At 71.2% G+C, this 55694-nt stretch carries 54 protein-coding genes (2 of these 54 only partly in view); 29 read left to right on the top strand and 25 right to left on the bottom strand.

The annotated features are described in order from the left end of the window. Nucleotides 1-1698, bottom strand: partial view of a M14 family zinc carboxypeptidase gene (locus AB0M54_RS35830; RefSeq protein ID WP_364476257.1) — the 5' portion only. Its footprint begins 1383 nt before the window's first position; the window shows 1698 of its 3081 coding nt (coding positions 1-1698); the start codon lies at nt 1696-1698; the stop codon falls past the left edge of the window. A 145-nt stretch (nt 1699-1843) separates the two neighbouring features. Here AB0M54_RS35830 and AB0M54_RS35825 point away from each other — a divergent pair, with 145 nt between their 5' ends. Further along, the gene (locus AB0M54_RS35825) at nt 1844-2968 is read left to right on the top strand and encodes a PQQ-dependent sugar dehydrogenase (RefSeq protein ID WP_364476255.1); all 1125 of its coding nucleotides are present in this window, start codon (nt 1844-1846) and stop codon (nt 2966-2968) included. A 39-nt stretch (nt 2969-3007) separates the two neighbouring features. Here the strand turns inward: AB0M54_RS35825 and AB0M54_RS35820 are convergent, their stop codons facing one another. The 5 genes from AB0M54_RS35820 to AB0M54_RS35800 form a co-directional block, all read right to left on the bottom strand. Then, nucleotides 3008-3259: a hypothetical protein gene (locus AB0M54_RS35820; protein WP_364331971.1), complete on the bottom strand. Its 252-nt coding sequence runs from the start codon at nt 3257-3259 to the stop codon at nt 3008-3010. A 108-nt stretch (nt 3260-3367) separates the two neighbouring features. After that, entirely contained in the window at nt 3368-3667 is a 300-nt protein-coding gene (locus AB0M54_RS35815; RefSeq protein WP_364331968.1) for a hypothetical protein, read from the bottom strand. Nucleotides 3668-3679: 12 nt separating this feature from the next. Beyond that, nucleotides 3680-5362, bottom strand: coding sequence for a sodium:solute symporter family protein (locus AB0M54_RS35810; RefSeq protein ID WP_364331965.1), 1683 nt, complete (start codon nt 5360-5362; stop codon nt 3680-3682). 67 nt (nt 5363-5429) lie between these two features. Then, complete coding sequence (locus AB0M54_RS35805; protein ID WP_364331962.1) at nt 5430-6083, bottom strand: HAD family phosphatase; 654 nt, start codon at nt 6081-6083, stop codon at nt 5430-5432. Further along, nucleotides 6080-6952 (bottom strand): LLM class F420-dependent oxidoreductase, encoded by an 873-nt coding sequence (locus tag AB0M54_RS35800; protein ID WP_364476253.1) that lies wholly within the window; start codon nt 6950-6952, stop codon nt 6080-6082. Before AB0M54_RS35800 ends, AB0M54_RS35805 begins: the two co-directional genes overlap by 4 nt. Before the next feature lie 251 nt (nt 6953-7203). Here AB0M54_RS35800 and AB0M54_RS35795 point away from each other — a divergent pair, with 251 nt between their 5' ends. After that, on the top strand, nt 7204-8511 hold the full coding sequence (locus AB0M54_RS35795; protein WP_364476251.1) for a glycosyltransferase family 2 protein: 1308 nt from the start codon (nt 7204-7206) through the stop codon (nt 8509-8511). 8 nt (nt 8512-8519) lie between these two features. Beyond that, nucleotides 8520-8918, top strand: coding sequence for a hypothetical protein (locus tag AB0M54_RS35790; RefSeq protein WP_364331953.1), 399 nt, complete (start codon nt 8520-8522; stop codon nt 8916-8918). On the opposite strand, the gene fgd is transcribed toward AB0M54_RS35790, so the two are convergent. After that, nucleotides 8876-9874: a glucose-6-phosphate dehydrogenase (coenzyme-F420) gene (gene fgd, locus AB0M54_RS35785; protein ID WP_364331950.1), complete on the bottom strand. Its 999-nt coding sequence runs from the start codon at nt 9872-9874 to the stop codon at nt 8876-8878. The two genes, AB0M54_RS35790 and fgd, sit on opposite strands and share 43 nt — an antisense overlap. 69 nt (nt 9875-9943) lie before the next feature. Continuing rightward, nucleotides 9944-11740, bottom strand: a complete 1797-nt coding sequence (locus AB0M54_RS35780; protein WP_364476249.1) for a sigma-70 family RNA polymerase sigma factor — start codon at nt 11738-11740, stop codon at nt 9944-9946. Nucleotides 11741-11880: 140 nt separating this feature from the next. Between AB0M54_RS35780 and AB0M54_RS35775 the strand changes: the two genes are divergently transcribed. The 4 genes from AB0M54_RS35775 (at nt 11881) to AB0M54_RS35760 (ending at nt 14998) form a co-directional block, all read left to right on the top strand. Continuing rightward, nucleotides 11881-12279: an ATP-binding protein gene (locus AB0M54_RS35775; protein WP_364476247.1), complete on the top strand. Its 399-nt coding sequence runs from the start codon at nt 11881-11883 to the stop codon at nt 12277-12279. Between the two features lie 129 nt (nt 12280-12408). Further along, nucleotides 12409-13551 carry a PP2C family protein-serine/threonine phosphatase gene (locus AB0M54_RS35770; protein ID WP_364476245.1) on the top strand — a complete coding sequence of 381 codons (1143 nt, stop codon included), beginning with the start codon at nt 12409-12411 and terminating at the stop codon, nt 13549-13551. 82 nt (nt 13552-13633) lie between these two features. Next, nucleotides 13634-14101 carry a MarR family transcriptional regulator gene (locus AB0M54_RS35765; protein WP_364331938.1) on the top strand — a complete coding sequence of 156 codons (468 nt, stop codon included), beginning with the start codon at nt 13634-13636 and terminating at the stop codon, nt 14099-14101. Between the two features lie 21 nt (nt 14102-14122). Beyond that, on the top strand, nt 14123-14998 hold the full coding sequence (locus tag AB0M54_RS35760; RefSeq protein ID WP_364331935.1) for an LLM class flavin-dependent oxidoreductase: 876 nt from the start codon (nt 14123-14125) through the stop codon (nt 14996-14998). 43 nt (nt 14999-15041) lie between these two features. Here the strand turns inward: AB0M54_RS35760 and AB0M54_RS35755 are convergent, their stop codons facing one another. Next, nucleotides 15042-15386 (bottom strand): Lsr2 family protein, encoded by a 345-nt coding sequence (locus AB0M54_RS35755; RefSeq protein ID WP_364331932.1) that lies wholly within the window; start codon nt 15384-15386, stop codon nt 15042-15044. A gap of 225 nt (nt 15387-15611) precedes the next feature. Here AB0M54_RS35755 and AB0M54_RS35750 point away from each other — a divergent pair, with 225 nt between their 5' ends. Together AB0M54_RS35750 and AB0M54_RS35745 are read left to right on the top strand one after the other, a co-directional pair. Then, entirely contained in the window at nt 15612-16070 is a 459-nt protein-coding gene (locus tag AB0M54_RS35750; protein ID WP_364331929.1) for a hypothetical protein, read from the top strand. 47 nt (nt 16071-16117) lie between these two features. Beyond that, nucleotides 16118-17452, top strand: coding sequence for a D-alanyl-D-alanine carboxypeptidase (locus AB0M54_RS35745; protein WP_364476243.1), 1335 nt, complete (start codon nt 16118-16120; stop codon nt 17450-17452). 137 nt (nt 17453-17589) lie between these two features. Here AB0M54_RS35745 and AB0M54_RS35740 read toward each other — a convergent pair whose 3' ends face one another. Beyond that, the gene (locus tag AB0M54_RS35740; RefSeq protein WP_364331924.1) at nt 17590-18087 is read right to left on the bottom strand and encodes a DUF456 domain-containing protein; all 498 of its coding nucleotides are present in this window, start codon (nt 18085-18087) and stop codon (nt 17590-17592) included. Nucleotides 18088-18182: 95 nt separating this feature from the next. Between AB0M54_RS35740 and AB0M54_RS35735 the strand changes: the two genes are divergently transcribed. Further along, a complete protein-coding gene (locus AB0M54_RS35735; RefSeq protein WP_364476241.1) occupies nt 18183-18305 on the top strand; it encodes a hypothetical protein in 123 nt (40 codons plus the stop codon). Nucleotides 18306-18376: 71 nt separating this feature from the next. Then, nucleotides 18377-19288: a sigma-70 family RNA polymerase sigma factor gene (locus tag AB0M54_RS35730; protein WP_364476240.1), complete on the top strand. Its 912-nt coding sequence runs from the start codon at nt 18377-18379 to the stop codon at nt 19286-19288. A gap of 3 nt (nt 19289-19291) precedes the next feature. Here the strand turns inward: AB0M54_RS35730 and AB0M54_RS35725 are convergent, their stop codons facing one another. Then, a complete protein-coding gene (locus tag AB0M54_RS35725) occupies nt 19292-21589 on the bottom strand; it encodes an AAA family ATPase (RefSeq protein ID WP_364476239.1) in 2298 nt (765 codons plus the stop codon). Nucleotides 21590-21749: 160 nt separating this feature from the next. Here AB0M54_RS35725 and AB0M54_RS35720 point away from each other — a divergent pair, with 160 nt between their 5' ends. Further along, nucleotides 21750-22265, top strand: coding sequence for a hypothetical protein (locus AB0M54_RS35720; RefSeq protein ID WP_364331916.1), 516 nt, complete (start codon nt 21750-21752; stop codon nt 22263-22265). Nucleotides 22266-22327: 62 nt separating this feature from the next. On the opposite strand, the gene AB0M54_RS35715 is transcribed toward AB0M54_RS35720, so the two are convergent. Continuing rightward, nucleotides 22328-23155 (bottom strand): sigma-70 family RNA polymerase sigma factor, encoded by an 828-nt coding sequence (locus AB0M54_RS35715; RefSeq protein WP_364476238.1) that lies wholly within the window; start codon nt 23153-23155, stop codon nt 22328-22330. A gap of 247 nt (nt 23156-23402) precedes the next feature. Between AB0M54_RS35715 and AB0M54_RS35710 the strand changes: the two genes are divergently transcribed. Beyond that, complete coding sequence (locus tag AB0M54_RS35710; protein ID WP_364331910.1) at nt 23403-24902, top strand: DEAD/DEAH box helicase; 1500 nt, start codon at nt 23403-23405, stop codon at nt 24900-24902. 662 nt (nt 24903-25564) lie between these two features. Here AB0M54_RS35710 and AB0M54_RS35705 read toward each other — a convergent pair. Continuing rightward, nucleotides 25565-26212: a hypothetical protein gene (locus tag AB0M54_RS35705; protein WP_364331907.1), complete on the bottom strand. Its 648-nt coding sequence runs from the start codon at nt 26210-26212 to the stop codon at nt 25565-25567. A gap of 17 nt (nt 26213-26229) precedes the next feature. Here AB0M54_RS35705 and AB0M54_RS35700 point away from each other — a divergent pair, with 17 nt between their 5' ends. Then, nucleotides 26230-26397: a hypothetical protein gene (locus tag AB0M54_RS35700; RefSeq protein ID WP_364331904.1), complete on the top strand. Its 168-nt coding sequence runs from the start codon at nt 26230-26232 to the stop codon at nt 26395-26397. Here AB0M54_RS35700 and AB0M54_RS35695 read toward each other — a convergent pair whose 3' ends face one another. The 3 genes from AB0M54_RS35695 to AB0M54_RS35685 form a co-directional block, all read right to left on the bottom strand. Further along, nucleotides 26398-27444: a phosphatase domain-containing protein gene (locus AB0M54_RS35695; RefSeq protein WP_364331901.1), complete on the bottom strand. Its 1047-nt coding sequence runs from the start codon at nt 27442-27444 to the stop codon at nt 26398-26400. Between the two features lie 80 nt (nt 27445-27524). After that, nucleotides 27525-28229: a hypothetical protein gene (locus AB0M54_RS35690; RefSeq protein ID WP_364476236.1), complete on the bottom strand. Its 705-nt coding sequence runs from the start codon at nt 28227-28229 to the stop codon at nt 27525-27527. A 153-nt stretch (nt 28230-28382) separates the two neighbouring features. Then, nucleotides 28383-28730, bottom strand: coding sequence for a hypothetical protein (locus AB0M54_RS35685; protein WP_364331895.1), 348 nt, complete (start codon nt 28728-28730; stop codon nt 28383-28385). Nucleotides 28731-28835: 105 nt separating this feature from the next. On the opposite strand from AB0M54_RS35685, the gene AB0M54_RS35680 reads away from it, so the two are divergent. The 9 genes from AB0M54_RS35680 to AB0M54_RS35640 all read left to right on the top strand — a co-directional run bounded on the left by AB0M54_RS35680 (nt 28836) and on the right by AB0M54_RS35640 (nt 38666). Further along, entirely contained in the window at nt 28836-29687 is an 852-nt protein-coding gene (locus tag AB0M54_RS35680) for an NAD-dependent protein deacetylase (RefSeq protein ID WP_364476234.1), read from the top strand. A 9-nt stretch (nt 29688-29696) separates the two neighbouring features. Beyond that, entirely contained in the window at nt 29697-30095 is a 399-nt protein-coding gene (locus AB0M54_RS35675) for a hypothetical protein (protein ID WP_364476232.1), read from the top strand. A gap of 177 nt (nt 30096-30272) precedes the next feature. After that, entirely contained in the window at nt 30273-31292 is a 1020-nt protein-coding gene (locus tag AB0M54_RS35670) for a LacI family DNA-binding transcriptional regulator (RefSeq protein WP_364476230.1), read from the top strand. A gap of 53 nt (nt 31293-31345) precedes the next feature. Then, nucleotides 31346-33031, top strand: coding sequence for an ABC transporter substrate-binding protein (locus tag AB0M54_RS35665; RefSeq protein WP_364476228.1), 1686 nt, complete (start codon nt 31346-31348; stop codon nt 33029-33031). Between the two features lie 67 nt (nt 33032-33098). Next, the gene (locus tag AB0M54_RS35660) at nt 33099-34157 is read left to right on the top strand and encodes an ABC transporter ATP-binding protein (protein WP_364476227.1); all 1059 of its coding nucleotides are present in this window, start codon (nt 33099-33101) and stop codon (nt 34155-34157) included. Next, nucleotides 34154-35134 (top strand): ABC transporter permease, encoded by a 981-nt coding sequence (locus tag AB0M54_RS35655; protein WP_364331878.1) that lies wholly within the window; start codon nt 34154-34156, stop codon nt 35132-35134. The genes AB0M54_RS35660 and AB0M54_RS35655 overlap by 4 nt, the downstream gene beginning before the upstream one ends. Before the next feature lie 3 nt (nt 35135-35137). Continuing rightward, complete coding sequence (locus AB0M54_RS35650) at nt 35138-36223, top strand: ABC transporter permease (RefSeq protein ID WP_364331875.1); 1086 nt, start codon at nt 35138-35140, stop codon at nt 36221-36223. Beyond that, nucleotides 36220-37275, top strand: coding sequence for an ABC transporter ATP-binding protein (locus AB0M54_RS35645; RefSeq protein ID WP_364476225.1), 1056 nt, complete (start codon nt 36220-36222; stop codon nt 37273-37275). The genes AB0M54_RS35650 and AB0M54_RS35645 overlap by 4 nt, the downstream gene beginning before the upstream one ends. Beyond that, the gene (locus AB0M54_RS35640; protein ID WP_364331870.1) at nt 37272-38666 is read left to right on the top strand and encodes a GH1 family beta-glucosidase; all 1395 of its coding nucleotides are present in this window, start codon (nt 37272-37274) and stop codon (nt 38664-38666) included. Before AB0M54_RS35645 ends, AB0M54_RS35640 begins: the two co-directional genes overlap by 4 nt. Nucleotides 38667-38706: 40 nt before the next feature. Here AB0M54_RS35640 and AB0M54_RS35635 read toward each other — a convergent pair whose 3' ends face one another. Beyond that, entirely contained in the window at nt 38707-39924 is a 1218-nt protein-coding gene (locus AB0M54_RS35635) for an ROK family protein (protein WP_364331868.1), read from the bottom strand. A gap of 191 nt (nt 39925-40115) precedes the next feature. Here AB0M54_RS35635 and AB0M54_RS35630 point away from each other — a divergent pair, with 191 nt between their 5' ends. Both AB0M54_RS35630 and AB0M54_RS35625 read left to right on the top strand, forming a co-directional pair. After that, entirely contained in the window at nt 40116-40946 is an 831-nt protein-coding gene (locus AB0M54_RS35630) for a class I SAM-dependent methyltransferase (RefSeq protein WP_364476223.1), read from the top strand. Nucleotides 40947-41000: 54 nt separating this feature from the next. Next, the gene (locus AB0M54_RS35625) at nt 41001-41210 is read left to right on the top strand and encodes a hypothetical protein (protein ID WP_364331863.1); all 210 of its coding nucleotides are present in this window, start codon (nt 41001-41003) and stop codon (nt 41208-41210) included. 561 nt (nt 41211-41771) lie between these two features. Here AB0M54_RS35625 and AB0M54_RS35620 read toward each other — a convergent pair. Further along, the gene (locus tag AB0M54_RS35620; protein WP_364476221.1) at nt 41772-42203 is read right to left on the bottom strand and encodes a cupin domain-containing protein; all 432 of its coding nucleotides are present in this window, start codon (nt 42201-42203) and stop codon (nt 41772-41774) included. 2 nt (nt 42204-42205) lie between these two features. Here AB0M54_RS35620 and AB0M54_RS35615 point away from each other — a divergent pair, with 2 nt between their 5' ends. Continuing rightward, nucleotides 42206-42640, top strand: coding sequence for a MarR family transcriptional regulator (locus tag AB0M54_RS35615; RefSeq protein ID WP_364331857.1), 435 nt, complete (start codon nt 42206-42208; stop codon nt 42638-42640). Between the two features lie 41 nt (nt 42641-42681). Further along, a complete protein-coding gene (locus AB0M54_RS35610; RefSeq protein WP_364476219.1) occupies nt 42682-43269 on the top strand; it encodes a hypothetical protein in 588 nt (195 codons plus the stop codon). A 3-nt stretch (nt 43270-43272) separates the two neighbouring features. On the opposite strand, the gene AB0M54_RS35605 is transcribed toward AB0M54_RS35610, so the two are convergent. The 4 genes from AB0M54_RS35605 to AB0M54_RS35590 all read right to left on the bottom strand — a co-directional run bounded on the left by AB0M54_RS35605 (nt 43273) and on the right by AB0M54_RS35590 (nt 49459). Further along, a complete protein-coding gene (locus AB0M54_RS35605; protein ID WP_364331851.1) occupies nt 43273-44085 on the bottom strand; it encodes a phosphatidylinositol-specific phospholipase C/glycerophosphodiester phosphodiesterase family protein in 813 nt (270 codons plus the stop codon). A gap of 52 nt (nt 44086-44137) precedes the next feature. Continuing rightward, nucleotides 44138-46660 carry a DNA topoisomerase IV subunit A gene (locus AB0M54_RS35600; RefSeq protein WP_364476217.1) on the bottom strand — a complete coding sequence of 841 codons (2523 nt, stop codon included), beginning with the start codon at nt 46658-46660 and terminating at the stop codon, nt 44138-44140. Between the two features lie 13 nt (nt 46661-46673). Continuing rightward, nucleotides 46674-48731 carry a DNA topoisomerase IV subunit B gene (locus AB0M54_RS35595; protein ID WP_364331845.1) on the bottom strand — a complete coding sequence of 686 codons (2058 nt, stop codon included), beginning with the start codon at nt 48729-48731 and terminating at the stop codon, nt 46674-46676. A 125-nt stretch (nt 48732-48856) separates the two neighbouring features. Continuing rightward, complete coding sequence (locus AB0M54_RS35590) at nt 48857-49459, bottom strand: adenylate/guanylate cyclase domain-containing protein (RefSeq protein ID WP_364331842.1); 603 nt, start codon at nt 49457-49459, stop codon at nt 48857-48859. A gap of 178 nt (nt 49460-49637) precedes the next feature. On the opposite strand from AB0M54_RS35590, the gene AB0M54_RS35585 reads away from it, so the two are divergent. Further along, nucleotides 49638-52445 carry an AAA family ATPase gene (locus AB0M54_RS35585; RefSeq protein WP_364476215.1) on the top strand — a complete coding sequence of 936 codons (2808 nt, stop codon included), beginning with the start codon at nt 49638-49640 and terminating at the stop codon, nt 52443-52445. Nucleotides 52446-52576: 131 nt separating this feature from the next. After that, a complete protein-coding gene (locus AB0M54_RS35580; protein ID WP_364331836.1) occupies nt 52577-53347 on the top strand; it encodes a DUF5995 family protein in 771 nt (256 codons plus the stop codon). A gap of 203 nt (nt 53348-53550) precedes the next feature. On the opposite strand, the gene AB0M54_RS35575 is transcribed toward AB0M54_RS35580, so the two are convergent. The 3 genes in view from AB0M54_RS35575 to AB0M54_RS35565 are tightly spaced (at most 35 nt apart) and all read right to left on the bottom strand, a layout consistent with a single transcriptional unit that may run on beyond the window. After that, nucleotides 53551-54138: a hypothetical protein gene (locus AB0M54_RS35575; protein WP_364476213.1), complete on the bottom strand. Its 588-nt coding sequence runs from the start codon at nt 54136-54138 to the stop codon at nt 53551-53553. Between the two features lie 35 nt (nt 54139-54173). Continuing rightward, nucleotides 54174-55535 (bottom strand): ATP-binding protein, encoded by a 1362-nt coding sequence (locus tag AB0M54_RS35570; protein WP_364328422.1) that lies wholly within the window; start codon nt 55533-55535, stop codon nt 54174-54176. After that, on the bottom strand, nt 55528-55694 hold the 3' portion of the coding sequence (locus tag AB0M54_RS35565) for a response regulator transcription factor (protein WP_364328425.1). It continues 514 nt past the right edge of the window; the window shows 167 of its 681 coding nt (coding positions 515-681); its start codon lies off the right edge, out of view; its stop codon occupies nt 55528-55530. The genes AB0M54_RS35570 and AB0M54_RS35565 overlap by 8 nt, the downstream gene beginning before the upstream one ends.

The raw sequence follows: 55694 nt of genomic DNA, 5'->3' as shown, positions 1-55694 counted from the left end.
CGGCGAGATGCCGGTGACGTCCTCGGCCGCGAGGACCAGCACGTCACCGCCGATGTCGTTGGACACCGTGTAGGTGAACGGCGTGCTCGGCTGCCCGCCGGTCGCGGTGAACCAGACGGTCACCTTGTCGCCCGGCTTCTGCCCGCGGACCAGGCCGCGGAACTCGGCGTAGAACTTGTTGTGGGTGTTGCCGTACCGCTTGCCGCCGTCCCAGCGGCGGACCGCCGCGGTGCGCTCGGCGCCGTTGTTGATGCGGTAGTGCAGCACCTTGTCCTTGAGCGCCCGCTCGGCGACCACGGACACCGTCTGGGTGGTGCCGTACGAGTACTCGAACGGGTCGGCCTCCAGGTCGGGCGCGGTACGCCCGACCGCGGACACCGGGTTGGCCGGGTCCTTGGCCGACTGGGCGATGGACAGCGCGAACGGGATGTTCTTCTCGAACTCGGCCTGGATCAGGCCCTCGTCGTCCGGGAAGTTGAAGCCGCTCTGGCAGTCCGCCGGGTCCCACTGGTCGTCCGGGTCGATCGCCGACGCGGTCGCGCAGGTGGTCATCTCGGGCGTGAAGCCGATGGTGCCGAACCGGACCTGTGCGTGCGTGTCGGTGTCGCCGTTGGTGGTGTACAGCTCGGCCGAGATGTCCGGGTCGTAGCCGGGCACCGCCGGGTGCGCGTCGTCACCGGCCATCGCGATGCTGATCTGGTCGTCCGGGCTGATCGTGTCGACCTGCCAGCCGATGCCGTAGAGCAGCAGCTCGGCGGCCGAGTGGTAGTTCACGAAGAACTCGAAGCCGACCTTCTGGAACAGGCTGTTGAGCGCCTTGGTCTCCGGCTCGGAGTTCGGGCCGGTGCCGCGGTAGGTCTCGTCCGACGGGTCGTCCGCGGAGCCCTCGTTGTCGTAGCCCCACTTCTCGGCGAAGTTCCGGTTCAGGTCGACGCCGTCGCCCGGGGTGATCTGGCCGTCGCCGTTGTTGTCGCGCAGGTTCTTGCGCCACAGGCGGTTGCCCTCGGTGAACGTGAAGTCGTAGCCGTCCACGTTCGCCACCGGCAGGATCCACACCTCGGTGGTGTTCAGCAGCTGGGTGATCGCCGCGTCCTTGCCGTACCCGTTGACGTAGTAGTGCATCAGCCGCCGGTTCATCTCCGGGGTGATCCACTCACGGGCGTGCTGGGCGCCGGCGTACAGCACCGACGGCCGGGCGCCGTCCGGCACGTTGCGCGCGCCCTTGGTCAGCTTGATCGCCTGGATCGGGGTGCCCTTGAGGCTGGTGCCGATGGTGACCAGCTTGGCGATCTGCGGGAACCGCGCCGCGGTCGCGGCGAGCTCGTCGCGGATGCCGCCGGGCGTGTTGTACTGCTTGAAGACGGTGGGCGCGGCCGCGGCCTGCTTGCGCATCGTGGTGGTCGCGCTCTTGGCCTTGAGGGGTACGCCCTTGGCGATCAACTGCTTGGCCTGGCCGGCGCCGAGGATCGTCTCCACGACGACCTTGCCGCCGGCCGGTGGCGTGATCGAGCTCTCGTGACTGTCGATGCCCGCCTGGCGCAGCTGCTCGAGCTGGGCCGCGTCCAAGGTGCCGACGTAGACCCCGAGGGTGTCGGCGGTAGGAGCCGGCGCCGCGGTGGCGGCCGGGGCCTGGGTGACGGCCGTGACCGCGCCCAGGACCACAGCCGCTCCGGCGGTGAGCCAGCGTCTGGATCTCATGATGGATGGCCTCCGAAGGGTAAGGAAGGTCGTGAGTGGACCCTTCATGCAGGTGGGAGGCGGTGTCAATCATTCATACGGTTGGATCAGTCAATATGTTGTAACGGAGCGTTGTCCCCGGTTGTGGCGTGGCACCGTTGGAGGCATGACCCACTCCCGGAAGCTCGTTGCCGCGCTGGCCGGCGCCGCCCTGCTCACGGCCTGTTCGGAGGATTCCTCTCAGCCGCCCGCGCCCGCTTTGTCGGCTCCCCCGGCGCCGTCGGTCCTGCCCTCGGCCTCGGCCCCCGCCACGCCGGCCGGGCGACCGGACCTGGCCGCCGAGCCGGAGACCCTCGCCACCGGCATCGACGTGCCGTGGGGGCTGGCCTTCCTGCCGGACGGCAGCGCGCTGGTCGCGCAACGCGACAAGGCGACGATCGTGCAGGTGACGCCGGGCGGGAAGGTCCGGGAGGCGTACCGGGTGCCGGATGTCGACCCGGCCGGCGAGGGCGGCCTGCTCGGCCTGGCCATGGACCGGGACTACGAGCAGACCCGCTGGGTGTACGCGTACACCACCGCCGACGACGACAACCGGGTGGTCCGGTTCAAGCTGGGCCGCGACGACAAGCCCGAGGTGGTCTTCGCCGGGCTGGCCAAGGCCGGCAATCACAACGGCGGGCGGATCGCGTTCGGGCCGGACGGGATGCTCTACGTCGGCACCGGGGACGCCGCCGAGCCCCCGCGCTCGCAGGACGAGGGCAGCAACAACGGCAAGATCCTCCGCCTCACGCCGGAGGGCAAGCCGGCGCCCGGCAACCCGGCCTCGGGCTCGCCGATCTGGACCTCGGGTCATCGCAACGTGCAGGGCCTGGCCTGGACCGCGGACGGCGCGATGTACGCCACCGAGTTCGGCCAGAACCGGCTCGACGAGGTGAACAGGATCCAGAAGGGCAAGAACTACGGCTGGCCCGAGGTCGAGGGCGACGAGGACGGCCCCGCGCGCTTCACCAAGCCGCTGGTCACCTGGCCCACGTCGGAGGCGTCACCGTCGGGCGCGGCGATCGCCGGCGACACCATGTACGTGGCCGCGCTGCGCGGGCAGCGCCTGTGGACCGTGCCGCTCGGCGGGGGCGAGCCGCGGGCGTACTTCACCGGCAAGTGGGGCCGGCTGCGGACGGTCGCCGTCGCACCCGACGGCGCCCTGTGGCTGACCACGTCGAACACCGACCGGGACGAGAACGTCCGGGACGGCGACGACCGGATCCTGCGGTTCCCGGCCACGGCGAGCTGACAGGCTGACCAGGGCCGGGAACCGCGGAAGACCGGGCACTCAGGCGTTGGCCGGCGGGAGCAACGGCAACTGGGAGATCACCGTTGCGTACTGGGAGACCTGCCGCCCGTTCGGCACCACGCCGATGGAACGGAGCTGGTCCTGGATGGCCTGTTTGACCACATCCTCGGACTTGCCGCGGTGGGTCTGCATGACCTTGTTGACGACAAAGTCGACGCGGAGCTGCTGCTGCCAGCCGGCGGTCCGGGGGCCGCCGGTCGTGGAGAAGCTGACGGAGGCGAGGGGTTCCATGCCCACGAGTATCGGAAGGCCGGAACGGCACTGGACCATTAGCGGGGGCGCTGCAACCCGGTTGCACCCGAGCCGCACCGCCCCCTCCATCAAACGGCTTACCGGAGCTCAGTGGGAGGACGGCCGCTCGCTCTGCCCGGCCAGCTCCTCCTCGGTCGGCGGCGGGGTCGGGCGCAGCCGCTGCCAGCCCAGGAAGAACAGGCCGAGCGCGAGCATGGCCAGGCCCATCCAGATGTTGATGCGGATGTCCTGCGCCTTGGCGATCTCGGCGTCGCCGTCGAACAGGCCGAGCAGCGTGACGATCACGCCGTAGACCACGAACAACAGACCGATCACCCGGCGCACGTCGAACAACCGGGCGGCGGCGGAGCGCTTCGCCCGCTCGTCAGGGATCTTCTCGTCGGCCATCTCAGGGACTCCTTACCAGACCGGGATGTAGAGGAGGACGGCCAGCACGACCGCGATCACGCCGAGCAGCACCGGATTGCGCCACCAGACCTTGTCGGCGGCCAGCACCGCCGCGCCCGAGGTGTCCGTGCCGGCCAGCCCGTAGACCAGGCCGCGCAGTTCGTTCTCGGGCCGGGGCGGGGTGAACAGGGTGACCACCACGGCCACCACGACCGCGGTGCCGAAGGCCAGGCCGGCGCCGTAGAAGCTCTCCTCCAGGTCGGAGTTGAAGTGCACCACGTCACCGAGGTAGAGCAGGTAGAGCGTGAGCGACGAGAGCGTGCCCAGCAGCAGCGACCAGAAGCCGGCCCACGCCGACATCCGCTTCCAGAACATGCCCACGATGAAGGTGGCGAACAGCGGCGCGTTGAACAGGGAGAAGAGCGCCTGGATGTAGTTCATGATGTTGTTGAAGCCGGCCGCGATGAACGCCGTGCCGATCCCGATGATCACGCCGCCGACCGTCGCCCAGCGCCCGATCCGCAGGTAGTACTCGTCCGACCGGTCCTTGCGCACGTACGACTGCCAGATGTCGTACGTGAACACGGTGTTGAACCCGGACACGTTGGCGGCCATGCCGGCCATGAACGAGGCCACCAGACCGGTCACCGCCACGCCCAGCACGCCGTTGGGCAGCAGGTCGTTCATCAGCAGCGGGATCGAGTTGTTGTAGACCAGGTCGCCCGACTCGGCGCCCAGCCCCTTGACGGTCACGATCGCGATCAGGCCGGGGATGACGGTGACGACCGGGATCAGCAGCTTCGGGAAGGCGCCGATGATCGGCGTACGCCGGGCCGCGCTCATGTCCTTGGCGCTCAGCGCGCGCTGCACCTCGGCGAAGTTCGTCGTCCAGTAGCCGAACGACAGCACGAAGCCGAGCCCGAAGACGATGCCGATCCAGTTGGCGCCCAGCGGGTTGTCGGCCGAGCTGCCGGTGTTCGACCAGGTGTGCAGGGCCGCCTCACCGAGCGGGCCGCTGCGCACCTTCTCGAACAGCCCGTCGATGCCGCCGACCTTCTTGAGACCGATGATGGTGATCGGGATCAGCCCGGCCAGGATCACGAAGAACTGCAGCACCTCGTTGTAGATCGCCGAGGACAGACCCCCGATGCTGATGTACGTCAGGACGATCGCCGCCCCGAGCACGATCGACAGCCACAACGGCCACCCCAGCAGCGCGTCCAGGATCAGCGCCAGCGCATAGAGGTTGACGCCGGCGATCAGCACCTGGGCCAGCGCGAAGCTGATCGCGTTGAGCAGGTGGGTCGGCCGGTTGAAGCGCAGCCGCAGGAACTCCGGGACGCTGCGCACCTTGGAGCCGTAGTAGAACGGCATCATCACGATGCCCAGGAACACCATGGCCGGCACCGCGCCGATCCAGTAGTAGTGCAGCGTCAGCAGCCCGTACTGGGCGCCGTTGGCCGCCATGCCGAGGATCTCGAGGGCGCCGAGGTTGGCGCTGACGAACGCGAGGCCGGTCACCCAGGCCGGCATCGACCGGCCGGAGAGGAAGAAGTCGGCGCTGGTCTTGATCGCCCGTCGCGCGGCGAACCCGATCCCCAGCACGAAGGCGAAATAGATCGCCAGGATCAGATAATCGAAGATGTCGAGATCGAGCCGAAGACCTTCTGCGGCGAGCAACACATCACCAGACACAAGCACCTCCAGGGGGTCGCCCTGGGCGTCTACCCGTGGTGAAGATCCTTCACACCTCGCCGCGGAACTACAGCGCGGCGATGGCGTCCACCGACAACTCGGCCAGCGACGGGACCACCAGCGCGGCCTGAGCCAGGGCGTCGTCGGCGGGCGGGTAGACGCCGTGCGGCACGCACACGACCTTCATCCCGGCCGCCGCCACCGCGCGCAGACCGTTGCTGGAGTCCTCGATCCCCGCGCAGTGCGTGGGCTCGAAGCCCAGCTTGGCGGCGGCGAGCAGATAGACGTCCGGCGCGGGCTTGCCCCGGGGAACCTCCTCGGTGGAGAGCACGACCTGGAAGACCGAGTCGAGCCCCGAGGCGGCCATCACGCTGTCGATCAGCACCCGGGCCGACGAGCTGGCCAGCGCCACCGGATAGACCGCGGCGATCCGCCGGACCGCGTCGACCGCCCCGGGGATCAGCGGGAGATGGTCCCGGTAGCGCCCGGCCATCGCCGCCAGCACCTCGGACGCAACCTGTTCCGGAGGCAGCCCGACGCCGACGTCCTCGGCGAGGTGGCGGGACCACTCCCCGGTACTCATCCCCATCATCCGGGTCTGGGTGTCCGGGAGGAACTCCCGGCCGTGCGCCGCGACGTAACCGCGGCGCACCTCCTCCCAGGTCTCCTCGGAGTCGATGATCACGCCGTCGAGGTCGAAGACGACCGCCTCGACGCTCACAACGCCTCGGCCGCGGGGACGATCTCCTTCTGGAAGATCTCGAACTGCTTGGTGTCCCACGCGTTGCGCAGGCCACCGTGCGCGACCGTGAACCCGTGGCCGGCCAGGCGGCGCAGGTCGTCGATGATCTCGCCGACCCGCTCGCCCTTCTCGCCCAGGTCCCAGTTGTAGAGGACGGTCTTCTCGATCTCGTCGTAGTCGCGGCCGACGTCGGCGCAGTGCTGGCGGAGCACGTCGAGCTTGCGGTCGATGTCGGGCACCGGGAACAGGTTGCAGGCGTCGGCGTACTGCGCGACCAGCCGGAGCGTCTTCTTCTCGCCGCCGCCACCGATCAGGATCGGCACCCGGGGCCGGGCCAGCGGGGCGGGCGAGTTGAGCAGCCGGCCGAGGCGGTAGTGCTTGCCCTCGAACGCGGTCTCGTCGCCGTCGAACATCTGCCGGCAGATCTTCAGCGCCTCCTCGAGGCGCTCGAACCGCTCGGCGGTCGGCGGGAAGAGCAGGCCCAGACCCCGGGACTCCTCCTCGTTCCAGGCCGCGCCGATGCCGAGCATGGCCCGGCCGCCGGAGAGGATGTCGAGCGTGGTGACCGCCTTGGCCAGCAGGCCCGGGTCGCGGTAGACGACGCCGGTGACCAGGGTGAGCAGCTTGGCGCGCTTGGTCTGGCCGGCCAGGAACCCGAGCGCGGTGTACGCCTCGAGCATGTCGTGCTCCGGCGGGCCGATGACGGCGATCTGCCACAGGTGGTCCATGACGCTGATCCGCTCGAAGCCGGCCTCGTCGGCCGCGGAGGCGATCTCGCCGAGGACGGGACCGAGGCGCGCGGGACCCTCGGGCCAGGTGAAGTTGGAGATGTGGAGGCCAAGTCTCATAACCGGAGCCTACTCCGTTTTCGTGAACCCCCGGGGTCGTCAGGCGTCCGCTTTACCCGGGCTTGCCCACCCACGTCCGATCAAATATCACTCTAAGTGGTGCTGACGTTCCGCCCGCAACCTAGATATTCCCAGCTAGGAGCCTTGGGCCGGTTGGTGAAGACGGTCGTCCGTTTTGGTGAGTTGACCGACGGTAGTCGCTTGTTAGGTTGACCTTGATCCCGTACACAGAAGCTGAGGAGCCACCGCCCATGCCTCCTTCGCGGCCGACCGTGAGCGTCGTCCTGCCCGCGTTGGACGAGGCCGCCAACATCGCCCACGTGCTCCACGGCCTGCCCGACGTGGTCGACGAGGTGATCGTCGTGGACGGCGGCTCGTCCGACGACACGGTCGCGGTGGCCCGGCAGAGCCGCGCGGGCACACATGTGGTCCGCCAGACCCGCTCCGGCAAGGGCAACGCTTTGGCATGCGGAATCGCGGCCAGCCGGGGAGACATCGTGGTTCTGATGAGCGCGGACGGCTCATGCGATCCCAGCGACATCCCCCGCTTCGTGCAGGCGCTGGCCGGCGGCGCCGACGCCGCACACGGGTCCCGGTTCCGCGGCCGCGGCGGGGATCTGGAGTCGGGCCGCCTGGAGCGGCTCGGCGGGCACCTGCTCCGGCACCGCGTGAACAAGGTCTTCCAGACCCGCTACACCGACCTCGGCTCCGGCTACCACGCGTTCTGGCGCGCCACCCTGGACAAATTCGACCTGCCCGATCCGGAACTGCCCGGCCTGCGCCGCGGCGAGACCGTGTGGGGCGACGGCCCGGAGGTCAACCCGCTCATCCCGGTGCGGATGGCGGCGCTCGGCCTGCGGGTCGTGGAGATCGCCACGGTGCGTTACCCGCGGATCCACGGCGCTCCCCGGCCGCGGCGTACCCTCGCGCGCATCCTGCGGGGGCGGCGCGTGCTGCGTGCGGAGCGGCGCCGGGTGTCGCGGCTCGATCAGGAGGAGGGCAAGAGCACAACCATGCGTGGGTACGCCCGGAGCACGCGAACCACTGCCGACCGGCCCGGCGAGCACACCACCGGCCGGCACGCCCGGCCCGAGGCCCCGCGCCGCCCCTACCCCGGACCACGGCCGGACTGGGCCGACTCCGTGGGCCAGCACCGCACCGAGGACATGATCGGCAACTCGCGGCGGCGCAGCGGCATCTACGAGAGCGGCGTGCACCAGGGCGAGAACGGCAGCATCCGGCGCAGCGGCCTGTATGACACCGGCGTCCACCGCACCGGGGTCTACGACACCGGGGTGCACCGCACCGAGATCTACGACACCGGTGAGGTGGTCAACGACCGGGTGCCGCGCGAGGTCGGTGGTGGCCGCCGCCGGCTGGACGCCGAGGACCGCACCCCCGGCCCGCCCCAGCTCACCGCCGGACCATCCCAGCTCGCGTCCCGGCCACCCCAGCTCATGGCCGGCCCGCCGCAGCTGACCGCCGGGCCGGCGCATCTCGGTCCCGACGAGAACATGCCGTATGCGGGCCGTCCCGGCTACCTGCGCACCGAAGGCTGACCATGTCGATGAGCCGCATCATGAACGCCGGGCCGCCCCCGCCGAAAGGACTCGAGCAGGGCCGCAGCGGCGACCGCCCGTTCCCCGGCCGGCCGGCCCGCCCGACCGGCCTGATTCCCCGGCAGCGCGAGCCCGAGCAGCCCGAGCCGACCGTGGTGGTCGGCGTGGACCTGCGCGAGCCGATGCCGGACATCGCCGGTGGCGCGGTCACCCGGGCCTGGCTGCTGCTCCGGATCGGGCCGGTGCCGATCGGCGAGCTTCTGCTGCGCGTACCCCCCGAGGGGTTGACCTCGGCCCAGGCCGGTGCGGCGGTCGCGGCGCGGATCGGCGCCCGGCGGCGGATCGCCCGCCGGGCGTCCGACGGTCAGCCGCGCTCGCGCAAACGCGGCAGGATCTCGCCGCTGTAGAGCCTGAGGAACTTCTCCTGGTCGGGCCCGGGCGCGTGGAAGACCAGGTGCTTGAAGCCCATGTCCAGGTATTCGGCCACCTTGGCGGCGTGTTCGGCCGGGTCGGTGGAGACGATCCAGCGGGTCACTGTGCGGTCGACCGAGAGGGCGTCGGCCCGGCGCTGCATCTCGATCGGGTCGTCGACGCTGTGCTTCTCTTCCGGCGTCAGCGCCAGCGCGCCCCAGTAGTGGGTGGCCTGCCGGGCCTGCTCCAGGTCGTGGTCGAAGGAGACCTTCACCTCGATCATCAGGTCGAGGTCGTCGAGCGTCTTGCCGCCCTTCTCGGCACCCTCCTTCACGGCCGGCAGCAGCGTGTCGGTGTAGAGCTCGTGGCCCTTGCCGCTGGTCGTGATGAAGCCGTCGGAGATGCGGCCGGCCAGCCGGGTGGCGGCCGGGCCGGAGGCGCCGATATACACCGGCACCGGCGTCTCGGGCTTGTCGTAGATGGTGGCCTTCTCGGTGCGGTAGTACTGACCCTCGAAGTCGACCCGGTCTTCGGCCCAGAGCTGCTTGATCAGCGTGACGGCCTCTTTCAGGCGGGCGAACCGCTCCTTGCCGTCGGGCCACTCGGCGCCGAGCGGCACCTCGTTCAGCGACTCGCCGGAGCCGACGCCGAGGATCACCCGGCCCGGCGCCAGGCAGCCGAGCGTGGCGAAGGCCTGGGCGACCACGGCCGGGTGGTAGCGGAACGTCGGCGTGAGCACGCTGGTGCCGATGGCGATGCGTTCGGTGCGTGCGGCGAGCGCGCCCAGCCAGGGCAGCGCGGCCGGGGCGTGCCCGCCGTCGTGCCGCCACGGCTGGAGGTGGTCGCTGACGAACACCGAGTCGAACCCGAGCTCCTCGGCGAGGACGCCGTAGCCGAGCAGCTCGGTGGGTGGGAACTGTTCCGCGGAGGCCTTGTAGCCGAACCGAATCATGGATCCGAGCCTATCCCTGCCCGTTCCGGCCCCGCCGGTTATCCACCGCCTCCGATGCTGTCGCGGAGGTCACCCCGCCGCGCGATAGGCCTTGCCGGCCTCGGTCGGGGTGCTCGCGTCGCGGTAGAGGCCGAAGTCGACGCTGTCGCCGACCGCGGGCAGGCCGAACCAGGCGTACCGCTCGACGTAGGACCGCTTCTCCAGGCCGGTGGTGCTGCCCTTGATGAAGGCGACGATCTGCGCGGTGTTCGGGTACTTCGGGCGACCGGTGAAGTTCATCAGGCCGTACTCGGTGATCCAGATCGGCTTGCCGTACTTCTGGTGCACCGCGTCGACGTACCCCAGGAACTGGTTCACCGAGGCCGCGCTGAAGTCCGACCCGTACCAGTGGATCGGGATGAAGTCGACCTTCAGCTTCTTCGCCTCGGCGCCGTCCATGAACCGGTCCAGCCAGCCGTTGTCCTGGTCACCGCCGAACGCGACGGCCGGGGCGCCCAGCCGCATGCCGGTCTTCGCCAGCTCGGGCCACTTGGCCAGCGCCTGCTCCACGGTCATGTCGGCCTGGCCCGCCATGTCCGGCTCGTTGAAGCCGAGCAGCGTGCCGTCACCCTCGCGCTTCGCCTCGGCCAGAGTGCTGGTGGTGACGTTGCGCTCGTCCCAGATCATCGGCACGAACTCGACGCCGGCCGGGCCGGGGATCTCGTTGTTGTTCGAGCCCCAGGTGTAGTACCAGCTCGCGCCGACGTCCTCGAGCGCGCCCTTGGAGCCGGCGAACTTCCAGACCGCGGCGCCCTTCTTCTCGGTCTTCAGAACCGGCACGGCCTTCGTGGCCTTCTTCTTCGGCGCGGGCTTCTTCGGCGGTGGTGTGGCCGGAGCCACGCTCGGCGGCAGGCTGATCTTCGGCGCGGGCGCCGTGCTGGGCACGATCACCGCGGCCCGGGCCGGCGGTGGCTCGGCGTGCTGGTGGTAGACGACCACGGCCGCGCCGCCACCGGCCACCGCGGTCGTGGAGAGGACCGCGGTGAGGACCCGGCGGCTCATCCCGAAGGCGATCTTGCCGGCCAGCGCCAGGTGGCCACCGGCCTGCGCGCCGCCGATGACCGCCCCCTTCATCGCGAGCGGCACCGGCACCAGCGCCATGCCGGCCAGCAGGCGCTCGGCCGCGACCAGACCGGACCAGGCCGGTGAGCACTCCCGGCAGTCCCGGGTATGCCGGGCGACGCGCTTGCGCCACAGCGGGCTGGGGTGGCCGTCCCAGCCGGTCAGCACCACCCGCAGGTCGGCGCAGACCGGGTCGGCGTCGAGCGCGCGCACGACCACCCGAGCGGTCTCGAGCTGGCCCTTCATCCGCTGGACGCGGACCGCGGCGTGCTGCCGGGTCACCCCGATCGCCTCGACGATCTCATCCCGGGTGAGCTCGCCTGAGGCCTCCAGCCACCACAGCGACAGCAGTTCCCGGTTGTCCTCGTCCAGCCAGCGGGTCGCCGCGGCGGTCTCCCGGCGCTGCCCGGAGAGTTCCAGCCGGGTGATCGCCAGGTCGGTGAAGTCGGCGCCTGGGTCGCGGACGTCGTCCGGCAGCAGCACGTCCGGCGTCCCGCGGCGGGCACGGAACCGCTCCCGGATCTGGCGCACCGTGATCGCCACCAGCCAGGACCGGAACGCGGCCGGGTCGCGCAGGTCGCCCAGGTTGCGCAGGACCCGCAGCATGACGTCCTGGACCACGTCGTCGACGTCGGCGTGGCCGTCCATGGCCCGGCCGACGATCGTGTAGACGAGCGGCAGGTACCCGGCGACGAGCCGGTCCACGGCGGCGGGATCGCCCGCGCGGGCGGCGACGACGGTGGCGGTGTCGGGTTGATCCGGCATGTGCTGACCTCTCCGTGGCGCATCAGATCATGGCTCAGGAGGAGGAGACGGTCCAGGTCGGGCCGGATAACACAAACCGCGGTGCGGGAGCCGGGACACAGCCTGGGTTAGCTATCGGCGTGTTCGGGCATTCACCTGGCATGCGCATGTCGGTCCGACTCAACCTGCCGATCGAGGCCGGCAGCGTTCCCGCCGTGCGGCGGCTGCTGCGGACCGCCCTGTCGATCATCCGGGTGGATGTGGCCTCCGGCGACGACCTGGAGATCGCGCTCACCGAGGCGTGCGCGAACGTGGTCAAGCACGCCGGCGGGGCCGAGAAGTTCGAGGTCCACCTGGACGTCGACGACCATCGGTGCGCCATCGAGGTGCGCGATGACGGCCCCGGATTCGATCCCGGCGTCACCGACAACGGCTCACCGGACGAAAGCGGCGAAAACGGACGGGGACTGTTCCTGATCCGCGCGCTCAGCGAGAACGTCCGCCTGCACTCGACGCCCCGGCGCGGCAGCCTGATCCACTTCGAGAAGTCCTTCGCCTGAGGCCGTTCCCGGCCCCCGCCGGCCGAGTGCCACCCCCTTGGCGCTCGGCGGGGACAGGCGTGCCATCATTTTTGCCCCATAGCAAATCTTGCTGCACAGCAAATTCAGTCACGGAAGGAGTGACCGCAGTTGTCCGAGGGCCCCACGCCGATCGGCGTCCTGCTGCGCGCCACACCCCCCGACCGGCTGCCCGAACTGGCGGCGGAGCAACTCCGCCACCATCATGCCGCCCGCCGGGTCGAGGTGCTGCTGGCCGACCTGACCCGTACCGGACTGTGGCCCGTCCTCGACACCGAGGCCGCCCCCGGCGACGCCCTCGCGCTGCGCTGCTTCGGCAGCCAGCGCCCGGTCACCGACATCGGCATCGCCGGCACCAACCGGGTGCATCTGCCCCTGACCGTCTGGGGTGAACGGCTCGGCGTGCTGGTGGTCGACACCGCGCAGCCGGCCGGCACCGGGCTGTCGGACACGCTCGCCGCGTTCGCCGACGAGCTGGCCGTCGCCATCCGCGCCGCGTCCTCCGACACCGACCGCTACGTCCGGGTGCAGCGCCGGGAGCGCCTCACCATGGCCGCCGAGCTCCAGTGGGACCTGCTGCCCGGCTCGTCCCTGGGCGACGACCGGTTCCTGGTCGCCGGGCAGCTCGAGCCCGCGTACGACGTGCACGGCGACCACTTCGACTGGTCGCTGGACGGCGACCGGCTCACCGTGACCGTGCTCAACGGGTCCGGCGACGGCCTGGCCGCCGCCCTGCTCACCACGACCGCGGTCAACGCGATGCGCAACGCCCGCCGCTCCGGGGCCAACCTGGTCGAGCAGGCCGAGCTGGCCTCCGACGCGATCTGGTCGCGGGCCGGCGGCAACGGCCACGCGGCCACCCTGCTGCTGGAGATCGACCTGGTCGGCGGCCAGGTCGAGGCGGTCGACGCCGGGTCGCCCAAGGCCATGGTGGCGCGCGAGGGCGAGATCCGCCCGATCGAGCTCGAGCAGCAACTCCCGCTCGGCATGTTCGGCGACTCCCGGTACGAGACCCAGCGCTTCCGCCTCGAGCCCGGTGACCGCCTGCTCGTGGTCAGCGACGGAGTGCACGCGGCGACCCCCTCCGGACGCGCGGCGTTCGGCGGTGGCGGGCTGCTGACCGCGTTGCGCCGGACTCGCCTGCAGCCGGCCACCGAGGCTGTCGGTACGGTGATGCGTAGTCTGCGTGACTACCACGCGGGCGAGGACCCGGCCGACGACGCCGTCATCGTGTGCCTCGACTGGCGCCGCTGATCGGCCGAGCGACGCTTGGACCACACCCCGAGCGGGTAGTTGCCAGCTCGCACCCAGGTTGGACGGAGCACTAGGGATCGGCATGAATCATGCGCCCGACACCGCGGCGGCGGTCGAGTCGTCGGTGGAGTCGTTGCTGTCCGTGCTCGACACGGCGCGGCTGGCGCAGTCCCCCGCGATACCGCCGACCCAGCTCCGCGTGCTGACGATCATCGCGCGGGCCACCGGCGAGACGAACATGAGCCGGCTGGCCGAGGCGCTCGACGTGGTCCCGTCCTCGGCCAGCCGGCTGTGCGACCGGCTGGAGGCCACCGGGCTGGTCCGCCGGGTGCCCGACCCGCGCGACCGGCGCGAGGTGCGGCTGCTGCTCACCCCCGCGGCGAAGCGGCTGCTCGACGAGTTGCGGGCCGCCCGGCAGGCCGCGCTGGCCGTCGTGCTCGAGCGGATGACGCCGGCCGCCCGCAACGATCTGGCGCGGGCGCTGGGCGCCTTCGACGCGGCCGCCGCCCGCGACCAGGGCGAGAACGAGACCGGGTTACGCACGGCCTGACCCGCTCTCTAGATTGATCCGATGCGCATCGGCATCGTGATCCTCCCCGACGAACGCTGGTCCATCGCCGGGCGGCGGTGGCAACGCGCCGAGGAATACGGCTTCGACCACGCCTGGACCTACGACCACATCGGCTGGCGCGACCTGGTCGACGGGCCGTGGTTCGACGCCGTGCCGACCCTCACCGCCGCGGCCATGGTGACCCGGCGGATCGGGCTGGGCACCTACGTCGCCTCGCCGAACTTCCGGCACCCGGTCCCGTTCATCCGCTCGGTGCTCGCCCTGGACGACATCTCGCAGGGGCGGCTGCTGCTCGGGGTGGGCGCCGGCGGCACCGGGCACGACAGCAGCGTGCTGGGCGCTCCCGAGCTGAGCCCGCGCGAACGGGTCGACCGGTTCGGTGAGTTCCTCGAGCTGACCGGCCGCCTGTTGACCTCGGATCACGTCTCCTACCAGGGCGACCACTACACCGCGGTGGACGCGCGGACCCGGCCCGGAGCGGGCCGTACGCCGCTGCTCGTGGCCGCCTCCGGCCCGCGCACGCTGCGGCTGGCGGCCAAGTACGGCGACGGCTGGGTGACGTACGGCGACGCCTCGGTCGAGGGCACCGACGCGTGGTGGGTCGCGCTGGAGCGGCAGCGGAACCGCTTCGAGGCGGCGCTGGCCGAGGCCGGCCGCGACCCGGCCACCGTGCGCCGATATCTCAACCTCGATTCGGCGCCGGTCTCCCCGATGAGCAGCGGCGACGCATTCACCGACCTGACCGGCCGGGCGGCGGCCCTCGGTTTCACCGATGTCGTCGCACACTGGCCGCGGGCGAGCGGGTGGTACGCCGGTTCTGAGAAGACGCTGGAAACGGTCGCCGGGCTGTTGCCGAAGCTGCGCCGGTTGACTTAAGCCAAGGCCTGGAGTCGGGTTGCGCTATTGCGCAATGGGACGGTCAGCGGCGATGGGCCGCGCGGTAGGCGTCGCTCACGCCCTGGGGAATGCGGCCGCGCTCGGAGATCTCATGGCCGTTGGCCACCGCCCACTCCCGAATCGCCTTGTTCTCGTCGCGGCTGGTCGCCGTGCGCCCGCCGGACGCGACCCGGGCCCGAGGGGCGCCGCCGCGACCGACCCGGGTGCCCGCGGTGATGAACGGGTCGAGAGCCTTGCGCAGCTTTCCGGCATTGGCGTCGGAAAGGTCGATCGTGTAGCTCGTTCCGTCCAGACTGAACTCGACGGTGCGGTCCGCCTTCTTTCCGTCCAGATCGTCGATCAGAGTGGTGATTACCTGGCGCGCCATGCCGACTCCCGTTGGTTATCCGGAATAGCCGCGCTCAGTGTCGCCCTTCGGCGGCGTCGCGCGCAACTCTTCCCTCGGATTCAACCATTCTTTTTCGTCCAGGGTCGCTTGGTCATTAAATGCGATGGCGCATTCAGCGGGAAATCGGCGGTCCCGGAGGCGTCCGGCCGGTCGGCCGAAAGGGCGGGTGGATGGAACCGTCCGGATGAGGTTAGGGTCGTCGCCATGGAGGACGAGCGAGCGACCGGGGCCGATCCGGGCGCCGCCGCCGATTGGCACGAGCAGCGGCGACGGGCGATCGCCGGGCACGCCGCGGCCCTCGATGCCGGCCGGGCCGCCGAGGCGGCCGAAGCGGCCGGGCTGCTGGCCGAGTTCGTCCGCGAGGCGACCGAGCGTGGCCTCTCCCCCGCGCGGCTGAACGCGACGTCGTTCGACGGGCGGTCGACGTACCGTACGAAGATTCGTGGTTGGTATTTGAAGAGCAACAAGACCGTGGCCGTCGGCGCCGACGGTGAGTATTACGTCATGGCCGTGCCGTCCTCCCTGCGCGCCCGGTTCACCGGCGCCGACCTGCGACCGAGCGTCCCCAGGCTCGTGGTCGGCGCGGGCGGCGGCGACGGCGAGACCATCCCCCTGGCGCAGCTCCTGCGGCGCCGTCTCGACCTGGGAGCTTCCTGGCCGTGATCCTTGGTTCCATTCCTCTCCTCACCCTCATCCGACGACGTCGGGCCGTGGCGGCGGCCCTGACCGCGTTCACCCTCCTTGCCCTCTCCTCGCCTCCAAGTGCGGCCGCCTCGCCCTCCTCGCCGCTGAACGCGGCCGCCTCGCCCTCCTCGCCGCTGAACGCGGCCGCCTCGCCCTCCTCGCCGCTGAACGCGGCCGCCAAGGCCGTCGTCCCGTGCCCGCGGCCGAAGGTGAAGCCGCCGACCGGCCGTCCGGCCCGGCCGGTGCCGCCGCCGGACGACCCGGTGGCCCGCGCGGTCGGCGGTGACGCCCTGGCCACCAACGGCCTGGCCGTCCCGGCCGGCGTCGCCGCGCCGCCCGCCCTCACCGCCGCCACCTGGCTGGTGGCCGACCTCGACACCGGCGAGGTGCTCGGCGGGTGCGGGCCGCACGTCTACCAGACCCCGGCGAGCGTGCAGAAGCTGCTGCTGGCGGCCACGGTCATGCCCCACCTCGATCCCCGGCAGACGATCAAGGTGGCCCAGTCGGACCTCGACATCGAGCCCGGCAGTTCCGCGGTCGGCCTGGTGCGCGGTGGCTCGTACTCGATCGCGACCCTGTGGCTGGGCCTGATCCTCAACTCGGGCAACGACGCGGCGAACGCCCTGGCCCGGGTGGGTGGCGGCCGCAGCGGCGTGCCGGCCACGGTCAAGGCGATGAACGACGAGGCCAAGCGTCTGGGCGCCTACCAGACCCACGCCGTCACCCCGTCCGGCCTGGACGGCCCCGGCCAATTCACCAGCGCGTACGACCTGGCCCTGATCTCCCGGCGCCTGTTCGACCGGGCCGATTTCCGCAAGTACGCCCTGACCCGCAGCGCCACGATGCCCGCCCAGAAAGCGTTGAAGAAGGGCGGTTTCCAGTTCCAGAACGAGAACCGCCTGATCTTCAACTACCCGGGCGCCCTGGGCGGCAAGACCGGCTTCACCAAACTGGCCCGGCACAGCTACGTCGGCGCCGCCCAACGCAACGGCCGCCGCCTGGTGGTGACCCTGCTGGGCGCCGAGAACAACCCGCTTAAGGGCTGGCAACAGGGCGCCGCCCTGCTCGACTGGGGCTTCAAACTCCCGAAGGACGCCTCCGTCGGCAAACTGGTCGACCCGGAATCATTGGCCACAACCAAGACGACCGAGAACGCTCCGGTGACCCCCGGCCCCACCAACAAGGCCCCGCAACCGGCGGCGGCACCCCAGCGCGACTCATCCCGAACCCTGACCTTCGCGGCGGCCGCGGCGGTAGCCGTGATCCTCGCGGCGACGCCCCTGCTCCTCCTGCTGACCCAGCGACGGCGTCAGCGGGTCAGGCGGAGACCCCGGGCGCAGTACCACGCAGGTCCGAGCTGACAGACGAAGCGTTCGCCACCCCGCCTCGCTGGGGGGTGGGTTGCGCTGCGCGACGAGCCGCCGCCTCCCCCACCCCGGCACTGGGTGGGCGCAAACGTAGCGGCCGAAAATGACAGTCCGGAGAACTGTCCACAGGGTCAGGCGTTGAGGACGCCGAACAGCCAGATCACGGCGATCGCCAGGGCGGCCGCGAACTCGATCAGCAGGGACAGGCCCACGGCGCCGAGGGCCCGCCGGGTGGAGGCCCACGCCTGGCCGGGGCCCAAACGGGTGCGCTCGGCCAGCCAGATGCCCAGCACGAAGCCGAGGACCAGGCCCACCACCGGCACCACGAAGAAGCCGATCACGCCGAGCAGCCCGCCGAGCACCAGGGACCGGTTCGGGACGCCGCTCTCCTTGAGGCGGCGGCCCGGCCAGAGGTACTTGATCAGCGTCCCGGCCAGGGCCACGCCGGTGGTCAGGCCGAGGACCAGCCACTTCGCGCCGCCGGCGTCGCTCAGCAAGGACCAGACCAGGACGCCCAGCCAGCAGAGGATCAGGCCGGGGAGCACGGGAATGACCACGCCGAGGATGCCGGCCACGATCAGGACGGCGGCGATCAGGACGGCCAGGTTCCCGGTGTCGGTGAGATCCATGCCGCACACCCTGCCCTGCCCCGGCTCACCGCGAAACCTCAACCCGGCGCCCGTGGGACCGAAGGAGAACCAACTGGGTCGCTGAGGAGGTTGCCATGGGTCCGATCGCCGCGCTGGTGCTCAGCCTGTGTGTCGCGGCCGGCTTCACCGAGGCCTTCGCGCCGACCCGCTTCGTGTGGGATCTCCAAACAACCGAGCGGCAACTGACAGCGACCTGAAGCCGTACCCAGAGTCACTGAAAGTTCTCCCTGACGCCGAACAGCGAGCGCCAGACACACGGGGGACTCACATGACCAGCACCGTCACCACCGCCGTTGCCGACCTCGAAGCCGACATCGCCGAGGCCACGGTGCTCTCCGCCCGCGAGCAGGAGGAGCTGATCCGTCAGCACATGCCGCTGGTCGGTCACCTCGTCCGGGAGATGCTCACCCGCATCCCGAACCACATCCACCGCGACGACCTCACCAGCGCCGGCCTGCACGCGCTGGTCACCGCCGCCCGTGGCTGGGACCCGGAGCGTGGCATCCCCTTCCACCGCTTCGCCAGCACCCGGATCCGCGGTGCGATCCTGGACGAGCTGCGCTCGCTGGACTGGGCCACCCGCTCGGTGCGCACCAAGGCGCGGGCCACCGACACCACCCGCCAGCACCTGACCGGCACGCTGGGCCGTACCCCCACGGCCGAGGAGCTGGCCCAGGCGCTCGGCACCACCACGAGCGACCTGAAGCGGACCGACACCGACGTGCAGCGCGCCACCGTCCTGTCGCTGCAGGGCTTCACCACGAGCACGGGCGACGACCTGGTCACCGAGAAGAACCCGGGGCCCGAGGACATGCTGCTGCGCCGGGAGCAGATCGGCTACCTGCACCACTCGATCGCCGCCCTGCCCGAGCGGCTGCGCGTCGTGATCACCGAATACTTCCTGAACGAGCGCCCGATGGCCGACATCGCCGCCGACCTGGGCGTGACCGAGAGCCGGATCAGTCAGCTCCGGGCCGAGGCGCTCAGCCTGCTCAAGGACGGCATGAACACGCACCTGGACCCGGAGCTGGCGCCGGTGCCGGACAACCCGGAGTCGATCGTCGCCCGGCGCCGCGCCACGTACTACTCGAACATCGCCGGCCACACCTCGCTGCGCAGCCGGCTCAGCCTGACCAACGTCATCGGACACACCCGCGCGGGCCTCGGCGTGCCGGCCTGACCGTCACTGCAGGGCGCTGAGCTCCTTCGGGAGGTCGGCGCTGTGCAGCACGCCCAGCCGCCGCGTGGCCCGGGTGACCGCGACATAGAGGTCACTCAGGCCGCGCGGCGATTCGGCGATGATCTCGTCGGGCTGGGTCACCAGCACCGCGTCGAACTCCAGACCCTTGGCCTGCCGTACGGTCAGCATCACCACCTGGTTGAGCAGGTCGGTCTGCTCGCCGACGGCCGCCTCGGGCAGCGCCTTCATCAGCTCGTGGCCGAGCTCGCCCTCGCGGCCCTGCGGCACGATCACGCCGACCCGGCCGCTGCCGACCTCGGCCATCTCGGCCCGCACGGCCGCGACCAGGGCGGTGGGCAGATCGTCTTCGGTCACCCGGCGGGCCCAGGGTGCGACGCCGGCCTCGCGCACCGAGCGTGGCGGCTGCAGCGACGGGTCGACCGCGTTGAGCACGTCGGACGCCACGGCCATCACCTCGGCCGGGGTACGGTAGTTGACGGTCAGCTCGGCCAGGCGCCAGCGCTGGGCCACGTACGGCTCGAAGACCTGCTCCCAGGTCGTGGTGCCGGCCAGCTCCGAGGTCTGTGCGACGTCGCCGACCACGGTCAGGGACCGGCTCGGCACCCGGCGCATCAGCAGCCGCCACGCCATCGGCGACAACTCCTGCGCCTCGTCCACGATCACGTGTCCGAAGACCCAGGTGCGGTCGGCCGCCGCCCGCTCGGCCGCGGTGCGGGTGTCGAGCACCTCGTGCCGCTCGACGAACGCGCTCGCGTCGACCACGTCGATGGCCGAGAGGATCTCCTCCTCCTGGTCCTCGAAGTCCAGCGACCGGGAGCCCTCGACGATCTCGAGCACACCCTCGGCGTACTCGACCGCCTCGGCCCGCTCCCGCTCGACCGCCCGCTTACGCAACGTGTCGTCCTGGCCCAGCAGCTCGGCCAGCTCGTCCAGCAGCGGCACGTCGGCCGGGGTCCAGCGGGCGTCGCGGTCGCGCAGCAGCACGTCGGGCGCGTCGGCCGAGGCCAGCCGCTCGGCCGAGGCCAGCAACTCGCGCAACACCCGCCGCGGGGTGAGCACCGGCCACATGTCGAAGAGCGCGACCTGCACGTCGATGTCCTCGCGCAGCTCGCGGCGGGTCTCGGCCAGGTCGGCGTCGGACAGCAGGTTGTCGCCGCCCAGCGGGTCGGCGCCGATCCGCTCGGCGATCTGCAGCGACAGCGCGTGGATCACCTCGGTGACGAAGACCGAGCGGGCGATGTTGTGCGGCCGGCCGGTCCGGCGTGCCACCGCCCGGGCGTCCTCACAGGTCGCGCGGTCGATGCGCAGCGGGTAACCGTCGTGGTCGACCTCGACGAAGTCGTGGGGCACGGTCTGCCAGTCGGCGACGGCGCGGGCGAGCACCTCGGTCATCGGCAGCCGGCCCTTGAGCGCGGCGACGGCCGGCGGCTCCTCGGCCCGGGCGCGCACCCCGGGGAACATGTCGCCCAGCGTGGCCAGCAGCACGCCGGTCTCGGCCAGGGACGGCAGGACCTGGGAGATGTAGCGGAGGAAGGTGGCGTTCGGCCCGAGGATGAGGACGCCCTGCTTGGTGAGCTGGGCGCGGTGGGTGAAGAGAAGGTACGCGGCGCGGTGCAGCGCCACGGCGGTCTTGCCCGTGCCGGGTCCGCCCTGGACCACGAGTACGCCGGGCAGCCCGGACCGGATGACCTCGTCCTGCTCGGCCTGGATGGTCTCGACGATGTCGCGCATCCGGCCGGTACGGCCCGCGGTCAGCGCCGAGAGCAGCGCCGCCTCGCCGGTCACGTCTTCCCGCCCGGCGCCACCGGCGGCCAGGTCGAGCACCTCGTCGTCGATGCCGGTCAGCTCACGGCCCTTGGTGCGCAGGTGTCGTCGGCGTGTCACGCCCTCGGGCGACACGGCCGTGGCCAGGTAGAACGGGCGCGCGGCGGGGGCACGCCAGTCGATCAGCAACGGCTCGGCGTCGCGGTCCTCGGCGAACAGCCCGATCCGGCCGATATAGCGGGGATGATCGGCGTCGAAATCGAGCCGGCCGAAGCACAAGCCGTTCTCCACCGCATTCATCTGGGCCAGTTGCTCGGCGTAATGGGCGCGGTTGGCCTCGCGCAGCGAGCGGCCCTGCGGCGTACCCCCGCCCTCCAGCAGGATGGCACGGAGCCGCTGGTCAGCCTGCTCGCGCAGACCGTCGAGCCGGGCATAGAGGCGGTCGAGATAGTGCTGTTCGTCTCGGATGTCAGCGCTGTTCGAGCTTGACAAAACCGCTCCTTGATGTGGTAGCATTCCGCAGTCGGCGACCATTCTTGGTCGCCTTTTTTGTGTCTGGCAAAGACCTCAGAATAGCGCGTCCCCCTCAGGTTACGGCCGGTGCGGCAAGTGTCCGCAATCCGTCAGTATCGTCGATCCCCGTTACGTCGAACGGCCGATCTCGATTAACCCGGTCATGCGCAAACACCACCCGTTCCGACGTCTCGGCGCGCTGGCCCTGATCGCAGCCGCCGCCCTCAGCTTCAGTGCCGGCTGCTCCGGCGACGACGAGGACCCGGCCGGCAACTCCGCGGCCGCTGCGGCGGGCGGTCCCGAGCCGAAGTCCCTCGACGGCGCGAAGGCCGCCGCCCAGACCATGTTCGACCGGTTCAGCGGCGGGGACTTCGCCGGCGCCTGGGAGATGTACACCGCCAAGGGCAAGGCGGCGATCTCCAAGGCCGACTACGTCAAGCTGAACGAGGCCTGCTCCCGCAAGGGCCTGGCGATCAGCCTGACCAGCGCCCGGATGGAGGGCGCGGACCGCGCGGTCGTGATCGCCAAGCAGCTGGTGGCGGCTCAGTCGTACACCATGGTGTACGAACAGAACGCCTGGAAGCTCGAGCCCGCCAAGGAGGGCCTGGCCCTCTACTCGCAGGGCGCGGCGAAGGCCATCGCGGCCCAGAAGAAGGCCGGCACCTGCGCCAACGCGTAACCCCGTTGCTAATGGAGATGGGGCGTGGCCATGACGGCCACGCCCCATCTTCGTGTGTTGCTCTAGGCCGCGACCGGCAGGCCGTCCAGGTTGGTGATCGCGAGGCGGGACCGGAGGGTGCCGCGGTCCGCGATCGAGTCGAAGTACGCCGTCCGGCGACGCGCCACGCAGCCCTCCTTCACCGGGGCGGCCAGGGCCGGGTCCAGGTGCGTGTTCAGGCCGTCCCGGAGCAGGCCGAGCGCCTCCGAGCGCAGCTGCGACACGCGCGACTCCGTGACGCCCAGTTCGACCGCGATCTGGGCCATCGGCCGCTCGTCGAAGAAGTAGCCAAGGACCACCGCCCGGAGCCGCTCGGGCAGGGCCTCGATCGCGTGGGCCAGATAGCCCATCCGCTCGCGGCGGATCAGCATGTCCTCCGGGCCGACGCCGGGCTCGGTGACCATGTCCTCGGCGCCGGCCGTGGCGAAGCCCTGGAGGCTGAACACCACCGCGCGCTGCACGTCGTCGTCGGCCGCCTCGATGTCCTCGACCGAACAGCCCAGGCGCTCGGCCACCTCGGCCACGCTCGGGGTACGCCCCAGCTCGGCGGTCAGCTGCTGCCGGGCCGTGTCGGTGCGCCGCGCCCGCTGCCGGACCGAACGGCTGGCCCAGTCCAGGCCACGGAGCTCGTCCAGCAGGGCGCCACGCACCCGGGCGGCGGCGAAGCGGGCGAACGGCACGCCGCGCCCCTCGTCGTAGCCACGGGCGGCGGCGACCAGGGCGGCGTACCCGGCGGACAGCAGATCGTCACGGCTCACGTGCGCCGGCACCCGGGCGAGCATCTCGCGGACCAGGTGGCCGACGAGCGGCATGTGTGCCTTCACGGTGTCGTCACGGCGACGGTCACTCATGGGGGGCTCCTTGCGACCGGGGCCGGGGCGGGGGGTCCGGCACTGATTCACAAGGTCCGCCGCGATGAGTGCGGGGCCGGTCACATCCGGGTGCAGCACGGTTGCAACTGAGGACGGCGTACACTTGATCTCGCGGCCCGCACAGTCTTGCCTCGGGCCGCCTTCGGATCGACCACCACGCGCCGCGACCGCGACGGGTCTGCGCCGGGCAGGACGACCATTCAGACGTTCGGAGTTAAACCCCTACATGAGTTCCTTCATCGACCTCGGTGTGCCCACGAAGCTCGCCGCGACTCTCGCTGCCCGCGGTATCACCGAGCCTTTCCCGATCCAGGCCGCGACGCTGCCGGATTCCCTCGCCGGCCGGGACGTCCTCGGCCGCGGCCGCACCGGCTCCGGTAAGACGTACGCGTTCGCCCTCCCGGTGGTCGCCCGTCTCGCCGCCTCCGGCACCACCCGCCGGCCCCGCCGCCCGCGGGCGCTGATCCTGGCGCCGACCCGCGAGCTGGCCACCCAGATCGACGCCGCCCTGGCGCCGCTGGCCCAGGCGTTCGGCCTGAACACCCTCACTGTCTTCGGCGGGGTCGGGGCCAACCCCCAGATCAAAGCCCTGCGCAGCGGCGTCGACATCGTCGTCGCCTGCCCCGGCCGGCTGCTCGACCACCTCGAGCACGGCCACATCGACCTCGGCGGGGTCGAGATCACCGTGCTCGACGAGGCCGACCACATGGCCGACCTCGGCTTCCTGCCGGTGGTCCGCCGGCTGATGGACGCCACCCCGCGCAACAGCCAGCGGCTGCTCTTCTCGGCCACCCTCGACGGCGGCGTGGACGTGCTGGTCAAGCGCTTCATGCAGCGACCCGTGACACACCACGTCGACTCGGCCTCCGAGGCGCCGATCGAGATGGCCCACCACGTGCTGCACGTGCGGCACGACGACCGGTTCCCGGTGCTCGTCGACCTGCTCGCCGCGCCCGGCCGCTCGGTCGTCTTCACCCGCACCAAGCGCCGCGCCAAGGTGCTGACCCGGCAGCTGATCTCGGCCGGTGTCCCGGCCGTCGAGCTGCACGGCAACCTGGCCCAGAATGCCCGCGACCGCAACCTGTCGGCCTTCTCGGACGGCAGCGCGCCGACCCTGGTGGCCACCGACATCGCGGCCCGCGGCATCCACGTCGACGACGTGGCCCTGGTCATCCACGCCGACCCGCCGGTCGAGCACAAGGCCTACCTGCACCGCTCCGGCCGCACGGCCCGGGCCGGCGCCAGCGGCACGGTCATCACCCTGATGACCGACGACCAGCAGCACGACGTGCGCGACCTGACCCGCAAGGCGGGCATCCGCCCGACCACGACCCGCACCCGCCCCGGCGACGCCCTGCTGAACCAGCTCGCCCCCGGCGAGCGCGTCCTGCAGAGCCCTCCGCCGGTCACCGCGATGGCGGAGCGTCCCGCCGCGTCCCGCCCGCGCCGCGCCACGGCCTCCGCCGGTGCGCCTTCCGGCGGCCGTCGCCGCGGCGGCAGCGGCCGGGGCACCGGATCGGCCGCCAACGACAAGCAGCCGACCACGGCCTCGCGCGGCAACCAGTCCTCGCGCACGGCCCAGCCCGCCCGGGCCGGTCAGCCGTCACGGTCGGCCCAGCCCGCCCGTGCGGGCCAGGCCGGCACATCAAGCCGTCAGGGCTCCCGCGGCGCGGCCGCCTTCTCCTCGGGCACCCGCGTCGGCGGCCGCCGAGGCGCCCGCGTCTGACCCAGCTCATCCCGCAACCCACTCCCCACCTCGGTAGGGGGTGGGTTGCGCCGCATCCCGCGGCAGCCCCGCCCACGCCGGCGCCCACCCTGCGTGAGCTCCCGCTCCCGCGTTCGTGCCCGTCCCCACGTCCGTGCCCGCTCGCGCTGCGTGCCTGCCCTCGCGCTGATCGTGGTCAGAGCTGGGTTGCCAGGCGCCCGGGCTGCCCACTCACCCCCGCTGCGGCCACTCACCCCCGCTGCCCCCGCATCAGTGGTAGGCCCTCACGGCATTCCGCGCCACAAAGCCACGCCACCCCACCACCGCCCGCAGCAAGTGGTCGGCCCCCCACGGCATTGCGGGCCGCGACGGGGAGGGGCGGGCAGTGGCCGGGGCGGGACCAGGGCGGGCCGGTGGGCGGGGCGGGTCTGAGCGTGGGCTGGTCCGAGCGGGGGCGGAGCGGGGTTTGGTCTTGCGCGCACGGACCCGGAAGGGCTCGGGCCATCTCCGATGGGCCCCAGCCCGTAGCCCGCGGGAGCATACGGTCTGCACCCCGACGGACGCGGGAATATCAAGCCCTTGAACTTGATCGGCCGCGAACGTCTTGCCCGACCCACGGTTCCTCTAGCCGGAAGACACCACGCCCCTGACCGGAAGACGCCTCTGGTTGGAAGACGCCGCTTCTAGTCGGGGATGTCGACGGCGATCTCCGCGCCCAGGCGGTGACCGCCGGAGAGGTCGAGTTCGTCGCCGCTCCAGAAGCGGCCCGGGTCGTACCAGTTGGGCTTGCGGCCGCGGGGCAGCAGACCCATGTCCTCGTAGGTGATCGCGACCACCTCGGCGCAGTAGGCCGTCTCGAGCGCGGCCGGGTCGCCGGACGGCGGCTTCCATGGGAGGCGGACCTGGGGGACGCGGCCACGGACCCAGCGCCAGGCGAGCTGGGCCGAGGACGGGAACGGGGTGCCGTCGAGGCGGGCCACCGTGCGCAGGGCGCGGTCTTCCATCTCCTTCGGCACGGTCGGCTCGAGCTGACGCAGCCAGCCGCGCTGGCCGTAGCGGCGGGCCCATCTGGTGACCGCGTCGCGGAGGTCGTGCAGCTGGACGCCGCGCTGGAAGGAGCCGGACCACATGTCCGGAAGGGATCGGCCCAGCTCGGCGTGCCACATCAGTGGGGGCATGTCTTCGATGACCAGGGACATGCCGACGTGGTTGACGGGACTGTTGGTCAGCGTCTGGATCGCGCGGTCGGGGCCGGAGCGGCCGCGGAAGATCCAGATGTCACCCGTCCGGGTCAGGTCGAGAGCCTCGTCGAGCGTCAGGTCGGCGTCCACGTGTCTATCCTCAGCAGATGCGTTGGTGGAAAGTAGTCGGATTGGCCGGACTGGCCGGGGTCGCCGCGACCGGCATCGTGCTCGCGCGCGCCGAGCGGCAACGCCGGGCGTACACGCCCGACGAGGTCCGGCAGAGGTTGCACGCGCGGGTCAGCGAAGCGGACAGCGGCGAGGCGGACAAGTAACTACACCACATCGGAGTCGCGCAGGAGGGACCACAGACCGGCGCCGTCGGGGGCGGCGAACCAGGTCTTGCCGTGTGAGCCGACCGCTTCGGCCTCGCCGGACGGGCCGGGGACCGCGCCGGCCAGCACCGACTGGGTGGGCGACAGCCGCCGGATGCAGACGGCGAGCACGTTTTCTGGGTGTTCGTGCGCGAACTCGGAGTAGATCTCCTGGTCGTGCTGGCCGTCGTCGCCGATCAGCAGCCACTTGACGTCGGGGAACTCGACGGCCAGCCGGCGCAGCGTGTTGCGCTTGTGTTCCTGGCCGCTGCGGAACCAGCGGTCGGGCGTCGGGCCCCAGTCGGTCAGCAGCAGCGGGCCGGCCGGGTAGAGGTGGCGGGACAGGAACCGGCTGAGCGTCGGGGCGACGTTCCAGGCCCCGGTCGACAGGTAGAACACCGGCGCGCCCGCGTTGGCCGTGACCAGCCGTTCGTAGAGCACCGCCATGCCGGGAACAGCCATCCGGGCATGTTCGTCGAGCACGAACGTGTTCCACGCGGCGAGCAGCGGGCGGGGCAGCGCGGTGACCATCACCGTGTCGTCGATGTCGGAGATCACACCGATGCGCGCGGCCGGGTCGACCACCCGGATCGGCGCCTCCACCGGCTCGGCGCCCTCGGCGCTCAGCCGCACCCGGCTCCAGCCCGGCGCGAGGTCGCCCTTGACCACGCAGTCGACGTACCCGCTGCGGTCGGTGTGGGTCTCGTGCACCTGGTCGCCGACCTGGATCAGCACCCGCTCGTCGTTGACCGGTGAGGTGGTGAAGTTGCGCCAGCCGCGCGTCTTGTCGAGCTTCTTGCGCCGCAGCCGGGGATTGCGGGTCAGCACGACCCGGGCGATCACCCGGGCCCAGCCGGGACCGCCGTAGCCGGTGTAGGCCGAAATCACCGGCACCCAGCCACGCTGCCGCAGCCGTCGCTCGACGACCTCGTGAATCGCATCCTCGAAGCGCGCGGCGCGATGTAGCGGCCGCACGGCCGGCGGCCGGCCGGTCGGACTCGATGTCACGCTGGTGCCTCCCCATCTCGGGCGTCCTGTCCCGTGACGGTACCCGGCATGTCTGACAGTTTCTCGATGACCGCGCTACATCAGGCGGCGGCCGCGCGGGGCTCGGCGGTGGACCACTGACGTGACCACCAGGAGACGTCCATCGACAGGGTGTCCTCCTCATCGGAGCGCACCGTGGCCAGGCACGCCTCGGCCCGCAGGCTGCGCAGGGCGACCGCCGCCCGCTCCGCGTCCCGCCAGGCGAGCCGCTCCCGTTCGGCCGCCTTCAGGTAGCCGTCGTAGCGGTGATCACGAACGGCCATCCGCAGCGCCGACTCCTGGGTCGCCGGGTGCAGCCGCTCGTTCCAGCCGCGGTGGGCCAGGATGTCGTTCAGCTGGACGATCGAGATCTCCCGGTTGCGGCAGGCGGACAGGGCGGAGCGGTGCAGGAACCGCTCCCGGTCGGCGTTCTCGCCCTTGGCGCGGCGCCGGCGCTGCACCGGGTAGACGGCCGCGGCGGCGACCCGGCGCGCCTCCCGATCGGCCTGCTCGTAGACGGTCCAGGCCGCGTCGACCTGGTCCTGGGCCTCGGCCCAGGCGGCTCGGGCCCGCTGGGCGGTGACGGCCGCGCGATCAGCCGCGACCGCCACCTCGGCGGCGTAGCGGGTCTCTTCGTCGGTGGGTCCGGCCGGCTGTGGCGCGAGTGTGACGGCGGTGGTGGTGAGCCGCCGGGGCAGCGCGAACACGGCGGCGACGGCCCCGATGGACAGGATCAGAATCATCCAGACGGCAGCGACGATCTCCATGGGTCTTCCCTCGCGGTGGCTGGTGGGTCACGGTTCTCTTCCGGTACGCCTGTCCTCTTCACCAGGAGCAGGCACGGGGCTGACGGCTGTCGGAGCAGGGGCGCATCCAACCCCACCCGTCCGACCCCGTCACCGAGACGTGGCTGATTCTGATCAGAGCAGCGGCGGACCGCGCTGAACGGGCGCCCCACCGGCGACCCGTCCCGACCCCAGCGAGCGAGCGCCGCCCGCGAGGACCACCACCCCGAGCAGCCCCACCAGGACCACCAAGATGACCGGCCGGGCGACCGTGACCGAAACCTCAGCGGCGTCGACCGTCTCGACCGCGCTCACCTGAGCCGAGGCGGAGACCTGGACCGGCTCGGCGACCGGCTGGACCGAGGGCCCGATCAGCCCCGCGTTGGCCGCGAAGGCGAGGGCGAGCATGGCCAGCCCGGCGAGAAAGCGCAGCGCGCGTTGCCCGTCCCACAGACGGGGAAGCAGGCGTGCGACGTCGGCCACGTGAACAACCTACCGTTGTGGCCGGTAAAAGGCATCACTCGATAGATCTGTCCCGTTCGAACGGGCCTGGTGGGAACACCGGCCGGCGCGAGGGAACATGGGTGGGTGAGTGATGTGGCGGAACGGGTGGCCGAGCTGGCCCGGTGGATGGCCGAGGGCGATGTGGTGGTGCTCAGCGGCGCCGGACTGTCGACGGAGTCGGGGATCCCCGACTATCGCGGGCCGAGCGGCGTCGCGCGGCGGGCCACCCCGATGACCTACCAGACCTTCACGCGCGACCCGGTCGCGCGGCGCCGCTACTGGGCGCGCAGCCACCTCGGCTGGCGGACGATCGGCGACGCCCGGCCCAACGACGGGCACCGGGCCGTCGCGCGGCTCCAGCGGCTGGGCCTGCTCCGCGGCATCGTCACCCAGAACGTGGACGGGCTGCATCAGGCCGCCGGCGCCGGTGACGTGGTCGAGCTGCACGGGAACCTGGCCCGGGTCACCTGCCTGGACTGCCGGGAGCCGAGCGACCGGAGCACGCTCGAGGACCGGCTGCGAACCGCCAACCCGGCCTTCGACAAGACGCCGACCGAGATCAACCCGGACGGCGACGTCGAGCTGGACGACGACGACCTGGCCGGTTTCGTGGTGGTCGACTGTGCCGGGTGCGGCGGGATGCTCAAGCCCGACGTCGTGTATTTCGGCGAGTCGGTGCCGCCGGAGCGGGTGTCGCGGAGCTTCGAGCTGGTCTGCGGTGGGCGTACCCTGCTGGTCCTCGGTTCGTCCTTGACCGTGATGTCGGGGCGGCGGTTCGTGTTGCGGGCGGCGAAGCTCGGCATCCGGGTGGCGATCGTGAACCAGGGCGTGACCCGCGGTGAGCCGTACGCCGACCTGGTCGTGGACGCGCCCCTGGGTGAGGTGCTGCCCGAGGTGGCGAGGCTGGCCGAGAGCGGGTACGCGCCCACGCATTAGCGTCTGGGCATGAAGTTCTCCTCCAAGGGCGTCGCCGGCGCGGTCGCCCTGGCCGTCGCGACCGTGGTGGCGTGGTGGGGCTGGCTGGGCCACGACCGCAGCTATCAGGTCGACGCGAACGGCAACCAGCAGGGCCCGTACACCACCGCTCAGGTCGCCTTCTGCGTGCTGACCATCGCCGTGCTGCTGGCGCTGGCCGTCCGGTTCCTGGACGTGCACCCCCTGCCGGCCACCGCGGCGACGACGGTGGCGTTCACCGCGGCGTGGACGATCGACGCCGCCTCCCGGGACGGGTCCGGCCTGTTCCTGATCGGCGGCGTGCTGGTGCTGATCGGCTGCGCGGTGGGCAGTGCCGTGGTGGCTTTCCTGGCCGATCTGACCCGGGGCCGGGACGGGTTCACGCGCTGATCACACTCGATGAACTGGTGACACACACGCGTTACAGTCTCGCAACTTAAATAAAGTCATCCTCACATTGACGTGACCCGGCTCACTGTTGTTAACTGCCCGGAACCGCTCCCGAAACCGGTTCCGAAACCGGTCTGCAACCCGCGGGACATGCGTGCCGGAACATGCGGAGGACCAGTGCCGATCACCATCGCCGATGTGGCGGCCCGGGCGAAGGTCAGCAAGACCACCGTCTCGCGGGTCCTCAACGGCAAGGGTGAGCTGGACGAATCCACCGCCGCCCGGGTCCGCGCGGTGATCGACGAACTTGGCTACGTGCCCAGCTCCCGGGCCGTCGGCCTGGCCCGTGGGCGTACCCGGGTCGTCGGCATGCTGGTCCCCTCGCTCACCTGGCCGTGGATCGGCGAGGTTCTGCAGGGCGCGGTCGACGTGCTCGAGACCGAGCGGTACGGGCTGCTGCTGTTCACCTGCAACCGGGGTGAGGAGTCGATGCGGCAGTTCGGGGCCCAGGTCTCGGCCAAGTCGTTCGACGGGCTGCTGGTGATCGAGCCCGAGGGCACCCTCGACTACATCGCGCAGCTGCACTCGCGCGGCCTGCCCGTGGTGCTGATCGACGACCGTGACACCCAGCCGGCGCAGATTCCCAGCGTCGGCACCACCAACCACACCGGCGCCGGCGCCGCCGCCCGGCATCTGCTGTCCATCGGCCGCAACCGGCCCTTGGTCATCGCCGGTCCCGGTCACTTCGGCTGCACCCAGCAGCGGCTGGACGGCTTCGCCGCCGCGTACGCCGAGGCCGCCCACCCGATCCCGCAGGAGCGACTGCTCCCCGGCGACTTCACCATCGCGTCCGGGTTCGAGGGCGTGCAACACGCCTTCGACACCGGCATCGACTTCGACGCGGTGTTCGCCCACAACGACCTCTCGGCCACCGGCGCGATGCAGGCGGTGCTCGACTCGGGCCGCCGCATCCCGCAGGACGTGGCGGTGGTGGGCTTCGACGACATCCCGATGGCGGCACACACCCAGCCGCCGCTCACCACCGTGCACCAACCGTTGCGCGAGATGGGCGAGGCCGCGGCACGCACGCTGCTCGCCCACTTCGAGGGCACACCCCTGCCCAATCGTCCGACCGTCATCCCGGCGACGTTCATGGCCCGTGGTTCGACCACGGTCACCGCCGCCGATCCCTCCTGAAATCCGCAGCCCTCATCCGGGCCACCCCTGATATCCCCTGAGGAGTATCTGTAATGCAGAGAAGGAAGTTGTTCTCGGCTGCCCTGGCGGGCGTGCTCGCCACGGGTGCCCTCGCCGCCTGCGGCGACTCGCCGAACAGCAGCCCGAACAGCAACAGCAACAAGGCCGGCACGACGGTGCTGACCGTCGGCATGCCGAACGGACCGCAGACGGAGAACCACAACCCCTTCCTCTCCACCTCGGCCGCCGCGTCGCTGGGCTACCGCTGGGTCATCTACGAGCCCCTGATGATGTGGAACCCGGTGAAGCCGGCCGAGCCGTCGAAACCGTGGCTGGCCACCGCGGCCGAGTGGGCGCCGGACAGCAAGAGCGTCAAGATCACCGTGCGGGACAACGCGACCTGGTCGGACGGTCAGAAGGTGACCGCCAACGACGTCGTCTACACGCACACCCTGATCAAGGGCAACAAGGCGCTGAACACCAACAACACGCCGTACGGCGACATCTCCGCGGCGGGCAACGTCGTGACGATCACCTTCACCTCGTCGATGTTCGTCTACAAGGAGAAGTTCCTCGGGCAGACCCCGATCGTCCCGGAGCACATCTGGAAGGCGATCAAGGACCCGGCCACCGACACCAACAAGACCCCGATCGGCTCCGGCCCGTACACCCTGAAGTCCTTCACCCCGCAGACCACCACGCTGGTCGCCCGGGAGAACGGCTACTGGGGCACCGCGCCGACCGTCAAGGAGCTGCGCTACAGCTCGCCGACCGGTAACGACGCGCAGACCACGGCGCTGGCCGACGGCTCGATCGAGTGGTCGTTCGTGTTCATCCCGAACTACAAGACCGTCTTCGTCGGCAAGAACCCCGACCACTACAAGGTCTGGGCGCCGCCGGTGCTGGGCATCCACGGCCTCTACATCAACACCACCAAGGCCCCGTTCGACAACGTCGCGCTGCGCAAGGCCATGAACATGGTCATCAACCGCGAGGACATCTTCAACCAGGCCGAGGCCGCCTACTTCCACCCGCTGGTCAGCAGCGTGACCGGTCTGCCGTCGCCGGCCGGCGACCCGTTCGTCGCCGACGCCTACAAGGGACAGACCCACAAGGTCGACGTCGAGGGCGCGAAGACCGTCCTGACCGGGGCCGGGTTCAAGCTGAACGGCACCACGCTGACCGACCCGAGCGGCAAGCCGGTGAAGCTGACCCTGACCGACCCGGCCGGCTGGTCCGACTACCAGACCTCGCTGGAGATCGTGAAGGACAACCTGGCCCAGATCGGCATCGCCGCGACGGTCGAGAAGGCCAACCAGGACGCCTGGTTCAAGAACGTCGAGGAAGGCAAGTTCGACGCGACCTTCCGCTGGACCAACGGTGGCTCCACGCCGTTCGACATCTACCAGACCATCATGGACGGCACGCTGCTCAAGCCGGTCGGCCAGGCCTCTCCGGCCGGCAACTTCGGCCGGTTCGACAACCCCGAGGCGACCGCCGCGCTGAAGGCCTACAAGGAGGCGGGCGACGACGCCGCCCGCAAGACCGCGATGGACACGCTCCAGAAGGTCTTCGTCGAGCAGGTCCCGATGGTGCCGGTCGGCGCCGACAACATCGGCATGGCGTACAGCACGAAGAACTGGTCCGGCTGGCCGGACGACTCCAACCCGTACGCCGCCGGGCAGCCCACCCAGGCGAACGCGCTGGACGTCATCCTGCACCTCAAGCCCACCAGCTGATCTCGCGGCCGCTCCCGCACGCTTGCTGAGCGCGCGGGGGCGGCCTTCCCCTCGTAAAGGACCCGGCATGACGTCTGTGCAAGACGCCGAGGCGCCGGCCGGCGAGGTGGTGCTTGAGGCTCAAGGGCTGACCAAGCACTTCCCCGTACGCCGGGGTCTGCGCGACCTCTTCAACCGGCGCGACCGCGCCGCCGTGCACGCCGTCGACGACGTGCATCTCATTCTCCGCCGTGGCCGTGTGACCGCCCTGGTGGGCGAGTCCGGCTCCGGCAAGTCCACGGTGGCCAGGCTGCTGGCCCAGCTCTACCCGCGCACCGACGGCGACATCAAGCTGCACGGTACCTCGACCCGGGTCAGGGGCGGGCGCAATTTCCGGCGGTACGCCGCCCGCGTCCAGATGATCTTCCAGGACCCGTTCGCGTCGCTGAACCCGGTGCACACGATCCGGTACCACCTGACCCGTGCGCTGAAGATCCACGGCAACGCCGGCACCAACGCCGCCGAGCTCGAGCAGGCGCTGCACGACGTGCTCAACCGGGTCAGCATGACGCCGCCCGAGCGCTACCTGGACAAGTTCCCGCACGAGTTGTCCGGCGGCCAGCGTCAGCGCGTGGCCATCGCCCGGGCGCTGGGCGCGAACCCGGAGGCGCTGCTCGCCGACGAGCCGGTGTCCATGTTGGACGTGTCCATCCGGCTCGGTGTGCTCAACCTGTTGCGGGACCTCAAGGAACGCCTGAACCTGGCGATCCTCTACATCACCCACGACATCGCCTCGGCCCGGTACTTCGCCGACGACACGATGGTCATGTACGCGGGCCGGATGGTCGAGGGCGGCGACAGCGAGACGGTGACCCAGTCGCCGGCCCACCCGTACACCAAGCTCCTGATCGACTCGGCCCCCGACCCGGACCGCCTGCTCGGCGAGCTCGAACCGGACACCCGCGACCGCGGCAACGGCGAGCCGCCGAGCCTGATCAACCCGCCGGCCGGCTGCCGGTTCCACCCGCGCTGCCCGATGGCCGGCCCGCGCTGCGAGACCGAGCTGCCGGTGCCGCTGGTGATCGGTGACAAGCCGGGGCACTGGGCGGCCTGCTGGCTCTACGACGAGCAGGGGGTCGGACGGTGAGGTACATCCTCCAGCGCATCGCGTTCTACGTGTTCACCGCGTGGGCGGCGATGACCCTGAACTTCTTCATCCCCCGGATGATCCCGGGCGACCCGATCAGCGCGCTGCTGGCCCGGTTCCAGGGTCAGATGAACACCGACGCGATCGAGTCGCTGTACGTGCTCTTCGGCATCGACAAGGACGCCAGCCTCTGGTCCGAGTACCTGGACTACTGGAAGCAGCTGTTCAACGGCGACCTGGGCCTGTCGTTCAGCGCCTTCCCGACGCCGGTGTCCGAGGTGATCGGGGACGCGCTGCCGTGGACGGTGGCGCTGGTCGGCATCACCACGGTGATCAGCTTCCTGCTCGGCACCGGGCTGGGCGTGCTGGCCGGGTGGCGCCGCGGCTCCTGGGTCGACGGCCTGCTGCCGGTGACCACGTTCCTGTCGTCGGTGCCGTACTTCTGGCTCGGCCTGCTGGCGATCTACCTGCTGGCCGGTCCGGACAGCTTCTTCCCGTCGTCCGGCGGCTTCGAGGCCGGCCTGGTCCCCTACCCGGACTGGGCGTTCGTCTCCAGCGCGCTCCAGCACGGCATCCTGCCCGCCATCACCATCCTGATCTCCTCGGTCAGCGGCTGGATCCTGAGCATGCGCAACATGATGGTGACCGTCGCGGCCGAGGACTACATCACCGTGGCGCACGCCAAGGGCCTGCCCGAGCGGCGGGTGGCGCTGAGCTATGCGGCGCGCAACGCGTTGCTGCCCAACGTGTCCGGCTTCGCCCTGTCGCTCGGCTTCATCGTCAGCGGCACATTCGTGCTGGAGATCGTGTTCTCCTACCCGGGCCTGGGCTTCCTGCTGTTCCGGGCGGTCGGCGCCAAGGACTACCCGCTGATGCAGGGCATCTTCCTGATCATCACGATCACGGTGCTGGTGGCGAACCTGCTCGCCGACATCGTCTACCTGCTGCTCGACCCGCGTACGCGGAAGGAGGGCTGAGCGATGAGCATTCCCACCTCGAGCATCGACCAGGTGATTCCGGGCCAGGGCGCGATGGCGCAGCCGACGGACCCCAAGCCGACCAAGGCCAAGCGGCAGCGGTTCCGCTTCCTGGCCAACGCCAAGGCCACCACCGGCCTGGTGATCATGGGCATCTACCTGCTCTTCGCGATCATCGGGCCGTGGATCGCGCCGTTCGACCCGAACGAGCGCGGCAAAGACCTGGTCGCGCCGCCGTCGGGGGCGCACTGGCTGGGCACCACCCACCTGGGCCAGGACGTGCTGAGCCAGTTGCTGGTCGGCACCCGCGGCGTGATGGTGGTCGGCCTGGCCGCGGGCATCGCCGCGACCATCGTCTCGGTGGTGGTCGGCGTCAGCGCCGGCTACCTCGGCGGCGGCTGGGACGACACGCTGTCCGCACTGTCCAACGTCTTCCTGGTGATCCCGGCGCTGCCGCTGATCATCATCGTGGCGTCCACCTTCGAGAACGCCGGCTCCACGATCGTGGCGCTCACCATCGGCCTGACCGCGTGGGCCTGGGGCGCCCGGGTGCTTCGGGCCCAGACGCTGTCGTTGCGCAAACGCGACTACGTCGAGGCCGCCCGCGCGTCCGGGGAGAGCACGTTCCGGGTGATCTTCTTCGAGATCCTGCCCAACCTGTCGGCGATCATCGCGTCCGGCTTCGTCGGCACCGTGATCTTCGCGGTGAGCACCGAGATCACCCTGGCCTTCATCGGCATCGGCGGCATCTCCAACTGGAACTGGGGCGAGATCCTGTTCTGGGCGCAGAGCCAGCAGGCGCTGTCACAGGGCGCGTGGTGGTGGTTCGTGCCGGCCGGTCTGGCCATCGCGTTCCTCGGCACCGCGCTGTCGCTGATCAACTTCGGCATCGACGAGTTCGTCAGCCCCCGGCTCCGCAGCGCGGGCAAAACCAAGATCAAGACGGCGGACGGCCACACCGTACGCATGCGCGTCGGCTTCACGCCGGTCCTGGCCCACACGGCCGCCCCGCGCACGCAGGCGCGCCCGCTGCCGATCAACCTGAACGGGGCTACCCCCGTGTTGAAAAAAGAGGGGCAGTCGTCATGAGCAACGACCCCGTGCTCGAGATCAGGAACCTCAACGTCGACTACGGCCTGGGCGACCAGGCGGTGCAGGCCGTCCGGGACGTCAACCTGACCCTGCACAAGGGCGAGGTGCTCGGCCTGGCCGGCGAGAGCGGCTCCGGCAAGTCGACCCTGGCCTACGGCCTGACCCGCCTGCTCGCCCCGCCGGGGGTGATCTCCGGTGGCGAGGTCATCTACCACCCGGAGAAGGGCGAGCCGTACGACGTCCTGGCCCTCTCGGATGCCAACCTGCGCAAGTTCCGGTGGGCCGAGACGGCGATCGTGTTCCAGGGCGCGATGAACTCGCTGAACCCGGTGCACAAGATCTCCACCCAGCTCAACGACGTGCTCCAGGCCCACGAGCCGAAGATGTCGCAGCACAGCCGCAACGTGCGGTGCCGGGAGATGCTCAAGCTGGTCGGCATCTCGGCCGACCGGATGGAGGCGTACCCGCACCAGCTCTCCGGCGGCATGCGGCAGCGCGTGATGATCGGCATGGCGCTGATCCTCCAGCCGCAGGTGGTCATCATGGACGAGCCGACCACCGCCCTCGACGTGGTGATGCAGCGGCAGATCCTGGGTCAGCTGATCGAGCTGCGTGAGCGCCTCGGCTTCTCGGTCATCTTCATCACCCACGACCTGTCGCTGCTGGTCGAGTTCTCCAACCGGATCGCCATCATGTACGGCGGACGGATCGTCGAGGAGGCGCCGGCCGCGACGCTGTACCGGGACTCGCTCCACCCGTACAGCAACGGGCTGCTCGGCTCGTTCCCCGCCCTGCGCGGCCCCCGCCGGGAGCTGACCGGCATCCCCGGCTCGCCGCCGGACCTCAAGGGCATGCCGTCCGGCTGCTCCTTCCACCCCCGCTGCCCGAAAGCGTTCGACCCCTGCTCGGAGCACATCCCGGTACTCGGCCGGCCGGCCACCCCGGACGGCGGCACGCGCACCGTGGCGTGTCACCTGTACCCCGACGTGAAGCCGGTCGGCGCGCCCGCCGCAGCATCCTCAGCCGCTTCCTCCGCTGGAGAACGATGAACCAGTCTGCCCCTACCCCCACTCTGCTCCTCCCCGGCGACGCGTTCCCGACCACTTTCGAGTGGGGCGTCGCCACCAGCTCGTACCAGATCGAGGGCGCGGTGGCCGAGGACGGCCGCACACCGTCCATCTGGGACACGTTCAGCCGCGTCCCGGGCGCGGTGCACGACGGCGACACCGGTGACGTCGCCTGCGACCACTACCACCGGATGCCGCAGGACGTGGCGCTGATCAAGAGCCTGGGCGTGGACTCGTACCGGTTCTCGGTGGCCTGGCCCCGGGTCCAGCCGCACGGCCGCGGCCCGGTCAACCCGGCCGGCCTGGCCTTCTACGACCGGCTGGTCGACGAGCTGCTCAGCGAGGGCATCAAGCCCTGGGTGACGCTCTACCACTGGGACCTGCCGCAGGAGCTGGAGGACGCCGGCGGCTGGCCCAACCGGGACACCGCCTACCGCTTCGCCGACTACGCGATGATGGTGTTCGACAAGCTGCACGACCGGGTCGAGACCATCACCACGCTGAACGAGCCGTGGTGCTCGGCCTGGCTGGGCTACCACGTGGGCGTGCACGCCCCGGGCCGCAAGGACTTCAAGGCCTCCATCGACGCCGTGCACCACCTGCTGCTCGGCCACGGCCTGGCCACCCAGCGGATGCGGGCGGCCGAGACCACCCCGCACCGGTACGGCATCACGCTCAACATGGGCACCGCTGACCCGGCCGCGGACACCCAGGCCGACCGGGACGCCGCCCGCCGCGCCGACGGGATGGGCCTGCGGCTCTACCTCGACCCGCTGCGCAAGGGCTACTACCCACAGGACATGGTGGACGACCTGGCCGCGCAGGGCGTCACGCTGCCGATCGAGGACGGCGACATGGAGGTCATCGCCACGCCGTTCGAGGTGCTGGGCGTGAACTTCTACTTCGGGCAGGACTTCAGCGGCGTCGACGAGCAGGGCCGGACGCACGACGACACCGGCAACCCGGTGGTCCGCCAGGTGTTCCCGGGCACCGCCCGCACCGCGATGGACTGGCCGGTCACGCCGGAACGCCTCACCCAGCTGCTCGTCCGGCTGCACCGGGACTACCCCGGGCTGCCGCTGGTCATCACCGAGAACGGCGCGGCGTTCGACGACACGGCCGACGAGCAGGGGTACGTGTCCGACGACGACCGCACCGCCTACTTCGCCGACCACCTGGCCGCGGTGGCCGAGGCCCGGGCCCAGGGCGCGGACATCCGCGGCTACTTCGCCTGGTCGCTGATGGACAACTTCGAGTGGGCGTACGGCTACGACAAGCGGTTCGGCATCGTGCACGTCGACTACGACACCCTGAAGCGCACGCCGAAACAGAGCGCTCTCTGGTACCGGGACACCATCGCCCAGTACCGCTGAGCTCGTTTTTCGAAGGGGCCGCGGCTTGCCGCGGCCCCTTTCAGCTTCGGATACGGCTGATCTGCCGGCGGTGCGCGGCCCGGGACACCACGGTGTGCGAGTCGGTCACGGCCATGCCGCCGTCGGCGAGCAGCCGGGCCAGCGGCAGGGTGGCCGCGCCCATCGCGACCGCGTCCGGCCCGAGCTGGCAGACGTCGATGCGGGTGGTCGAATACGGTTGCCGCAGACTGTGTTCCGCGGCGGACGCCCGGATCTCCGGCAGGAACCGCTCGCCCAGCGCCGCGCCGATCGGCCCGCCCAGCACGATCCGCTCGGGGCTGAACAGGTTGACCAGGTTCGAGATCCCCGCGCCGAGATAGCCGACCGTCTCGGCGACGACCGTGGCCGCCGCCGCCGGCAGCTCACCGGTCAGGGTGCGGGCCAGCAGCCGCGGGTCGTACTCGACACCCATGGCCTCGGCCAGGCGGGCGCTGACCCCGTCCGACCCGATGTACGCCTCCAGGCAGCCGCGGGCGCCGCAGCGGCAGGGCAGTCCCTCGTACACCAGCATGGTGTGGCCCCACTCCCCCGCGCCCGAATCGGGGCGGCCCTGCCCGCGCCCGTCCCGGACCACCGCCGCGCCGACGCCGCGGCCGATCATCACGATCACCGCGTGCCGGGCCCCGCGGCCGGCGCCGAACCACATCTCGGCCTGGCCGACCGTCTTCGCGCCGTTCTCCACGAACACCGGCAGGCCGGTCGCCGCGCCCAGCACCTCGCCCAGCGGCACCGCGTCCCAGGACGTGGTCTGCGAATGGACCAGGCCGGCGCGGTCGACCACGCCGATCACCCCGACGCCGTAGCCGATCACCTCGCCCGGGTCGATGCCGGCCTGCGCGGAGGTGTCGGACAGCCCCTGCATCAGCAGCCGGGTCGCGCGCTGGTGGTCGGACGGATCGGCCAGCGGGTAGACGGCCGAGCCGAGCCGGGACATGGCCAGGTCGTACAGCTCGACCGAGACCCGGGTCTCGCCCAGATCGGCGCCCACGACGTACCCGTAGCCGGGCGCGACCCGCAGCAGCGCCCGTGGCCGGCCACCGTCCGAGCCGACCAGGCCGGCCTCCTCGACCAGCCCCTCCTCGATCATCTCGCCGACCAGGTTGCTCACGCTGGCCTGGCTCAGCGCGGTGGTGTCGCCGAGTTGCTGACGGCTCTGCCGGCCGCCATGGAACAGGTCGGTGAGCAGGCTGGAGCGATTCGCGCGCCTGACATCACGCACCGTAGTCCGCCTGCTATCCACTGCATCTCCCCTGTTCATCGCCCTTCGCCCGCCATCTAACGCTATGCCTTCGGGCGCTGTCGCCCGGGTACGGTCTTCCCGGTATGAACGACTGCACCGAGCGGCACCCACCTTCAGCGACGGACGGCCTCGCAGGCGAGGGCCAGAAGTGCATACCTAAGGCAGGCTCAGTGACTGACTACCGTGACGTGAACCGGGCGAACTGGGACGACCGGGCCGCCGCGCACGCCGCCTCCAGCGACTACAACGTGGCGGCGTTCGCCTCCGACCCCGGCTTCCTGAGCGACGTGGTCCGCTTCGACCGCCCGCTGCTCGGCGACGTCACCGGCCTCCGCGGCGTCCACCTGCAATGCCACATCGGCACCGACACCGTGTCGCTGGCCCGGCTCGGCGCCACGATGACCGGACTCGACTTCTCGCCCAAGTCGCTCGACCAGGCGCGCGCCCTGGCTTCGGTCGCGGGCGCCGACATCACCTTCGTCGAGGCGGATGTGTACGCCGCCCCCGACGTGCTCGGCGCCGGCCGGTTCGACCTCGCCTACACCGGCATCGGCGCGCTGTGCTGGCTGCCCGACATCACCCGCTGGGGCGAGACGGTGGCCCGCCTGCTCAAGCCCGGCGGCCGGTTCTTCATGCGCGAGGGGCACCCGGTGCTGTGGTCGCTCGAGTGGGAACGCGCCGACGACCTGCTCGTGCTCGACCACCCGTACTTCGAGCTCGACGAGCCGACGGTGTTCGACGAGCCCGGCACGTACGTGCACACCGACACCGACTTCGAGCACAACACCACGCACGAGTGGAACCACGGCCTCGGCGAGATCGTGACGGCGCTGCTCGACGCCGGCCTGACCATCACCGGGCTGACCGAGCACACCACCGTCCCGTGGGACGGGCTCGGCGGCCGGATGCGGCAGTTGCCGGGCGGCGAGTTCCAGGTGGCGGCCCGGCCGGAGCGGCTTCCGCACACGTACACGTTGCAGGCGGTGCGCCCGGCCGTTTAGAGATCGATGCTTACGGGGTAACTCGCGGTCCATCCCCACGACCGAGGAGACCCGATGCGGTTCGGAAGCATAGGTGGCGTGATCATCCTGATCTGGCTGATCCTGGGCGGCGTCGCCGCGTACGCCCGCGGCTACTTCAACGACAGCGGTGACGCGAGCTGTGCCAAGGCCGGCACGGTTGTGGTCACCGTGGTGGCCGGCCCGCTCAACTGGCTCGGCGTCAACCCGAAGATCGACTGCGACGTCCCCGAGCCCAGCAAGTGACCTGTGGACAACGCTCCATCATCTGACCTGTGGACAACGCCCCCATTTTCGTCGGCGCCACTCGCTACATTTGCGCCCACCCAGTAACGGGGTGGGGGCGGGGGCGGCGCCGGCAACAGTTTGTACAAATGTGACGCCGGCCGCCCGGCCTGAGCCGGGCGGCCGTATCACCGAAGGTGACCCTCCGGGCGGCGCCCCAGCCGCCCGCCTGCCCACCCAGGCGGAGTGACGAGCCACGCCGGTGCCATGGGCGCGTTCCTCACCCCGCCAGATCTCAGGTCGCGCGACCGCCGTGGGGACGACCGGGCCGACGCGGCCGGCGCCGCGGCCGAGCCGCGGGTCGTCGCGATCGGGGCCGGGCCGGACCGGGATGTGCGGCATCCGTACGGCAGGGCGACAACGGGAGAACCTTCCAGGAGCGAGTGACCACTCACGCTAACCATCCGTTCAGGTCAGCAGCTTGGCTTAAGCCAGAGATAAGAGTGACTTAGGCGTCCACTGCGGATCCGGGCGGCTCGATCTGAACGGTTCCAGACTTCCCGCGTCACCGGTGTCATTTCGTCACTGTGTCCAGGGTGGACGAATCACCGCGCCGTCGCCGGTCGTCGCCTCCAGACCGACGCTCGTGGTCACCCACACCGCGGCCGGGCCATCACCGTGGTTGTCCACCGACACCGACGCGCCGGCCGGCACGACCGCCACGTCACCGGGCGCGAGAACCTCCGGCGTTCCGTCCAGCGTGACGGTCACCGTCCCGGACAGCAGCAGGAACACCTCCTCCCGGCTGACCCGGTGGGGCATTCCGGTCACCCCGGCCTCGACCTCCAGCCGCCACGCGCAGAGTTCCGCGCTTCCGCGCGCCGGCGCGGCGTACGAATGAAAGACCGCTCCGTGCATGCGATGCGCAACCGCATCGCCCTCCTTCAGAATCGCCATGTAGTCAACCTCCTTGACCACATAGTCAAGCAGCTTGACCGCCGTGTCAAACTGCACCGGTGACCACAGACCTTCCCTACCTCCTGCTCAGCGCCGCCCGCGGCCTGGTCGACAGCATCGACGCGGGCGTACGCGCCCGGGGTTTCACCGACGTGCGCCCGGCCCACGGCTTCGCTTTCACGCTGATCTCGGACGGCGGCGCCACGGTCGTCGAGCTGGCCCGGCACCTCGACGTCACCAAGCAGGCGGCCAGCCAGATGGTCGAGGAACTGACCGCGAAGGGCTACGTGGAACGGCGTCCGCACCCCGACGACGCCCGCGCCAAACTGATCGTGCTGACCGACAAGGGCTGGAGTTGCACCCGGGCCGCCGACGAGGCCGCCGCCGAGATCCTGCGCTCCTGGTCCGACCGCATCGGCGACCGCCGCCTGACCGCCCTCCGCGCCGACCTGGCCACCCTCGCCGTCCCCGGCCGCCTTCGCCCCACCTGGTAAATGGGTGAGTCCGGCCAGGTGGAGGCGGCTACCGTGACGCGGTGTCCGTCGACTCCTCCGGCAACCTGCCCACCGCGGTGACCCTGGCCGCCGTCCTGGACGCCACCCGCACCACGATGCACACCCTGCTGGGTGTCACGCGGATGCCCGACCTGCTCGTGGAGACCGACGTCCACACGGCGAGGCGCCCGGTCCTCCGCCCCGAGCAGGAGTCGACCGTCCTCGGTGGCCTGGACCGGATCGAGGACGGCGACCACTTCTGGGAGATCAGGCCGGCCGGCTTCGACGACCGGGTCCGGGTGATCATGCACCGCCTGCTCGACCAGCCCGTCGACCCGGCCGCCCTCACCGACGACGAGGACGACCTCTGGCTGCACCCGAGCCTAGGCTGCGACCCGATGCGCACCGGCGTGGCGATGGCCCTCTCGGTCGGCCTGGCGCTGGCCGCCGCCACCGTGGGCGGCGGCCACTTCTCCACCCAGCTCACGGTGTGGCGCCCGGGCTGCCTGGACGACCCGGCCGAGGTCATCGCCGGGACCAAGGTCTCCCCCACCGACCTGCCGTTCCGCGACGCCTGCATCCGCTACATGGACCAGTTCCCCGATTCCAGGCCGGGCTGGGGCTGGTGATCGTCAGGCCGCGCAGGCGCGGGCCCGGTGGCGCAGGAAGGTCTCCAGGCCGGCCAGGTCATCGGTATTGATGTGGTCCACGTCGGCGGCCACCAGCTCACACCAGACGGCGGTGCGCTCCGGCCCGGCGACGTCCGGCGTGGCCCAGAAGCGGACCCGCTGCCGGTCGGCGTGGGCGTCGCGGATGAACGAGCGCAGCTCGGCTCGCTCGGCCGGCGGGATCGGGCCCTTGCCCTGCCAGGCGAACAGGGTGGTCCAGTTGTCGCTGATCAGCGGCACGAACGACGCCTTCGCCCCCGAGTTCAGGTCGGCGCTGCGGCCGTCGTAGAACGCGTACCGCGTGGTCTGCGCCGCCATCAGCTCGCGCGGCCGGTCGCCGCTGACCACGACGGTCACGCGGCCGGGGAGGACGCGGCCGTTGCGGTAGGTGGTCAACATCCGGCGGTACGAGCGCAGCACGCGATCGAGCTCGGTGTACGTCGCCGCACCGGTGTTCTTGATGTCCACCAGCAGCTGGATCGGATAGGCGTGCCGGCGGCGGGCCAGCGGGTCGAGATAAAGGCTCTGAAGGGTACGCCCGGGAACCACGTCCTCGGGGTCGTGCGCGACGAGCAGCTCGCCGCCCACCAGGTAGATGTCCGCCTCCACACTGGTGAAGCCGTGGGCCAGCGCGTCGTAGAGCGGGCGTTCGTGCTCATAGTCGTTGTGCGCGTGGGCCTGCGCCAGCGGCCGGACCCAGTGGGCCTGCGCGGCCGGCGGCGCGAAGACCACCGCCGCGCAGACCGCGAGCAGAACAGCGAGTACACGTCGAGTCATGCGCCCAACCTAGGGAGGGCAGATGATGATCGCCATGAATGCCCGGTGAAACCTAGTCGCGCTCGATGTGGTGGCCGATGATCTGCGGGCCCATCAGCACCGCCTCGCCCGAGCCGTCGCGGCGGTTGTCGGCGTCGGGCAGGGCCACCGGGTCGCCGGTGGCGGAGGCGCCGACCGGCCGCGGGCCGACCCAGGCCACCGTCAGGCGCGTCTCGCCCTTGAGGAAGCGTTGCGCCCGCACCCCGCCGGTGGCGCGCCCCTTGGCCGGGTAGATCGCGAACGGCGTCACCTTCACCTGGGTGCCGGTGGAGGTGACCACCATCGGCTCGCCGTGCTCGGTGCCGGAGGTGGTGATCACGTTGAACGAGAGGGCCTCGACGTCGGCGCCGAGGTTGACGCCGGCCATGCCGCCGCCCTTGAGGCCCTGCGGGCGGACCAGCTTGGCCGGGAACCGCAGCAGCGAGGCGTCGGAGGTGACGAACACCAGCGACTCGGCCCCGTCGGCGAGCCACGTCGCCTGGAGCACCTCGTCGCCGTCCTTGAGCGTGATCACCTCGAACTCGTCCGACCGCACCGGCCACTCGGGCGAGCACACCTTCACGACGCCGAGCCGGGTGCCCAGCGCCAGCCCCGGGGAGCCCTCACCGGCCAGCGGCGACAGGCCGATCACCTTCTCGCCCTTGTCCAGCGGGATCAGCTCGGACACCGACATACCACCGCGCACCGACACCGTGCCGGACTGCTCGGGCAGCACCGGCAGCGGCAGCACGTCCACCTTGAACGCCCGGCCCCGGTTGGTCACCAGCAGCACCCGGCCGCGGGCGGTGGAGTGCACCACCGAACGGACCGCGTCGTGCTTGACCCGGCCGGAGCGGCGCCGGCCCTCGGCCGACTCCTCGCTCTCGGCCGCGGTCCGCGCGATCAGCCCGGTCACCGACAGGATCACCTGGCACGGGTCGTCGGCCACCTCGAGCGGGCCGGCCGGCACCGACGCGGCCAGCACCTCCTTGAGGTCGCCGTCGATCAGCGTGGTCCGCCGGGGGCCACCGAACTCGGACGCCACCTCGGCCAGCTCGTCGGAGACGACACCCTTGAGCACCGCGTCGTCGTCGAGGATCCGGCTCAGCTCGGCGATCTCGCCGCGCAGCCGCTCCTGCTCGGTCTCCAGGTCGATCCGGTCGAACCGGGTCAGCCGCCGCAGCGGGGTGTCCAGGATGTACGTCGCCTGGATGTCGCTCAGCCCGAACTCGCTCATCAGCGACGCCTTGGCCGCGGCCGCGTCGTCGCTGGCCCGGATGATGGCGACCACCCGGTCGATGTCGATCAGCGCGATCAGCAGGCCGTCGACCAGGTGCAGCCGGTCCTGCCGCTTGGTCCGCCGATGTTGGGTCCGCCGGGTGACCACGTCGTACCGATGCTTGAGGAAGACCTCCAGCAGTTCCTTGAGCCCGAGCGTCCGCGGCTGCCCGTCCACCAGCACCAGGTTGTTGATGCCGAACGAGCTCTCCAGCGGGGTGAGCCGGTAGAGGTCGGCGAGCAGCGCCTGCGGGTTGACGCCGACCTTGCACTCGATCACCAGGCGGGTGCCGTGCTCGCGGTCGGTCAGGTCCTTCACGTCGGCGATCCCCTGCAGCCGCGCGGCCTGACGCTGGCCCTTCCGCGGCCCGGAGACGATCAGCTTGCCCTTCACCTCGTCGGTGATCGCCTCGATGATCTTCTCGGTGCCCACCCCGTACGGCAGCTCGGTGACCGTGACGGCCTGCCGCCCACGCCCGCCCTCCAGCGGCCCGGTAACGGCCCGCGCCCGCATCCGGACCACACCGCGCCCGGTCTCGTACGCCCGCCGAACCTCGTCGAGCCCGAGCAGCTGCCCGCCGGTCGGCAGATCGGGCCCCGGCACGATCCGCATGATCTCGTCGAGATCCGCCTCGGGCCGCGTGATCAGATGACGCGCCGCCGCGACCACCTCACCCAGGTTGTGCGGAATCATGTTCGTGGCCATCCCGACCGCGATCCCCGACGTGCCGTTGACCAGCAGGTTCGGGAACGCCGCGGGCAACACCTTGGGCTCCAGCTCGGAGCCGTCGTAGTTGGGCTTGAAGTCGACCGTGCCCTCGCCCAGCTCCCCGACCAGCAACATCGCCTCACGCGACATCCGCGATTCGGTGTAGCGTTCGGCGGCCGGGCCATCGTCTGGGCTCCCGAAGTTACCGTGCCCGTCGATCAGGGGCGCGTTCAGGGAGAAGTCCTGGGCCAGGCGGACCATGGCGTCGTAGATGGCCAGGTTGCCGTGGGGGTGGTAGCGGCCCATCACGTCGCCGACGACGCGGGCCGACTTCACGTACGGGCGGTCGGGGCGGTGGCCCTGTTCGGTCATCGACCAGAGGATGCGCCGGTGGACCGGCTTGAGGCCGTCGCGCGCGTCGGGCAGGGCGCGCGAGTGGATGACCGAGTAGGCGTACTCCAGGTAGGAGTCTTCCACCTCGGTGGTGACGGAGTTGTCGATGACGTGGGCGCCTGCCTGGTCGAAGGCCGACAGGTCCACCCGCTGCGACTCGTTCTTGCGGCGTGCCATGAACCTTGCCCCCTCAGGCGTCGATCGTCTCCTGGTCGATCCGGCCGGCGGCCTCGATCAACCAGTTCTTGCGCGGTTCCACCCGCTCGCCCATCAGCAGTTCGAGCGTGGCCTCGGCCTGCTCGGCGTCGTTCAGCGTGATCCGCCGGACGGTCCGGGTGGCCGGGTTCATCGTGGTGTCCCACAGCTCGTCGGCGTCCATCTCGCCCAGGCCCTTGAACCGGGGCACCGGCTTCTGCACCTGCTTGCCGGATTTCTCCAGGCGGGTGACGGTCGACTCCATCTCCTGCTGGGTGTACGTGTAGAGCGTCTCGCTGTTGCGGCCCTTGGTGACCACCTTGTGCAGTGGCGGCATGGCGGCGAAGAGCCGGCCCTGCTCGACGACCGGCCGCATGTACTTGGCGAAGAGCGTGATCAGCAGGGTGCGGATGTGTGACCCGTCGACATCGGCGTCGGCCATGATCATGACCCGGCCGTAGCGCATCGCGGGCAGGTCGAACGTGCGGCCCGAGCCGGCGCCGAGCACCTGCACGATGGCCGAGCACTCCTGGTTGTCGAGGACCTGCTGGAGGCTGGCCTTCTGGACGTTCAGGATCTTGCCGCGGATCGGCAGCAGCGCCTGGTATTCGGAGCTGCGCGCCATCCGGGCCGTGCCCAGCGCGCTGTCGCCCTCGACGATGTAGAGCTCGCTGCGGGCGATGCCGGTGCTGCGGCAGTCGACCAGCTTGGGCGGCATCGACGCGCCCTCGAGGGCGGTCTTGCGGCGGGCCGCGTCCTTCTGCTGTTTCTGGGTCAGCCGGACCCGGGCGGCGTCGACCACCTTCTGCAGCACGGTCCGCGCCTCGGACTTGGTGCGCCGGCCGTCGACGTACTCCTTCAGGTGTTGTTCGACCAGGCCCTGGAGCACCCGGGTGAGGCCGGCGGTGGACAGCTCGTCCTTGGTCTGCGAGGTGAACTGGGGCTCGGGCACCCGGACGTGGATGACCGCGGTCATGCCCTCGAGGTAGTCGTCGAGGACCGGCGCCTCTTCCTTGGGCTTGAGCAGGCCGCGGGTGTTGCGGACGGCGTCGGAGAGGGCGCGGACCAGCGCGCGCTCGAAGCCCTTGCGGTGGGTGCCGCCGTGCACGTTGTGGATCGTGTTGGTGAAGCACTCGACGGTACGGTCGTAGCCCGTACCCCAGCGGAAGGCGATCTCGATCTCGGCCCGCCGGACCACGTTGGACTGCATCACGCCGTTCTCGTCGGCGGCGTTCTCCTTGTAGGTCCCCTCGCCGGTCACGACCAGGATCTGGGACACCGGCTTGTCGGCCGGCGGGCTCAGGAACTCGACCATGTCGGTGAGGCCGTGGGGGAAGTGGAACGTCTCGGTGACCGGTTCCTCGGCGGTGTCGTCGCGCAGCGTGTAGGCCACGCCGGGCACCAGGAACGCGGTGTTGCGCAGCTTGGCCCGGACCACGTCGACGTCGAGCCGCGCGCCGGTCTCGAAGAACCGGGCGTCGTACCAGTATCTGATCGAGGTTCCGCCGGCCTCGCCGCGCTTCATCTTGCGCACCACCCGCAGCCCCGACTCGGGGGTGAAGCGGGCCTTGGGGCCGTCGCCGTCGAAGACGCCGGGCACCCCGCGCTGGAAGGAGAGCGCGTGGACCTTGCCGTCGCGTTTGACCGTGACGTCGAAGCGCAGCGAGAGGGCGTTCACGGCCGAGGCGCCGACGCCGTGCAGGCCGCCGGAGGTCTTGTAGCCCGAGCCGCCGAACTTGCCGCCGGCGTGCAGCCGGGTCAGCACCAGCTCGACGCCGTTGAGGCCGCTCTTGGTGTTGATCGCCGTCGGGATGCCCCGGCCGTCGTCGTCGATCTGCACCGAGCCGTCGGCGTGCAGCCAGACCGCGACGTTGGTGGCGTGGCCGCCGACGCCCTCGTCGGTGCAGTTGTCGATGATCTCGTTGGCCAGGTGGTTGACACCGCGGCTGTCGGTCGAGCCGATGTACATGCCCGGGCGCTTGCGGACAGCGTCGAGGCCCTCGAGATGCGTGAGGTCGTCGGCGCCGTACAAGATCTCGGGTTGCGCGGTCACGGTGTGTTACTCCCCGCTCGGCTGGTTCGCTATCAGGTCGCGGCGAGCCTACCGGGGCGGGCTGACGAGTTCGCGCCGACGAGCCGGATGGGGAACCGCACGTCGCCTGACAAACGGGACAAAGGTCACGGCTGGTGAGCTAGAACACACGTTCGAGCGTCCAGCGGGAGGGCCCGGAAGAGATCGACCGGGCGGGCGCGGCCGGTCAGCACGGCCGGCGGCAACTCCTGGTAGGCGACCGCGGCGTGCGAGTAGGACTGGGTCTGGCCGTCCACCACCACGGTGTCGTGCGGCGCGTACGCCTGGAGCCGGGCCGCCGTGGTGACCACGCTCCCGCTGACCATGCCGAAGCCGCCGTCCTGGGCCGCGGCCACGTCGACCATGACCTCGCCGGTGGCGACACCGGCCCGCGTGCTGATCTCGTGCCGGCCGGCCAGGCGTACACCCGAAAGCGCCTCCTGAATCGCCAAGCCGCAGCCGACCGCCGCCGCGGCGCCCCCCTCCGGACGCCGCGACGACAGGCCGAACACCGCCATCACGGCGTCGCCGACGTACTTCTCGACGATCCCGCCGTGCTCGCGGACCACCGCCGACACCTGGGCGAAGTAGTCCATCTGCAGCGCCCGGACATCCGCGCAGTCGAGCTCGTCGACCAGCGTCGTGAATCCGACGATGTCGACGAACAGGACGGACACGGTCTGCCGGCGTACGCCTGCCATGACGGCCATCTCCCACGCTCCCTGGATCGGCGCTGGTGAGACTGAAGATTCGCAGGAAGCCCCAGGGTCCCGGATCGGCAGAACTACTTAGATGCTCGTGATACACAAACCGGCGGTAATTTTTGTGACGCAGATCAGCCTGAACCGACGAGTAGGTGGTAGGGGGATCCGGTTTAGGCTCCCGTGCATGACCAGCGAACCGGACGACACGCCCCTTGTCGGGCGCGCCGAGACGCTGGACGAGATCTGTCGTGACCTGGCCGATGTCGGTCCGGGCGGCACCGCGGCGGTCTTCGTCACCGGCGAGAGCGGGGTGGGCAAGAGCCGGCTGCTGCGCGAGGTTGCGGCCAAGGCGACCCCGTCCCGCACGGCCGTGCTGACCGGCGCCTGCCTCGACATCGGCGACGCGTCCCCGCTCCACCCGGTGCTGGCCGCGCTGCGCCGGGAAGATCCGGGCTTCGCCACCGAGGGTCCCGACGCCGGCGCCCTGCTCGACCGGGTCTCCCGGGCCCTGCGCGAGGTGGCCGGCGACCGCCGCCTGCTGCTCATCCTCGACGACCTGCAATGGGCCGACCGCAGCACCCGCCAGCTGCTGCTCTACCTGCTGGCCGGGCTGGGCGAGGTCCGGCTGTCGGTGCTGGCCGCGGTGCGCGCCGAGTCGCTCCAGGGCACCCATCCGCTGCGCCGGGTGCTGGCCGAGCTGCGCCGGTTGCGGTCGGTGCGGGTGGTCGATCTCAACCCCTTGGACCGCATGGGTACGCAGGAACTGGTCACCGCGATCGCCGGCGCCGCCGTGCCCGCCGAGGACGCCGACCGGGTGTTCAAGCGCAGCGGCGGCAACCCGTTCGTGGCCGAGGAACTGGCCCGCGACCTGCGCGACGGCCGGGTCGAGCTGTCCGACACGCTCCGCGAGATCTTCCTGGCCCGGGTCGACGAGCTGCCCCGGGCGGCTCACGACGTGGTCCGGGCGGTGGCCGCCGGGGTCGAGCCGGTGCCCCACGAACTGCTCTCCGGCGTGGTGCCGGTGGCCGGCGACGAGCTCATCGACGCGGTCCGGGCCGCCGTGTCCCACCGCATCGTGACCAGCGCCAACGACGGCTACCGGCTCCGCCACCGGCTGGTCGCCGAGATCCTCGAGCGCGAGGTGCTGCCGGTCGAGCGGGCCGGGCTCCACCGGCGGTACGCCGAGGCGCTGTCCGGCGGCGGCGACCACGCCCGCCTCGCCCACCACTGGCAGCGGGCCGGCGAGCCCGAGCGCGCGCTGCCCTCGGTGGTGGCCGCGGCCCGGGCGGCCGAGTCGCTCTACGGCTTCGCCGAGGCCCACCGGCACTGGTCACTGGCCCTCGAGCTGACCGCCGACGACGACGCCGGCCGCACCGAGCTGCTCGGGCACGCCGCCGAGTCGGCCCACCACAACGGCGAACACCAGCGCGCGCTGGCCCGGCTGGAAGAGCTGGCCGCCCGTCCCGACGGACCGGGCGCCTGCGAGATCCACCTGCGCCGGGCCCGCTACCTGGCCGCGGCCGGGCGTTCGGCCACCGCCGAGACCGAGTTCCGGGCGGCGCTGGCGGTCTCCGGCTGCACCCCGGCCGAGAAGGTCACCGCCGCCGCCCACCTGGCCGAGCTGCTGCTCCACCTGGGCCGTTATGCCGACGCCGGGGCGCGGGCGCGCGAGGCGCTCGAGCTGGCCGAGCAGGTCGAGGGGTCCACCGCCGATCGGGTCCGCGCGTCGGCCGCGCTCGGCTTCAGCCAGGCGTTCCGGGCCGACCCCGACGCCGGCCTGGCCGTGATCCGGCAGGCGGTGGCGATCGCCGAGGAGTCCGGTCACCCCGACGACCTGGGCTGCGCCTATCTCCACCTGGCCGAGCTGCTCACCGGCCCGCTGAACTCGCTGGAAGAGGGCGTGCTGGTCGCCCGGCGCGGCGCGCAGCGGCTGGCCGACCTGGGCGTCGGCCGCTCCTATCAACTCCGGCTGCTGGCCATCGCGGCCAACGGGCTGTTCCGGGTCGGTCAGTGGGCCGAGGCCGACCGGATGCTCGACGCGGCCATGCGCCGGCGGCCGTCCGGCGCCGACGCGGTCGAGATCCTGCTGGCCCGGTGCCGGTTGTGGGTGGGCTTCGGCGACGTCGAGGCGGCCGAGCGCGACCTCGACGCGGTCGCGACCGTGCTGGCCGGCGGCGGCGCCCGGCACGTGCTGCCGATGCTCACCCTCCGGGCCGGCCGGGCGATGTGGCTGGGCCGGCACGACGAGGCCCGGGCCGCCGTGCAGCGCGGCCTGACCGAGACCCGCTCCGACGACCTGGTCCTGCTCGGGGTGCTGGCCTGGCACGGCCTGCGCGCCGAGGCCGAGGCCCACTGCGGCGGCGAGATGCCGGTCGACCACGGCGCCATCCGCCGGCTGACCGTGGTCGTCGACCGCATGGCCAAGGGCGTCGACAAGGCCGCGCCGCCGGTCCGCGCGGTGATCGACGGCTACCTCGACCTCTGCGCGGCCGAGCTGAGCCGCATCCACGACCAGCACGACCCGGCCGTGTGGGGGCGCGCGGCCGCCGTCTGGGACAAGCGCAACCACCCCTATCCCGCGGCCTACTCACGGCTGCGCCAGGCCGAGGCGCTGCTGCACCACCGGCGGCGGGCCGCCGCCACGGCCGCGTTGCGCGCGGCGTGGACCACCACCCAGTCGATGGGCGCCAAGCCGCTCGGGGCCGAGGTCGCCGCGGTGGCCGGCCGGGCCCGCATCCCGCTGGCCGACGACCCGGAGACCCCGGCCCCGGCCGCCCCTGAGCCGCCCGGCGACAAGTTGTCCGCGCTCACCGGTCGTGAGCGTGAGGTGCTCAGCGCGGTCGCCGAGGGCCTCACCAACCGCGAGATCGGCCAGCGGCTGTTCATCAGCGAACGCACGGTCGGCGTCCACGTCGGCCACATCTTCGACAAGTTGCAGGTACGCACCCGGGTCCAGGCCAGCCGGGTGTTCCTCGAGAACCGCGCGGCCTGACCCGGATATAGGTAGTTCTACCGATCCCTGCGTACGTACCCGGTGGAAGGCTTCGAGCCACGGGGGAGCACCGACCGGCGTCTTGCCGACGCCGGTCGGTGCTGGGGGGCCTTACTTCTTTGGAGGATCCGATGACCGAGTCGGTCTGGGGACCTGCGCATCAGGACATGTGCGCCCTGCTGACACGTCATCCCGAGGACGTGCCCGCGGTGGTCGACCAGCTCACCAAGCTGCAGGACGTCCTGGAGCGGGTCCCGCCGCTGCTGAACAGCAACCCGCTGGCCGATTTCAACCGGCTCTACCTGCGCATCACGAGCAGCGTGCTGGAACGGCTCTACGAGGGAAGCTTCGAGGATCCACAGTTCCTGTCCCGGCTCGACGTCGAGTTCGCGGCCCGCTACTTCGACGCGCTGCGCAGCTTCAGCTTCGGCAACACCGTCTGCCCCAAGGTGTGGCACATCCTGTTCGCACGGATCGCCGGGCCCGACTCCCGCCCGCTGCCGTCGGCCGCCGCCGGTGTCAACGCGCACATCAACTTCGACCTGGCCTTCGCGCTGGTCACCACCTTCGACCACATCGGTTCCGACCCGGTCGACGAGAGCGCGCAACACCGCGACTACCTGCAGATCAACGACATCTTCGCCGAGGCCATCCCCGAGCTGCGCCGCGGCTACCTGGAGAAGTGGCAGCTCCTGCTCGACACCATGAACGGCGACCTCGACGACTGGTGGCAGGGCGAGGTGGTGGAATACACCCGCAACGTCGCCTGGCGCAACGCGCAGAAGCTCTGGGCCTGCCGGCACGACCTGGGCGCGACGGCCAGGGAGCGCGAGCGGCTCGACGACACCGCGGCGTCGCTGGGCAAGCTGCTGCTCTCGCCGCTCGGCGCGTTCCTGCAGTAGGACGCCGACCTGGGAGGCCGGTCCGCGGCAACGGCCCAGCCTCCCAGTCGGTCACCCCACCCAGTGGTAGCCCCGCCCGCCATCCGAGCCCCAAACACCGCCCCGACCCACCACCGCCCACAACGGTGGTAGCTCAGGGCGGCATCCGAGCCCCAAACGCCGCGCTGAGCTACCACCGTTGGGAACGGTGGTAGCTCAGGGGGCTAGCCGATGGCCACCAGCCGCGCCGTGGTGGCCGAACCGTCCTTGGCGCCGGCCACGCCGACCGTGCCGCCGTTCTTGATCGCGCTCGCGTCGGCCTTCGCGCGGTCCTGGACGACCCGCAGGTCGGAGGCCACGGTCCAGGTCAGCGTGAAGCCGTCGGTCGACTTGACGGTCAGGGTCTTGCCGTCGGTGGCGGTGACCGTGCCGCGCTGCACCACGACGGTCTTCACGCCGTCCTTGCCCTGCACCGTCATCTCGCCGTGCAGGGTGTTCTTGCGCAGGAACTTGCGGGCGGCGACCCGGCGCTCCTGGCGCTTCGCCTTGCGGTCCGGCGCCGCCGCCGACGAGGACGGCGACGGGTCGGGCGCGAGCTCGGTCTGGTAGCCGACGGCCTCGAGGGCGGCGACCTCGTCACCCAGTGAGGCGTCGAGGGAGTCCGCGACCGCGGCGGGAGCGGCGCTCGGGGCCGGCCCGGCGGCACAGGCAGACAGGCCGAGCACGGCGGCGAGCCCGAGCGCGGTCGCGGTCAGCGCCGCGCGGCGGCGGTGATGCGTGGGTGTGCTCAGAGCAAAGCGGGTGCGAGTCATGCCGACAACTCTCCGCCCGGACGGCGAAGGCCGGGTCAGGGCAATGTTCGGGTTCCGTAAGGGAGCTGCGGGAGGGTCACGGTGAACTGGGCGCCGCCCTCGGGGGCGTGACCCGCGGTGATCGTGCCGCCCAGGCGTCCGACCAGCCGCGAGGCCAGGGCCAGCCCGAGGCCGCTGCCGACCTTGCGGATCCCCCGGTAGCGCTGGTGCAGGGCGCCGCGCTGGAAGGCCACCGCGAGGTCCTCGTCGGTGAAGCCGGGACCGCCGTCGCGCACCTCGATGACGCCGCCGGCCGGAGTGGCCCGCACGGCCAGGATCAGCGGGGCGCCCTGGGGCACGGCGCGCAGCGCGTTCTCGCACAGGCCGTCGACCACCTGGCGGATGCGGCCCGGGTCGGTGCTCACCAGCACGGGGTGGGCGGGCAGTTCGGTGCGCAGGGCGGGGCCGTCGGGGAGGCAGCGCGGCGCCCACGCCTCGCCGGCCGTACGGATCAGGTCGGTCAGGTCCACCTCGACGATGTCCAGCGGGAGGTCGGCCGCCTCCAGGCGGGACAGCACGAGCAGGTCGGAGATCAGGCGGTCCAGGCGGTCGGCCTCGGCGAGCATGGTCGCGCCGGCCTTGGGGGCGCCGTCCGCGCCGACGACACCGTCGGCGAGCGCTTCGGCGTACCCGCGGATGGTGGAAAGGGGTGTTCGAAGCTCGTGCGAGACGCTGAGCAGGAAGTCGCGCTCGCGGCCCTCGCTGATCTGGAGCGCGCTGGCCAGCCGGTTGAACGCCGTGGCCAGCTCGGCGGCCTCGGCCGGGCCCTCGGTGACCAGGCGGACCGAGCGGTCGCCGGCCGAGAGGTGACCGGCGGCGACGGCGGCGCGGCGGATCGGGCGGACGGTCAGCCGGGCCAGCAGCGCGCCCGCCAGCAGGCCACCGAGCAGGCCGGCGGCGAGCGGGAACCACACCGCGCCGAGCAGGCCGCCGGCGACGCCCGAGGCGACCGGCTTGGTGAGGATGACGCCGCTGCTCTGGCCGGTGATCGGGCGGCCGACGATGAACACGGCCCGGCCGCCGACCCGGCCGCGGGTGTCGACCTCGTCGCCCTCGGACACGAGCTGGACGATCCGTTGGGGCAGGCCGGGCGTGTCGACGACGCCGCGCCGGATCAGGTAGACCGAGATGCCGTCGCGGCGCAGGTCGCGCACGATGCGCTCGCGGGCGGCCGGGCGGACCGGGAGCAGCTCGACGGCCAGGCCGGCCCGCTCGTTCAGCTCGGCGCGGGCCTGCCGGTTCACCGCGTTGACGGCCAGGGGCACGGCGACCAGCGCGGTGATGATCACGGCGATCACCGCGGTCGCGGCCGTGACCAGCACGACCCGGGCGGTGAGCGTGCGGAAGACGTTAAACATCGGCGGTGTAGCCGACCCCGCGTACGGTGCGGATCAGCCCGGCCGCCCCGCCCAGCTTGGCCCGCACCTGGGCGACGTGCACGTCCACGGTCCGGGTGCCGGCGTGCGACGCGTAGCCCCACACCGAGGCCAGTAGCTCCTCCCGGGTGAACACCCGGC

It is taken from the genome of Actinoplanes sp. NPDC051470 (genome assembly GCF_040682035.1).
Classification (GTDB): Bacteria; Actinomycetota; Actinomycetes; order Mycobacteriales; family Micromonosporaceae; genus Actinoplanes.
Note: the sequence above shows the minus strand (reverse complement) of the source record. Positions and strands in the feature narration are given on the sequence as shown.

Excerpts from the sequence above, each read along its gene's own strand:
- AB0M54_RS35825 (WP_364476255.1), top strand. The coding sequence starts at position 1,844 with ATGACCCACTCCCGGAAGCTCGTTGCCGCGCTGGCCGGCGCCGCCCTG.
- AB0M54_RS35820 (WP_364331971.1), bottom strand. The coding sequence starts at position 3,259 with ATGGAACCCCTCGCCTCCGTCAGCTTCTCCACGACCGGCGGCCCCCGG.
- AB0M54_RS35815 (WP_364331968.1), bottom strand. The coding sequence starts at position 3,667 with ATGGCCGACGAGAAGATCCCTGACGAGCGGGCGAAGCGCTCCGCCGCC.
- AB0M54_RS35800 (WP_364476253.1), bottom strand. The coding sequence starts at position 6,952 with ATGAGACTTGGCCTCCACATCTCCAACTTCACCTGGCCCGAGGGTCCC.
- AB0M54_RS35795 (WP_364476251.1), top strand. The coding sequence starts at position 7,204 with ATGCCTCCTTCGCGGCCGACCGTGAGCGTCGTCCTGCCCGCGTTGGAC.
- AB0M54_RS35790 (WP_364331953.1), top strand. The coding sequence starts at position 8,520 with ATGAGCCGCATCATGAACGCCGGGCCGCCCCCGCCGAAAGGACTCGAG.
- fgd (WP_364331950.1), bottom strand. The coding sequence starts at position 9,874 with ATGATTCGGTTCGGCTACAAGGCCTCCGCGGAACAGTTCCCACCCACC.
- AB0M54_RS35780 (WP_364476249.1), bottom strand. The coding sequence starts at position 11,740 with ATGCCGGATCAACCCGACACCGCCACCGTCGTCGCCGCCCGCGCGGGC.
- AB0M54_RS35775 (WP_364476247.1), top strand. The coding sequence starts at position 11,881 with ATGCGCATGTCGGTCCGACTCAACCTGCCGATCGAGGCCGGCAGCGTT.
- AB0M54_RS35765 (WP_364331938.1), top strand. The coding sequence starts at position 13,634 with ATGAATCATGCGCCCGACACCGCGGCGGCGGTCGAGTCGTCGGTGGAG.
- AB0M54_RS35760 (WP_364331935.1), top strand. The coding sequence starts at position 14,123 with ATGCGCATCGGCATCGTGATCCTCCCCGACGAACGCTGGTCCATCGCC.
- AB0M54_RS35755 (WP_364331932.1), bottom strand. The coding sequence starts at position 15,386 with ATGGCGCGCCAGGTAATCACCACTCTGATCGACGATCTGGACGGAAAG.
- AB0M54_RS35750 (WP_364331929.1), top strand. The coding sequence starts at position 15,612 with ATGGAGGACGAGCGAGCGACCGGGGCCGATCCGGGCGCCGCCGCCGAT.
- AB0M54_RS35740 (WP_364331924.1), bottom strand. The coding sequence starts at position 18,087 with ATGGATCTCACCGACACCGGGAACCTGGCCGTCCTGATCGCCGCCGTC.
- AB0M54_RS35735 (WP_364476241.1), top strand. The coding sequence starts at position 18,183 with ATGGGTCCGATCGCCGCGCTGGTGCTCAGCCTGTGTGTCGCGGCCGGC.
- AB0M54_RS35730 (WP_364476240.1), top strand. The coding sequence starts at position 18,377 with ATGACCAGCACCGTCACCACCGCCGTTGCCGACCTCGAAGCCGACATC.
- AB0M54_RS35725 (WP_364476239.1), bottom strand. The coding sequence starts at position 21,589 with ATGCTACCACATCAAGGAGCGGTTTTGTCAAGCTCGAACAGCGCTGAC.
- AB0M54_RS35720 (WP_364331916.1), top strand. The coding sequence starts at position 21,750 with ATGCGCAAACACCACCCGTTCCGACGTCTCGGCGCGCTGGCCCTGATC.
- AB0M54_RS35715 (WP_364476238.1), bottom strand. The coding sequence starts at position 23,155 with ATGAGTGACCGTCGCCGTGACGACACCGTGAAGGCACACATGCCGCTC.
- AB0M54_RS35710 (WP_364331910.1), top strand. The coding sequence starts at position 23,403 with ATGAGTTCCTTCATCGACCTCGGTGTGCCCACGAAGCTCGCCGCGACT.
- AB0M54_RS35700 (WP_364331904.1), top strand. The coding sequence starts at position 26,230 with ATGCGTTGGTGGAAAGTAGTCGGATTGGCCGGACTGGCCGGGGTCGCC.
- AB0M54_RS35690 (WP_364476236.1), bottom strand. The coding sequence starts at position 28,229 with ATGGAGATCGTCGCTGCCGTCTGGATGATTCTGATCCTGTCCATCGGG.
- AB0M54_RS35675 (WP_364476232.1), top strand. The coding sequence starts at position 29,697 with ATGAAGTTCTCCTCCAAGGGCGTCGCCGGCGCGGTCGCCCTGGCCGTC.
- AB0M54_RS35665 (WP_364476228.1), top strand. The coding sequence starts at position 31,346 with ATGCAGAGAAGGAAGTTGTTCTCGGCTGCCCTGGCGGGCGTGCTCGCC.
- AB0M54_RS35660 (WP_364476227.1), top strand. The coding sequence starts at position 33,099 with ATGACGTCTGTGCAAGACGCCGAGGCGCCGGCCGGCGAGGTGGTGCTT.
- AB0M54_RS35650 (WP_364331875.1), top strand. The coding sequence starts at position 35,138 with ATGAGCATTCCCACCTCGAGCATCGACCAGGTGATTCCGGGCCAGGGC.
- AB0M54_RS35645 (WP_364476225.1), top strand. The coding sequence starts at position 36,220 with ATGAGCAACGACCCCGTGCTCGAGATCAGGAACCTCAACGTCGACTAC.
- AB0M54_RS35640 (WP_364331870.1), top strand. The coding sequence starts at position 37,272 with ATGAACCAGTCTGCCCCTACCCCCACTCTGCTCCTCCCCGGCGACGCG.
- AB0M54_RS35625 (WP_364331863.1), top strand. The coding sequence starts at position 41,001 with ATGCGGTTCGGAAGCATAGGTGGCGTGATCATCCTGATCTGGCTGATC.
- AB0M54_RS35605 (WP_364331851.1), bottom strand. The coding sequence starts at position 44,085 with ATGACTCGACGTGTACTCGCTGTTCTGCTCGCGGTCTGCGCGGCGGTG.
- AB0M54_RS35600 (WP_364476217.1), bottom strand. The coding sequence starts at position 46,660 with ATGGCACGCCGCAAGAACGAGTCGCAGCGGGTGGACCTGTCGGCCTTC.
- AB0M54_RS35590 (WP_364331842.1), bottom strand. The coding sequence starts at position 49,459 with ATGGCCGTCATGGCAGGCGTACGCCGGCAGACCGTGTCCGTCCTGTTC.
- AB0M54_RS35585 (WP_364476215.1), top strand. The coding sequence starts at position 49,638 with ATGACCAGCGAACCGGACGACACGCCCCTTGTCGGGCGCGCCGAGACG.
- AB0M54_RS35580 (WP_364331836.1), top strand. The coding sequence starts at position 52,577 with ATGACCGAGTCGGTCTGGGGACCTGCGCATCAGGACATGTGCGCCCTG.
- AB0M54_RS35575 (WP_364476213.1), bottom strand. The coding sequence starts at position 54,138 with ATGACTCGCACCCGCTTTGCTCTGAGCACACCCACGCATCACCGCCGC.
- AB0M54_RS35570 (WP_364328422.1), bottom strand. The coding sequence starts at position 55,535 with ATGTTTAACGTCTTCCGCACGCTCACCGCCCGGGTCGTGCTGGTCACG.